The 55507-nt window shown below is 70.9% G+C and carries 54 protein-coding genes (1 of these 54 running past the window's edge); 21 read left to right on the forward strand and 33 right to left on the reverse strand.

Annotation, left to right across the window (positions count from 1 at the left end; all coding sequences use genetic code 11):
- Together ACWFR4_RS24175 and ACWFR4_RS24180 are read right to left on the reverse strand one after the other, a co-directional pair.
- A partial coding sequence (locus ACWFR4_RS24175) for a hypothetical protein (RefSeq protein WP_453654450.1) occupies positions 1 to 441 on the reverse strand: 441 nt, incomplete at its 3' end.
- 119 nt (positions 442 to 560) lie between these two features.
- Positions 561 to 1835 carry an FAD-binding protein gene (locus ACWFR4_RS24180; protein ID WP_453654452.1) on the reverse strand — a complete coding sequence of 425 codons (1275 nt, stop codon included), beginning with the start codon at positions 1833 to 1835 and terminating at the stop codon, positions 561 to 563.
- A gap of 231 nt (positions 1836 to 2066) precedes the next feature.
- Between ACWFR4_RS24180 and ACWFR4_RS24185 the strand changes: the two genes are divergently transcribed.
- From ACWFR4_RS24185 to ACWFR4_RS24205, 5 genes are all read left to right on the forward strand, one after another.
- Positions 2067 to 3113: a LacI family DNA-binding transcriptional regulator gene (locus tag ACWFR4_RS24185; protein ID WP_453464772.1), complete on the forward strand. Its 1047-nt coding sequence runs from the start codon at positions 2067 to 2069 to the stop codon at positions 3111 to 3113.
- 268 nt (positions 3114 to 3381) lie between these two features.
- A complete protein-coding gene (locus tag ACWFR4_RS24190; RefSeq protein ID WP_453654454.1) occupies positions 3382 to 4692 on the forward strand; it encodes an ABC transporter substrate-binding protein in 1311 nt (436 codons plus the stop codon).
- 14 nt (positions 4693 to 4706) lie between these two features.
- A complete protein-coding gene (locus ACWFR4_RS24195; RefSeq protein ID WP_453464761.1) occupies positions 4707 to 5642 on the forward strand; it encodes a carbohydrate ABC transporter permease in 936 nt (311 codons plus the stop codon).
- Positions 5639 to 6460 (forward strand): carbohydrate ABC transporter permease, encoded by an 822-nt coding sequence (locus ACWFR4_RS24200; RefSeq protein ID WP_453464764.1) that lies wholly within the window; start codon positions 5639 to 5641, stop codon positions 6458 to 6460. Before ACWFR4_RS24195 ends, ACWFR4_RS24200 begins: the two co-directional genes overlap by 4 nt.
- The gene (locus ACWFR4_RS24205; protein WP_453654456.1) at positions 6457 to 8829 is read left to right on the forward strand and encodes a beta-xylosidase/alpha-l-arabinosidase; all 2373 of its coding nucleotides are present in this window, start codon (positions 6457 to 6459) and stop codon (positions 8827 to 8829) included. The genes ACWFR4_RS24200 and ACWFR4_RS24205 overlap by 4 nt, the downstream gene beginning before the upstream one ends.
- A 54-nt stretch (positions 8830 to 8883) precedes the next feature.
- Here ACWFR4_RS24205 and ACWFR4_RS24210 read toward each other — a convergent pair whose 3' ends face one another.
- Positions 8884 to 10848: a M13 family metallopeptidase gene (locus ACWFR4_RS24210; RefSeq protein WP_453654458.1), complete on the reverse strand. Its 1965-nt coding sequence runs from the start codon at positions 10846 to 10848 to the stop codon at positions 8884 to 8886.
- A 169-nt stretch (positions 10849 to 11017) separates the two neighbouring features.
- Between ACWFR4_RS24210 and ACWFR4_RS24215 the strand changes: the two genes are divergently transcribed.
- Both ACWFR4_RS24215 and ACWFR4_RS24220 read left to right on the forward strand, forming a co-directional pair.
- A complete protein-coding gene (locus tag ACWFR4_RS24215; RefSeq protein WP_453654460.1) occupies positions 11018 to 12196 on the forward strand; it encodes an FAD-dependent oxidoreductase in 1179 nt (392 codons plus the stop codon).
- Positions 12197 to 12237: 41 nt separating this feature from the next.
- Positions 12238 to 12942: a TetR/AcrR family transcriptional regulator gene (locus ACWFR4_RS24220; protein ID WP_453460911.1), complete on the forward strand. Its 705-nt coding sequence runs from the start codon at positions 12238 to 12240 to the stop codon at positions 12940 to 12942.
- A 25-nt stretch (positions 12943 to 12967) separates the two neighbouring features.
- Here ACWFR4_RS24220 and ACWFR4_RS24225 read toward each other — a convergent pair whose 3' ends face one another.
- Positions 12968 to 13477, reverse strand: a complete 510-nt coding sequence (locus ACWFR4_RS24225) for a YceI family protein (protein ID WP_453460809.1) — start codon at positions 13475 to 13477, stop codon at positions 12968 to 12970.
- A 364-nt stretch (positions 13478 to 13841) separates the two neighbouring features.
- Here ACWFR4_RS24225 and ACWFR4_RS24230 point away from each other — a divergent pair, with 364 nt between their 5' ends.
- Both ACWFR4_RS24230 and ACWFR4_RS24235 read left to right on the forward strand, forming a co-directional pair.
- Positions 13842 to 14471, forward strand: a complete 630-nt coding sequence (locus ACWFR4_RS24230) for a hypothetical protein (RefSeq protein WP_453460812.1) — start codon at positions 13842 to 13844, stop codon at positions 14469 to 14471.
- A 46-nt stretch (positions 14472 to 14517) separates the two neighbouring features.
- The gene (locus ACWFR4_RS24235) at positions 14518 to 15117 is read left to right on the forward strand and encodes a uridine kinase family protein (RefSeq protein WP_453460814.1); all 600 of its coding nucleotides are present in this window, start codon (positions 14518 to 14520) and stop codon (positions 15115 to 15117) included.
- A gap of 22 nt (positions 15118 to 15139) precedes the next feature.
- Here ACWFR4_RS24235 and ACWFR4_RS24240 read toward each other — a convergent pair whose 3' ends face one another.
- Complete coding sequence (locus ACWFR4_RS24240; protein WP_453460817.1) at positions 15140 to 15709, reverse strand: PadR family transcriptional regulator; 570 nt, start codon at positions 15707 to 15709, stop codon at positions 15140 to 15142.
- 71 nt (positions 15710 to 15780) lie between these two features.
- Between ACWFR4_RS24240 and ACWFR4_RS24245 the strand changes: the two genes are divergently transcribed.
- Positions 15781 to 16173, forward strand: a complete 393-nt coding sequence (locus ACWFR4_RS24245; protein WP_453460820.1) for a nuclear transport factor 2 family protein — start codon at positions 15781 to 15783, stop codon at positions 16171 to 16173.
- Between the two features lie 30 nt (positions 16174 to 16203).
- On the opposite strand, the gene ACWFR4_RS24250 is transcribed toward ACWFR4_RS24245, so the two are convergent.
- On the reverse strand, positions 16204 to 17163 hold the full coding sequence (locus ACWFR4_RS24250) for a LysR family transcriptional regulator (protein WP_453654462.1): 960 nt from the start codon (positions 17161 to 17163) through the stop codon (positions 16204 to 16206).
- 149 nt (positions 17164 to 17312) lie between these two features.
- Between ACWFR4_RS24250 and ACWFR4_RS24255 the strand changes: the two genes are divergently transcribed.
- From ACWFR4_RS24255 to ACWFR4_RS24275, 5 genes are all read left to right on the forward strand, one after another.
- Complete coding sequence (locus ACWFR4_RS24255; RefSeq protein ID WP_453460826.1) at positions 17313 to 18008, forward strand: type 1 glutamine amidotransferase domain-containing protein; 696 nt, start codon at positions 17313 to 17315, stop codon at positions 18006 to 18008.
- Positions 18009 to 18010: 2 nt separating this feature from the next.
- The gene (locus ACWFR4_RS24260) at positions 18011 to 18631 is read left to right on the forward strand and encodes a TetR/AcrR family transcriptional regulator (protein WP_453654464.1); all 621 of its coding nucleotides are present in this window, start codon (positions 18011 to 18013) and stop codon (positions 18629 to 18631) included.
- Positions 18632 to 18732: 101 nt separating this feature from the next.
- Positions 18733 to 20046 (forward strand): aldehyde dehydrogenase family protein, encoded by a 1314-nt coding sequence (locus tag ACWFR4_RS24265; RefSeq protein ID WP_453654466.1) that lies wholly within the window; start codon positions 18733 to 18735, stop codon positions 20044 to 20046.
- A 189-nt stretch (positions 20047 to 20235) separates the two neighbouring features.
- Entirely contained in the window at positions 20236 to 22602 is a 2367-nt protein-coding gene (locus ACWFR4_RS24270; protein ID WP_453460834.1) for a molybdopterin cofactor-binding domain-containing protein, read from the forward strand.
- 11 nt (positions 22603 to 22613) lie between these two features.
- Positions 22614 to 23090 (forward strand): (2Fe-2S)-binding protein, encoded by a 477-nt coding sequence (locus ACWFR4_RS24275; protein ID WP_453460837.1) that lies wholly within the window; start codon positions 22614 to 22616, stop codon positions 23088 to 23090.
- Between the two features lie 23 nt (positions 23091 to 23113).
- Here the strand turns inward: ACWFR4_RS24275 and ACWFR4_RS24280 are convergent, their stop codons facing one another.
- The gene (locus ACWFR4_RS24280; RefSeq protein WP_453460840.1) at positions 23114 to 23902 is read right to left on the reverse strand and encodes a hypothetical protein; all 789 of its coding nucleotides are present in this window, start codon (positions 23900 to 23902) and stop codon (positions 23114 to 23116) included.
- A gap of 137 nt (positions 23903 to 24039) precedes the next feature.
- Positions 24040 to 25230, reverse strand: coding sequence for an MFS transporter (locus tag ACWFR4_RS24285; RefSeq protein ID WP_453460843.1), 1191 nt, complete (start codon positions 25228 to 25230; stop codon positions 24040 to 24042).
- Between the two features lie 108 nt (positions 25231 to 25338).
- Between ACWFR4_RS24285 and ACWFR4_RS24290 the strand changes: the two genes are divergently transcribed.
- Complete coding sequence (locus tag ACWFR4_RS24290; RefSeq protein WP_453460846.1) at positions 25339 to 26490, forward strand: serine hydrolase domain-containing protein; 1152 nt, start codon at positions 25339 to 25341, stop codon at positions 26488 to 26490.
- Between the two features lie 120 nt (positions 26491 to 26610).
- Here ACWFR4_RS24290 and hemC read toward each other — a convergent pair whose 3' ends face one another.
- Both hemC and ACWFR4_RS24300 read right to left on the reverse strand, forming a co-directional pair.
- Positions 26611 to 27546 (reverse strand): hydroxymethylbilane synthase, encoded by a 936-nt coding sequence (gene hemC / locus ACWFR4_RS24295; protein ID WP_453460849.1) that lies wholly within the window; start codon positions 27544 to 27546, stop codon positions 26611 to 26613.
- Between the two features lie 67 nt (positions 27547 to 27613).
- Entirely contained in the window at positions 27614 to 28354 is a 741-nt protein-coding gene (locus tag ACWFR4_RS24300; protein WP_453654468.1) for a hypothetical protein, read from the reverse strand.
- A gap of 311 nt (positions 28355 to 28665) precedes the next feature.
- Between ACWFR4_RS24300 and ACWFR4_RS24305 the strand changes: the two genes are divergently transcribed.
- Positions 28666 to 29082, forward strand: a complete 417-nt coding sequence (locus ACWFR4_RS24305; RefSeq protein ID WP_453460854.1) for an N-acetyltransferase family protein — start codon at positions 28666 to 28668, stop codon at positions 29080 to 29082.
- 4 nt (positions 29083 to 29086) lie between these two features.
- Here ACWFR4_RS24305 and ACWFR4_RS24310 read toward each other — a convergent pair whose 3' ends face one another.
- Positions 29087 to 29680, reverse strand: coding sequence for a helix-turn-helix domain-containing protein (locus tag ACWFR4_RS24310; RefSeq protein ID WP_266568422.1), 594 nt, complete (start codon positions 29678 to 29680; stop codon positions 29087 to 29089).
- Between the two features lie 144 nt (positions 29681 to 29824).
- Here ACWFR4_RS24310 and ACWFR4_RS24315 point away from each other — a divergent pair, with 144 nt between their 5' ends.
- Positions 29825 to 30907, forward strand: a complete 1083-nt coding sequence (locus ACWFR4_RS24315; RefSeq protein WP_453460913.1) for an NAD(P)/FAD-dependent oxidoreductase — start codon at positions 29825 to 29827, stop codon at positions 30905 to 30907.
- Here ACWFR4_RS24315 and add read toward each other — a convergent pair.
- The 3 genes from add to ACWFR4_RS24330 form a co-directional block, all read right to left on the reverse strand.
- Positions 30895 to 31905, reverse strand: a complete 1011-nt coding sequence (add, locus tag ACWFR4_RS24320; RefSeq protein WP_453460857.1) for an adenosine deaminase — start codon at positions 31903 to 31905, stop codon at positions 30895 to 30897. The two genes, ACWFR4_RS24315 and add, sit on opposite strands and share 13 nt — an antisense overlap.
- Positions 31906 to 31922: 17 nt before the next feature.
- Positions 31923 to 32882 (reverse strand): nucleoside hydrolase, encoded by a 960-nt coding sequence (locus ACWFR4_RS24325; RefSeq protein WP_453460860.1) that lies wholly within the window; start codon positions 32880 to 32882, stop codon positions 31923 to 31925.
- Positions 32883 to 32979: 97 nt separating this feature from the next.
- Complete coding sequence (locus ACWFR4_RS24330) at positions 32980 to 34407, reverse strand: MFS transporter (RefSeq protein ID WP_453654470.1); 1428 nt, start codon at positions 34405 to 34407, stop codon at positions 32980 to 32982.
- 138 nt (positions 34408 to 34545) lie between these two features.
- Between ACWFR4_RS24330 and ACWFR4_RS24335 the strand changes: the two genes are divergently transcribed.
- Positions 34546 to 35340, forward strand: a complete 795-nt coding sequence (locus tag ACWFR4_RS24335) for a GntR family transcriptional regulator (protein ID WP_453460864.1) — start codon at positions 34546 to 34548, stop codon at positions 35338 to 35340.
- Between the two features lie 44 nt (positions 35341 to 35384).
- Here ACWFR4_RS24335 and ACWFR4_RS24340 read toward each other — a convergent pair whose 3' ends face one another.
- From ACWFR4_RS24340 to ACWFR4_RS24360, 5 genes are all read right to left on the reverse strand, one after another.
- Positions 35385 to 36029 (reverse strand): GOLPH3/VPS74 family protein, encoded by a 645-nt coding sequence (locus ACWFR4_RS24340; RefSeq protein WP_453654472.1) that lies wholly within the window; start codon positions 36027 to 36029, stop codon positions 35385 to 35387.
- A 132-nt stretch (positions 36030 to 36161) separates the two neighbouring features.
- Positions 36162 to 36851 (reverse strand): alpha/beta fold hydrolase, encoded by a 690-nt coding sequence (locus tag ACWFR4_RS24345; protein WP_453654474.1) that lies wholly within the window; start codon positions 36849 to 36851, stop codon positions 36162 to 36164.
- 89 nt (positions 36852 to 36940) lie between these two features.
- The gene (locus ACWFR4_RS24350) at positions 36941 to 37843 is read right to left on the reverse strand and encodes a polysaccharide deacetylase family protein (protein WP_453654476.1); all 903 of its coding nucleotides are present in this window, start codon (positions 37841 to 37843) and stop codon (positions 36941 to 36943) included.
- A gap of 16 nt (positions 37844 to 37859) precedes the next feature.
- Positions 37860 to 39014: an aspartate racemase/maleate isomerase family protein gene (locus ACWFR4_RS24355; protein ID WP_453654478.1), complete on the reverse strand. Its 1155-nt coding sequence runs from the start codon at positions 39012 to 39014 to the stop codon at positions 37860 to 37862.
- On the reverse strand, positions 39011 to 40252 hold the full coding sequence (locus ACWFR4_RS24360; protein WP_453654480.1) for an MFS transporter: 1242 nt from the start codon (positions 40250 to 40252) through the stop codon (positions 39011 to 39013). The genes ACWFR4_RS24355 and ACWFR4_RS24360 overlap by 4 nt, the downstream gene beginning before the upstream one ends.
- A 235-nt stretch (positions 40253 to 40487) precedes the next feature.
- Between ACWFR4_RS24360 and ACWFR4_RS24365 the strand changes: the two genes are divergently transcribed.
- Entirely contained in the window at positions 40488 to 41168 is a 681-nt protein-coding gene (locus ACWFR4_RS24365) for a GntR family transcriptional regulator (protein ID WP_453654482.1), read from the forward strand.
- Between the two features lie 131 nt (positions 41169 to 41299).
- Here ACWFR4_RS24365 and ACWFR4_RS24370 read toward each other — a convergent pair whose 3' ends face one another.
- The 11 genes from ACWFR4_RS24370 to ACWFR4_RS24420 all read right to left on the reverse strand — a co-directional run bounded on the left by ACWFR4_RS24370 (position 41300) and on the right by ACWFR4_RS24420 (position 52089).
- Complete coding sequence (locus ACWFR4_RS24370) at positions 41300 to 41812, reverse strand: hypothetical protein (RefSeq protein WP_453460887.1); 513 nt, start codon at positions 41810 to 41812, stop codon at positions 41300 to 41302.
- A gap of 75 nt (positions 41813 to 41887) precedes the next feature.
- Complete coding sequence (locus ACWFR4_RS24375; RefSeq protein WP_453460890.1) at positions 41888 to 42676, reverse strand: SAM-dependent methyltransferase; 789 nt, start codon at positions 42674 to 42676, stop codon at positions 41888 to 41890.
- A gap of 66 nt (positions 42677 to 42742) precedes the next feature.
- On the reverse strand, positions 42743 to 44188 hold the full coding sequence (locus ACWFR4_RS24380; RefSeq protein WP_453654484.1) for a hydrolase: 1446 nt from the start codon (positions 44186 to 44188) through the stop codon (positions 42743 to 42745).
- A gap of 176 nt (positions 44189 to 44364) precedes the next feature.
- Positions 44365 to 45237 carry a MurR/RpiR family transcriptional regulator gene (locus tag ACWFR4_RS24385; RefSeq protein ID WP_453654486.1) on the reverse strand — a complete coding sequence of 291 codons (873 nt, stop codon included), beginning with the start codon at positions 45235 to 45237 and terminating at the stop codon, positions 44365 to 44367.
- Positions 45238 to 45402: 165 nt separating this feature from the next.
- The gene (locus ACWFR4_RS24390) at positions 45403 to 46617 is read right to left on the reverse strand and encodes a M20 family metallopeptidase (protein ID WP_453460897.1); all 1215 of its coding nucleotides are present in this window, start codon (positions 46615 to 46617) and stop codon (positions 45403 to 45405) included.
- Positions 46614 to 47366 carry an amino acid ABC transporter ATP-binding protein gene (locus ACWFR4_RS24395; protein WP_453460915.1) on the reverse strand — a complete coding sequence of 251 codons (753 nt, stop codon included), beginning with the start codon at positions 47364 to 47366 and terminating at the stop codon, positions 46614 to 46616. Before ACWFR4_RS24395 ends, ACWFR4_RS24390 begins: the two co-directional genes overlap by 4 nt.
- An 8-nt stretch (positions 47367 to 47374) precedes the next feature.
- Positions 47375 to 48340 carry an amino acid ABC transporter permease gene (locus ACWFR4_RS24400; protein WP_453460900.1) on the reverse strand — a complete coding sequence of 322 codons (966 nt, stop codon included), beginning with the start codon at positions 48338 to 48340 and terminating at the stop codon, positions 47375 to 47377.
- Between the two features lie 2 nt (positions 48341 to 48342).
- The gene (locus ACWFR4_RS24405) at positions 48343 to 49290 is read right to left on the reverse strand and encodes an ABC transporter substrate-binding protein (protein ID WP_453460903.1); all 948 of its coding nucleotides are present in this window, start codon (positions 49288 to 49290) and stop codon (positions 48343 to 48345) included.
- A 238-nt stretch (positions 49291 to 49528) separates the two neighbouring features.
- Positions 49529 to 50422 (reverse strand): hypothetical protein, encoded by an 894-nt coding sequence (locus ACWFR4_RS24410; RefSeq protein ID WP_453460906.1) that lies wholly within the window; start codon positions 50420 to 50422, stop codon positions 49529 to 49531.
- On the reverse strand, positions 50419 to 51834 hold the full coding sequence (locus ACWFR4_RS24415) for a phenylacetate--CoA ligase family protein (protein WP_453654488.1): 1416 nt from the start codon (positions 51832 to 51834) through the stop codon (positions 50419 to 50421). Before ACWFR4_RS24415 ends, ACWFR4_RS24410 begins: the two co-directional genes overlap by 4 nt.
- A 105-nt stretch (positions 51835 to 51939) precedes the next feature.
- Positions 51940 to 52089 carry a hypothetical protein gene (locus ACWFR4_RS24420; protein ID WP_165914302.1) on the reverse strand — a complete coding sequence of 50 codons (150 nt, stop codon included), beginning with the start codon at positions 52087 to 52089 and terminating at the stop codon, positions 51940 to 51942.
- 582 nt (positions 52090 to 52671) lie between these two features.
- Here ACWFR4_RS24420 and ACWFR4_RS24425 point away from each other — a divergent pair.
- Positions 52672 to 52980 (forward strand): zinc-ribbon domain-containing protein, encoded by a 309-nt coding sequence (locus ACWFR4_RS24425; RefSeq protein WP_375984354.1) that lies wholly within the window; start codon positions 52672 to 52674, stop codon positions 52978 to 52980.
- Between the two features lie 4 nt (positions 52981 to 52984).
- Here the strand turns inward: ACWFR4_RS24425 and ACWFR4_RS24430 are convergent, their stop codons facing one another.
- The 3 genes from ACWFR4_RS24430 to ACWFR4_RS24440 form a co-directional block, all read right to left on the reverse strand.
- A complete protein-coding gene (locus ACWFR4_RS24430) occupies positions 52985 to 53524 on the reverse strand; it encodes a 2'-5' RNA ligase family protein (protein ID WP_453654490.1) in 540 nt (179 codons plus the stop codon).
- A gap of 71 nt (positions 53525 to 53595) precedes the next feature.
- A complete protein-coding gene (locus ACWFR4_RS24435) occupies positions 53596 to 54267 on the reverse strand; it encodes an LAETG motif-containing sortase-dependent surface protein (RefSeq protein ID WP_453654625.1) in 672 nt (223 codons plus the stop codon).
- Between the two features lie 68 nt (positions 54268 to 54335).
- On the reverse strand, positions 54336 to 55507 hold the 3' portion of the coding sequence (locus ACWFR4_RS24440) for a Gfo/Idh/MocA family protein (RefSeq protein WP_453459134.1). Its footprint extends 34 nt past the window's final position; only the last 1172 of its 1206 coding nucleotides appear in the window; its start codon lies beyond the right edge, outside the window — the gene reads right to left on this strand; the stop codon is at positions 54336 to 54338.

The raw sequence follows: 55507 nt of genomic DNA on the forward strand, positions 1-55507 counted from the left end.
CGCACCACCGGAGTCGATTCCGGTGGAGTCCGCGCCACCGGAGTCGGCACCGCCCGAGTCCGTACCACCGGAGTCCGCACCGCTGGAGTCCGCACCGCCGGTGTTCGCACCACCGGTGTTCGCACCACCGGTGTTCGCACCACCGGTGTTCGCACCACCGCCGGAGCTGGCACCACCGCCGGAGCTGGCACCACCGCCGGAGCTGGCACCACCGCCGGAGCTGGCACCACCGTCGGAGCTGGCACCACCGTCGGAGCTGGCACCACCGTCGGAGCTGGCACCACTGTCGGAGCTGGCGCCACTGTCGGAGCTGGCGCCACTGTCGGATTCGTAAGCAGTGGTGTTGTCGCCACCGTCGACCGCCACGGACGCCGGTGCGGTCACGGACAGAAGCGCGGCGGCGCCGAACAGTGCTGCGGAAGCGAAACCTATGGAACGCACAGCGGATCCTCCAGACAGAAATACCCCCTGACTGTCGGAACGCTAGGTTCGGCGCAGGACCGCAGCGACCCGGGCGCCGCCGAACGGACCAGCCCCGCGGCGCTCGGCACGGGTCACGTTCAGTGACCGGCGAAGAGTTCCGTCACGAAGGCGTTGCCGAACTTCCCTGCCGGGTCCAGTTCTTTCCGCAGCCGCCGGAAGTCGGGTGCTCGCTCGTAGAGCGCGGCGACGGTACCGGGAGCCGCCGTCGTCAGCTTTCCCCAGTGGGGGCGCGCCCCGAGCGGCAGCAGCCGCTCCTCGATGGCGCCGATGACCGGGAGTACGTCGTCGGGTCGGCGCACCCACGTGAAGTGGAGGGCGAGGGATGCGCGGCCGTGGCTCGGGCTGAGCCACAGGTCGTCCGCGGCGACGGTCCGGATCTCGGAGACAAGGAGCACCGGGGCGATCCGGTCTCCGAGGGCGCGCAGGGCGGCCATCGCGTCGGCCGCCGCCTCGCGCGGCAGGAGCAGCTCGGACTGGAGCTCCTCTCCGTTGCTCGGGGTGAAGTCGGGCCGGAAGTGAGGAAGCCGCTCGTGCCACGGTCCTGGGACGCCCAGCTGTTCGGTGCAGAAGGCCGGTGGCATGCCGGGGACGGGGTGGCGCGGGCCGTCCGCGAGGAGCCCGCCCATCCAGCGGTCTCCCGAAGTGCCGGTCGGCAGCCGGTCGGTGCGGCGCTTCAGCCACACCGTGGCGGTGTCGGCGCGCCAGTCGGTGAACGCGCTGACGCTGTACGCGGCGCCGAACACGGCGTCGAAGTCTTCGGCGATCCGGTCGAGCGGCACGTCGTCGTACACCCACTGGGCGACGTCGAACGCGGGCTCCACGGCGAGGGTCATGGCGACGACGACACCGAGCGCGCCGAGGTTGACGACGGCGCCGGGGAAGCGGTCCGGGTCGGAGGCGCGGTTCAGCGTCGTCCGCGTGCCGTCGGGGCCGATCAGCTCGATCCCGCTCACGGCGGAGGCCAGACCACGCAGTGTGTCTCCTGAACCGTGCGTGCCGGTGGCGCACGATCCCGCGACCGAGATGTGCGGCAGCGAGGCCAGGTTGGCGAGAGCGAGACCCTGCGCCTGGAGCGCCGAGGCCACCTCCGCATACCGCATGCCCGCCGAGACGCTCACGGTGGCGCGGTCCTCGGACACCCGCACCCGGCGCGCGAGCCCGTCCAGGAGGACCAGGTCGCCGTCCGTGTCCGCGATGCGGTTGAACGAGTGCCCGCTGCCGAGGACCCGTACCTTCTCGGCGGAGGCGACGGTCCGGCGCAGGTCGTCCTCCGACGCCGGACGGTGGACCCGCGCCGGGCCGAAGGTGACGTTTCCCGCCCAGTTCCGCAGCGGTGTACCGGTCGCCGGCATACGCATGTCCGTTCTCAAGAGGTTCGCGTCTCAGGTCCCGAGGGGGTTCAGGTCCCCAGTCTCAACGAGTTCGCGTCTCAAGGAGTTCGCGTTCAACTATTTCGACTTCGATGACGCATGTTGCGAAAACTAGAAGGATCTTGCCGGTGCGTCAAGGCGCGGAGGTCCGCTGATCCCCTTGCCCCCTCTCACCCCCTAGAAGTTACGATCCGTACCGTGAACTCCTCAGCGGTGCAGAAGAAGCAGAGGCCGGCGTCCCAGGAGGCCCCCGAGGCCGGCACGGCGACGCTTGCCGAGATCGCCCGCGAAGCGGGAGTCTCCGCTCCGACTGTTTCGAAGGTCCTCAACGGCCGGGCCGATGTCGCTCCGGCCACCCGCGAGCGGGTCGAGGGACTGCTCCGCCGCCACGGCTACCAGCGCCGCAGGGCCAACACCACGGCCATCCCCCTCCTCGAACTGGTCTTCCACGAGCTGGACAGCTCCTGGTCGATGGAGGTGATCCGCGGCGTCGAGAACGTCGCCCGCGAGGAGGGGCTCAGCCTGGTCCTGTCCGAACACGCCGGGCAGCTCAGCATCGGCCAGTCCTGGGTCGACGGCGTCCTCGCCCGCCGTCCCACCGGCGTGATCCTCGTCCTGTCCGGGCTCGACGCCGCCCAGCGCGCGCAGCTCACCAGCCGCGACATCCCGTTCGTCGTGATGGACCCGGCGGGCGACCCCGGGGAAGACGTGCCCGCGATCGGTGCCACGAACTGGCAGGGCGGCCTGGCCGCCACCCGGCACCTGCTGGAACTGGGCCATCGCCGTATCGGTGTGATCGCCGGCCCGGCGGGGATGATGTGCAGCCGTGCCCGGATCGACGGCTACCGGGCGGCCCTGGAGACGGCCGGGGTGGCGTTCGATCCCGCGCTGATCCGCGAGGGGACCTTCCATCACGAGTCCGGCCACGCGGCCGGTCTCGAACTGCTCGGCCTGCCGGACCGGCCGACCGCAGTGTTCGCCGGCAACGACCTCCAGGCGCTCGGTCTCTACGAGGCGGCCCGCGAGCTGGGCCTGCGGATCCCGGACGACCTCAGCGTCGTGGGCTTCGACGATCTGCCCCTCGCCCGCTGGGTGGGTCCGCCGCTGACCACCGTCCGCCAGCCCCTGGTCGAGATGGCCGAGGCCGCCGCACGGCTGACCCTCGACCTGGCACGGGGCAGGAAGCCCCCGACGCTGCGCATGGACCTGGCGACCCGTCTCGTCGTGCGGAGCAGCACGGCGCCGCCTGCCGAGCGGTAGCCCTCGCCACGACGCTCATCACCCCTCACGCCCGGCGGCGATCTTCGAAACTGTCGGTGCGCATGGTCCGCGCGCCCTTCGGCGGCCAGAACCGCGCCGCCCCGTCGCCGTGCCCTTTCGCTACAAGGGCCGACCTGCGCCGGGCGCCCCACCGATAACGCTTCAGAAACCCGCACTCCGAGGGTTGACCACCCCCTCGGCGCGCCTTAGCGTCACACCGCCCAGCATATTTCGCTCTCTTGACCGACACTTTCGAGAGGCTCCAAAGATGAAGACACCCGCACGGATCTCCCGCGCCGTCGCCGCAGGTGTGGCGCTCGCCCTCGGTCTGACCCTGTCGGCCTGTGGCGGCGGCTCCTCCGACTCGGCAGGCGGCGGGGGCTCCGACAAGATCCACGTGCTGGTGTACGGGGACGCGGCCAACAAGGTCGAGAAGCAGCTCGTAGCCACCTTCAACAAGACGTCGAAGGTCAAGGCGGTCCTCGACACCATCCCGGGCGCCGACTACCAGCAGAAGCTGCAGACCATCATCAGCACCCCGCAGGCCCCCGACATCTTCTTCAACTGGGGCGGCGGCAGCATCAAGCCCTTCGTCGACGCCGACCTGCTGCTGCCGCTCGACGACTTCATCAAGGAGGACCCGGCCCTCAAGTCCAGCTTCCTGCCGTCGGTCTTCGACAGCGCGTCGGTGAACGGGAAGCCGTACGGCGTCCCGATGCGCGGCACGCAGCCGGTGCTGCTCTTCAACAACAAGAAGGTCCTGGCCGACGCCGGTGTCACGCCGCCCAAGACCTGGGACGACCTGCTCGGCGCGGTGAAGACGCTCAAGGCCAAGGGTGTCACCCCGATCGCGCTCGGCGGCGGCGACCAGTGGCCGACGCTGATGTGGTTCGAGTACCTCTACGACCGCGTCGCCGGCCCGGAGGTCTTCCAGAAGGCGCTCGGCGGCGACAAGAGCGCCTGGGAGAGCGCGGGCAGCAAGAAGGCGCTGGGCATGATCAGGGAGCTCGTCGACGCGGGCGCCTTCGGTACCAACTACGACTCGGTCAAGTTCACCGACCAGGGCTCGCCCACGCTGCTCGCCACCGGCAAGGCCGGCTTCGAGCTCATGGGTTCGTGGGAGTACTCGACCCAGCAGGACTCCCACCCCGCGTTCGCCAAGAAGGACCTCGGCTACTCCTCGTTCCCGACGGTCGCGGGCGGCACGGGCGACGCCGGCAACCTCGTCGGCAACACCAACAACTTCTACTCCGTGATGAAGAAGACGAAGCATCCCGAGGCCGTCGCCGCGTTCCTGAAGCTCCAGTACTCCGACGAGTTCGTGAAGGCGCAGCTGGGCATCGGCAACCTGCCGACCACGACCAACACGGAGAAGTTCCTCGGCGCCTCCGCGAGCCCGGCGTACTCGAAGTACCAGTTCGACCTCGTCAAGAAGGCCCCGTCGTTCCAGCTCTCGTGGGACCAGGCCTACCCCCAGTCCGCCTCGACGCCCATGCACCAGGCGGTCCAGCAGTTCGTCAACGGCGGGCTCGACACCGACGGCTTCATCAAGGCCATGCAGGCCTTGCCCACCGCGTGAGACCTGGTACCGAGATGACCACCACCGTCACCAAGGCCGCGGTCGTCGCCGAACGGCGGACCGTCAAGCGGCGCACCGGTGGCGTGGGGCGCCCGGGCTTCGCCTGGGCGCTGCCCGCCACCGCGTTCTTCGTCCTGTTCGCCGTCGTCCCGCTCGTCCTCGTCGCCGTGCTGTCGTTCACGAGCTGGAACGGTCTGGGCTCGCCCCGGTTCGCCGGGCTCGACAACTGGACCAAGCTCTTCGACGACCCGGTGATGCTCAACAGCCTCTGGCTGAGCGTGCTGATCACCGTCCTGGGCGTGCTCGTCCAGACGCCGCTGAGCATCCTGCTCGGCGTCTGGGCGGCGGGCCGCCAGCGCAACCGCGCGATCCTGTCCGCGATCTACTTCGTCCCGCTGCTGCTGTCCGCCACCGCGGTCTCCGTCCTGTGGCGCACCCTGCTCGACCCCAACTTCGGTGTGCCGTCCCAGGCCAAGTGGCTCTTCGGCGACGGCAATCTGCTCGGTATGCAGAGTGGGGCCATCGGGGTGCTCGTCCTCGTGGGCGCCTGGCAGTTCACCCCGTTCCACACCTTGATCTACCAGGGCGCGGCGCGGGCCATCCCCCAAGTCCTTTACCAGGCGGCGCAGATCGACGGGGCGGGCACGGTGCGCCAGTTCTTCCACATCACGCTGCCTCAACTGCGCAACACCATGATCACGTCGATGATCCTGATGGTCGTCGGCGGCCTCACCACGTTCGACACCGTCCTGATCCTGACCCAGGGCGGCCCCGGCACGGACACCACCATCAGCGCCTACTACATGTACCAAAAGGCCTTCAAGAGCTTCGACTTCGGCGCGGGATCGGCCATCGCGCTGCTCCTGGTGGTGGTCGCGACGGTCATATCTCTCATCGTCGTACGGGTCTCGGGCTACGACAAGATGCGCAGCTCGGTGGAGGGCCTGTGAGCAAGCAACGCCCCAACTACCTGGCGGGCCTCGGCTCCGTGGTCTGGCTTCTCGTCGTCGGCGCACCGCTCTACGTCCTGGTCTCGGCGTCCGTGCAGTCACGCACGGACTACGGCGCGAGCGGTCCGCTGAGCCTGCCGCGGCACTTCACGCTGCGGAACTACGTCGACGACTTCTCCACCGGCTTCGGCCGGTACTTCCTCAACACGGTGATCGTGACCGTGTGCGTGGTCGCCATCGTCCTCGTGGTGGTGCCGCCGCTGTCGTACACCATCGTCCGCAGCCGCGGCCGCGTCACGACCGCCGTCTTCCGCCTCTTCCTGCTCGGTCTCGCCATCCCCGCACAGGCGGTGATCGTGCCGATGTTCTACGTCATCAGCAAGGCGGGACTCTACGACAACCTCATCGGCGTCATCCTGCCGACCGCCGCCTTCTCGCTCCCCATGTGCGCCCTGGTCCTGACCGGGGTGATGCGCGACATCACCCCGGATCTGTACGAGGCGATGGCCATCGACGGCGCCTCCTCGTGGCGGGTGTTCGGTCAGCTCGTGCTCCCCCTGTCGCGGGGCGGGCTCTCGACGATCGCGGTCTTCTCCGCCCTCCAGGCGTGGAACGGCTTCCTGTTCCCCCTGGTGCTCACCCAGTCCGATTCCACCAAGGTGATCACCTTGGGGCTCTACAACTTCCGCACCCAGTACGGCATCAACGTCCCGGGGCTGCTGGCCGCCGTGGTCCTGTCCATGGTGCCCGTCCTGCTCGTCTACCTGTTCGCCCGGCGCACCCTGGTCCAGGGGCTCATGGGCGTGGGAGGAAAGTGACCCACAACGTGGCCGTAACGACAGACTCCACCACGCCCCTGTGGCGCGACACGACCCTCGACCACGAGACGCGCGCCGCCGCCCTCGTCGCCGAGATGACCCTCCCGGAGAAGGTCGCCCAGCTGTTCGGCGTGTGGGTCGGGGCGTCCGACGAGGGCGGCGAAGTCGCCCCGTACCAGCACGAGATGGAGGAGGTGGTCGACCTCGAGGCGCTGCTGCCGCACGGCCTGGGGCAGCTCACCAGGCCCTTCGGCACCGCCCCCGTCGACCCCGCCCTCGGTGCGCTGTCCCTGCTGCGCACCCAGCGCCGCATCGCCGCGGGAAACCGCTTCGGCATCCCGGCCGTGGCCCACGAGGAGTGCCTCGCGGGCTTCGCCGCCTGGGGCGCGACCGCCTATCCCGTCCCGCTCTCGTGGGGCGCGACCTTCGATCCGGCGCTGGTACGGCGCATGGCCGGGGCCATCGGGCAGGACATGCGTTCGGTGGGTGTGCACCAAGGGCTCGCCCCCGTGCTCGACGTCGTGCGCGACGCCCGGTGGGGCCGCGTCGAGGAGACCATCGGCGAGGATCCGTACCTCGTCGGAACCCTCGGCACCGCCTACGTCCAGGGCCTGGAGTCGGCCGGGATCGTCGCCACCGTGAAGCACTTCGTGGGCTACTCCGCCTCCCGCGCGGGACGGAACCTCGCGCCCGTCGGCATGGGGCCCAGGGAGCGCGCCGATGTGATGCTGCTGCCGTTCGAGATGGCACTGCGGGAGGGCGGCGCCCGCTCGGTGATGCACGCCTACACCGACACGGACGGCGTCCCGTCGGCAGCCGACGAACAGCTGCTCACCGGGCTGTTGCGGGACACCTGGGGCTTCACGGGGACGGTGGTGGCGGACTACTTCGGTGTCGGGTTCCTCAAGACCCTGCACGGTGTCGCCGCCACCTGGGGCGAGGCCGCCGGAGCCGCGCTGAGCGCCGGGGTGGACGTGGAACTGCCCACCGTCAAGGCGTTCGGGCAGCCGCTCCTCGACGCGGTCGCGGACGGTCGGGTGTCCGAGGCCGTCGTGGACCGCGCGCTGCGCCGCGTGCTCGTGCAGAAGGCGCAGCTGGGCCTCCTCGACACCGGATGGGACGCGGTGCCGCCGGCGCTGGCCGGTGCCGACCTCGGGGACCCCCAGGCGCTGCGCGGAACCGTGGCCCTCGACACCGCGGACCGCCGCGCCCTCGCCCGGGAGGTCGCCGAACAGGCCGTCGTACTGCTCCGCAACGACGGCACACTCCCCCTGGCCCGGCCCGCCAGGATCGCGGTGGTCGGCCCGACTGCCGACACCGCGACGGCCGTCCTCGGCTGCTACGCGTTCCCGGTGCACGTGGGCGCCCGGCACCCCGAGATACCGGCCGGGATCGAACTGCCCACCCTGGTCGAGTCGTTGAGGGCCGAGTTCCCCGACAGCGAGGTCGTCACCGCGCCCGGGTGCGGCATCGACGACACCGGCACCGACGGTTTCGCCGAGGCCGTGGAGCTGGCCCGTGGCGCCGACGTCGTCGTCCTCGCGCTCGGCGACCGCGCCGGCCTCTTCGGCCGGGGCACCAGCGGCGAGGGCTGCGACGCCGACTCGCTCGCGCTGCCGGGCGTGCAGGAGCAACTCCTCGACTCGCTCCTGGACGCCGGCACACCGGTCGTGGTGACGCTCCTGTCGGGTCGCCCGTACGCGCTCGGCCGTGCGGTACGGGAGTCGGCCGCCGTCGTCCAGTCGTTCTTCCCCGGCGAGGAGGGCACGCCCGCGATCGCCGGTGTGCTCAGCGGTCGGGTCGCCCCGTCGGGACGGCTGCCCGTGAGCATCCCGAACGGCCCGGGCGCCCAGCCGTCCACGTATCTGGCGGCGCGGCTCGGGCAGGCCAGCGGGGTGTCGAACATCGACCCGACTCCGGCGTTCGGCTTCGGGCACGGACTGACCTACACGTCGTTCGACTGGTCCGATCTCACCGTGGAGCGCGCGACGGTCGGGACGGACGGCGAGGCCGAACTCGCCCTCACCGTACGGAACTCGGGCGACCGGGACGGCACCGAGGTCGTGCAGCTCTATCTGCACGACCCGGTCGCCTCGGTGGTGCAGCCCGTCCAGCGGCTGGTCGGGTTCGTGCGCCTGGCACTCGCGCCGGGGCAGGCCGCGCGGGTCGGGGTGACGGTGCCCGCGGACCTCGCGTCGTTCACCGGGCGGGACGGTCGGCGGATCGTCGAACCGGGCGAACTGGAGCTGCGACTCGGCGCGTCCAGCACCGACCTCCGGCTGACCGCGAAGGTGACGCTCACCGGTCCCGTGCGGGCCGTGGACCACACCCGCAGGCTGCACGCCGACTTCGGCGTCACCGCGCCCTGAACCAGCCGTGGCCCGTACCTTCCTGGAAGGTACGGGCCACGCCTCACGGGCGCGCTACCAGATGCGCACGCGGTCCGCCGGGTCGAGCCACAGGCCGTCGCTGTCCGACGTGCTGAACGCGTCGTGGAACTCGTCGAGGTTGCGCACGATGTTCGCGCGGAACTCCGGCGGCGAGTGCGGGTCGATCGTCAGGTACTGCTGCTCCTGCTCCTTGCGCCGCTTGGTGCGCCAGCAGTAGGCCCAGTTGAGGAACAGGCGCTGGGAACCGGTGGTGGCCTCGTGCTCCGGCGACGGGGTGTCGCCGAGCGAGATGACGTACGCCTTGTGGCCGATGGTCAGGCCGCCGAGGTCGCCGATGTTCTCGCCGACGGTGAGCGCGCCGTTGACGGACTCGCCGGGCAGGTTGCGCGGCGAGAAGCCGTCGTACTGCTCGATGAGGGCCTTGGACTTGGCCTCGAAGGACGTCTTGTCGGAGGCGGTCCACCAGTCGTTGAGGTTGCCCGCGCCGTCGTACTGGGCGCCCTGGTCGTCGAAGCCGTGGCCGATCTCGTGGCCGATCACGGAGCCGATGCCGCCGTAGTTCTCGGCCGGGTCGGCGTCGGGCGCGAAGAACGGCTTCTGCAGGATGCCCGCGGGGAAGCAGATCTCGTTGGTGCCCGGGTTGTAGTACGCGTTCACGGTCTGCGGCAGCATGAACCACTCGTCGCGGTCGACCGGCGAGCCGATCTTGGTGAGCTCGCGGTCCGTCTCGAACGCCGCGGCCGCCTGCGCGTTGGCGAGCAGGTCGTCCGCGGTGACCTGGAGCTTGGAGTAGTCGCGGAACTTGTCCGGGTAACCGATCTTGGGGCGGAACGTGGCGAGCTTCTCGTACGCCCGCTCCTTCGTCTCGTCGGTCATCCAGTCGAGCTGGGCGATCGACTGGCGGTAGGCCTCCAGGAGGTTGGCGACGAGCTCGTCCATCATCGCCTTGGACGCCGGCGGGAAGTGCCGGGCCACGTACTCCTTGCCGACGGCCTCGCCCATCGCGCCCTCGACGAGCGCGACGGCGCGCTTCCAGCGGGCGCGCAGCTCCGGGGTGCCGTTGAGCGTGCGCCCGTAGAAGCCGAAGTTGTTCTGGACGAACGCGTCCGAGAGGTACGGCGCCGAGGCGCGCAGCACGCGCACCAGCACCCAGTCGCGCCACTGCTCGATCGGGAACTCGGTCAGGACCTGGGAGAGGTGGGCGAAGTACGAGGGCTGCCGGACGCAGGTCTCGGCGATGGTCACGTCGGTGCCACCGAGCCCGGCGGCGTAGCCGTGCCAGTCGAACTCCGGTGCCAGGGCCTTGAGTTCGTCCAGGGCGGTGAGGTTGTACGTCTTCTGCACGTCACGGGTCTCGGCCCGCTCCCAGTGGCCCGCGGCCAGCTTGGTCTCGATGGCGAGGACCGTCCGCGCGGCGGCCGCGGGATCGGCGTGCTCGGCGAGCGTCAGAAGATCGGTGAGGTAGGTGACGTACTTGTCGCGGATCTCGGCGAACTTGTCGTCCCGGTAGTACGACTCGTCGGGCAGGCCGAGGCCGCCCTGCACGACGTTGACGAGGTAGCGGTCGGAGTTGCGGTCGTCGGTGTCGACGTACGACCCGAAGAGGCCGGAGCCGCCGACGCGCTCGAAGCGGCCGAGGAACATCGCGAGGCCCCGGAGGTCGGCGATGGCCGCGACCTCGTCGATCAGCGGGCGCGCCGGCGCGAGACCGAGCGCCTCGATGGCCTGCTCGTCCATGAAGGAGGCGTAGAGCGCGGCGATCTTGTGCGCCTCGCCGGTGTCGGCCGAGGTCGACTCGGCCCCTGCCGCGAGTTCCTCGATGATCGCCTTGACCTGCTCCTCGGCGGTGTCGGCGAGCTGCACGAAGGGGCCCCAGCTCGAGCGGTCCTCGGGGATCGGCTCGGTGTCCAGCCAGTGGCCGTTGACGTGGCCGAACAGGTCGTCCTGCGGCCGGATCTCGGGGTTCATACCCGGGCGGGCGTCATCAAGAATGCTCATCGAGGCAGCTTATGCGAGGCGCGGCCGGGACGTTTCGCAATCCCCGGGCCCGGTCCGACACGATAGGGAACGAACATGTTCGTTATAAACTTGTTCGTGACGAACATGTTCGTTACCTTGATGAGGAGGCTCCCGGAACGGCGGGCGCCCCCATGCGAAGGAGCACGCCATGACCACCACGACCCACCACCCCATCGCGATCGTCGGCGCAGGCCTCGGCGGCCTCGTCCTCGCGCGCGTCCTGCACCTCGGCGGCGTCGAAGCGGCCGTCTACGACCTGGAGGCCTCCGCCGCAGCCCGCCCCCAGGGCGGCATGCTCGACATGCACGTCGAGTCCGGCCAGGCCGCACTGCGTGCCGCGGGCCTCCACGAGGAGTTCCTCGCCGCCATCCACCCGGGCGGCGAGGCCATGCGAATCCTGGACCAGCACGGCACCGTGCGCATGGAGGAGAGCGACGACGGCGGCACCGACGGCCGGCCGGAGGTCAGCCGGCACGATCTGCGCGACATGCTGCTCGCCTCGCTGCCGGAGGACACCATCCGCTGGGGCGCCAAGGTCACCGGCGCCCGCCCGCTGACCGGGGGCCGCCACGAGGTGACCCTCGCATCCGGCGAGACCTTCACGACCGACCTGCTCGTCGGCGCCGACGGCGCCTGGTCCAAGGTCCGCCCACTGCTCTCCGACGCCCGCCCCGCCTACTCCGGCATCTCGTTCGTCGAGGCGTACCTCGACGACGCGGACACCCTTCACCCGGAGAGTGCCGAAGTCGTCGGCGGCGGATCGCTGTTCGCGCTCGGGGACGAGAAGGGATTCCTCGCCCACCGCGAGAGCAACGGCCGGCTGCACGTCTACTGCGCGCTGCGGGTGCCCGCCGACCGGTTCACCACCAGCGGCATCGACTTCACCGACACCGAGGCGGCCAAGGCCCGTATCCTCACGTCCTTCGACGGCTGGGACGAGGCATTGCGCGGGCTCATCGGCGACGCCGACGGCGCGCTCGTCCCGCGGCCCATCCATGCCCTGCCCATCGGACACCGGTGGGACCGGGTCCCGGGTGTGACCCTGCTCGGCGACGCCGCGCACCTGATGTCGCCGTTCGCCGGCGAGGGCGCCAACCTGGCGATGCTCGACGGCGCCGAACTGGCCGCCTCGATCCTGGCGCACCCCGGTGAGACCGAGAAGGCCCTCACCGTCTACGAGGAGGCACTCTTCCCCCGCGGCGAGCACGCCGCGGCCGGGTCCGCCGACAACCTCGACGTCATCTTCCACCCCGACGCCCCGCAGGGCCTGCTCGACATGTTCGCGTCCTTCCGCGAGGAGGCGGAAGCCCCGGGAACGGGTTCGTGACGAACTTGTTCGTCACGAACCCGGCTCGTTACGGTGAGCACGTGTCCCCCCAGCCCGCAGCACCCCGCAGCCGCCGAGAGCGTCCGGCCAAGCCCGCCCTGACCCGGGACGGCATCGTCGCGACCGCGGTCGCGATCATGCGCGACGAAGGCCTCAAGCGCGTCACCATGCGCCGCCTGGCGCAGGAGCTCGACACGGGTCCGGCCTCGCTCTACGTGTACGTGCGCAACACCGCCGAGCTACACGCGGCCATCCTGGACGAGCTGCTCGGCGCGGTCGACCTCTCCCCCGCCACCGCTCCGGGTGACTGGCAGGACCGACTGGTGCGGATCCTGACCTCGTACACCGCGGTGTTGTTCGAGCATCCGAGCCTCGCCCGGTCGGCGCTGGTGGCGATGCCCTCCGGCGAGCACTACCTCGACCTGGCCGAAGCCCTCCTCGCGCTGCTCGCCGAGGGCGGCATCCCGGACGCGCAGGCCGCGTGGGGCGTGGACGCCCTTCTGCAGTACGCCACTTCGACCGCGGCCGAACAGTCCACCCGCGACCGGGACGAGGACGCCCCCGGCGACTGGGACGCGCTGACGACCGCGCTGCGCGACGTGTCCGCGACGACCCACCCGCGCCTCGCGGCGCTCGGCGACGAGCTGTTGTCCGGGCCGGGCGAGGCTCGCCTCGGCTGGGGCCTGCGGGTACTGATCAACGGGATGCCGCACACACCCAGGCCGTCCACCACCGACGCTCCGTGACCCCCCCACCAGCTGTCGCGGCAGGTCAACGCGTCGCCCTGACATCCAGGCGCACGGTCAGCCGGCGGCCGGTCATGCCTTTCGCGGCGGTCACACCGAACGCGTAGCGGTCCACGACGGCCGACGCCACGACCGCCAGACGGCGGCCCTCGACCGTCACACTCTCGACGGTGACGTCGATCGGCCGGCTGACACCGAGGGCGGTCAACTCCCCCGTCAGGACTGTCCCGTCGGAACCGACCTCGACGCCGTCGCCACGGAACGCGAACTCGGGATGGGTGGCCACATCCAGGTAGTCGGCCGACCGTACGTGTTCGTCGCGGCGCGCCACACCCGACTCGAACGTGTCCGCTCCGATCCTCACGTCCACCGTGGACTTCTCGACAGGTCCGGCCACGTCGATCCGTCCCCGCGTGATCCGGAGGCTCCCCCGCACCGGGAACAGACCGAAGACCGTGCGCATGCGGAAGTTCACGCTCGACGCCGCCGGATCGATCTCGTACGTGCCGCTCTCCGGCACAGGATGTTCTCCCACTCGCGATGCCACCATGACCTCCGTCGGTCTCGACGCCGCCGGCGCGGCGGCTGACCTCAACATGTCAGGTGGCGGATGGCACGCGGCAGAGCGAGATGTCGTCGCCCGGCCGGTACAAATGTCACTGCCGACGGCCACCGAACAGGCGTCACGTCCACCGATGCGACCGACGGCCATCCCACGCAGAGGTGTTCCCCTCATCCGGGTCCGACACGCCAAATCCGGCCCTGACGGCCGTACATGGTGCCACCTCACCGACACTGCGCAGGGGCAATGCGCCGAAGGAGCGTGCACAAGTGTGTGTGGTGTGAGTACCCTTCGGCACCAACACACAGCCCCACACAGCCACAGGAAGCGGGCAGTCATGTCGGACAGCAACACGCTCAAGTCCCAGTACTCCGCCCAGGTGGAGGCCGACCTCGAGCGCAACGCGAAGGAACAGGAACGCGTCGCCGCCGAGTTGGCCGCACTTCAGGAGCAGCTCCAGACGCTTGACCACGACCGCACCCTGCTGGCGGGAATGCGCGAGGCACTCTCGAGTCAGGGCACGGCGGCGGTGGCCGAGGTGGCGCCGGTAGCGCCGAAGGCGGAGTCTCCCGTCGAACTCCCCAAGGCACGCAAGCCGAAGGGCGAGAGCGCGGCACCCAAGCAGCGCGCGAAGAAGGAGGCCGGCAAGAAGCCCGCCGCGAAGAAGGCGGCCACCGCCGCGCAGGCCCGCACCCCCGGCTCCCCCACCCTGCGGGAACTGGTCCTGAACCTCATCACCACGAGCACCGAGCCGCGTTCGGCAGCCGAGGTCACGACGACGCTCGCCGAGTCCCACCCGGAGCGCAAGGCCGGCGGCACGGTCGTACGCAACACCCTCGAGTCCCTCGTCGCCCGCGGCCAGGCCGAGCGCACCAAGCAGAACAAGTCCGTGTTCTACACCGCCCTTCCGGCCGCGGCGGCCACCACCGAGGACGCCGACAAGAAGGACGCTCCGGCGAACGCCTGAGATATTCGGCCCCGGCACCGCGCAACCACCGTTATCGTGCGCCCTCATGGAACCCACCCCTGAGACGTACACCGCACTGGCGTCCCGCATCCGGGCGGCGGCACCGCGGTGCGGACCGGTCAGGCTCGTCGCCGTGGACGGCCCGTCGGGGGCGGGCAAGAGCACGTTCGCCGAGCGCCTGGCCGGGGCACTCGGCAGCGCGCGAATCGTGCACACGGACGACTTCGCCTCGTGGGACGACCCGTTGGGCTGGTGGCCCCGCCTCGAGGAGCAGGTGCTCCAGCCGCTGGGGAGCGGGGTGGCCGGCCGGTTCCAGCGCTACGACTGGGTACGGCGCGAACTCGCCGAGTGGCACGACGTTCCCGTCGGCCACACCCTCGTACTCGAAGGTGTGTCGACGGCACGCGGAGCCGTCGCCGACCGTCTCACCTGCGCCGTGTGGGTCGAGACGGGACGCGCGGTGCGTCTGCGCAGAGGTCTTACCCGCGACGGTGAGGACGCGCTGCCGCTATGGCGTACGTGGATGGCCGCGGAGGACGAGCACTTCGCCCAGGACGGGACACGCGAGCGGGCCGACGTGGTGGTCGACGGCAACCCGCACACCGCGCCCGCCGATCCGGCGCACACCTACATGCGCCTGCGGTAGACACCTACGTCCGTAAGGGAGTTCAGGACCGGCCGACATATGAGGTGCGCCGCGCCAGGATGTCCAGGACGCGCTCGCCCCACCGGAGGTTCTCCTCCTCGAAGGAGCGGCCGCGCATCAACGTCAGGTACGGGCCGATTCGTTCGGCGTCGCGCAGGTACGTGTCCTCGTCGCGCCCGTCGAGGAGCCGCTCCCGAAGGCGTTCGTAGCGGGCCAGTTTGCCGCGCGCCCACCCCATGCGCTCCTCGACGAGCGCGCGTACGGCATCCGGGTCCGCGCCGTCCGAGGCCTGGATCTTGACCATGAGTTCGTCGCGGATGGCGGTGGGCCTCGGCGGGGCGACGGCGAAGTCGTCCAGGGCGGCGCGTCCCGCGTCGGTGAGCGTGAACATCCGCTTGTTCGGCCTGCGTTCCTGCGGCACGACCCGCGCCTCGACCAGGCCGTCCCCGGCGAGGCGCTCCAGTTCGCGGTAGAGCTGCTGCGGGGTCGCGGACCAGAAGTTGGCCACCGCCACGTCGAACACCTTGGCCAGGTCGTACCCCGACGCCTCGCCCTCCAGGAGAGCTGCAAGGACCGCGTGCTTCAGAGACATCTGGACACGCTAACACCGGCACGATTAATCTCGGCCGCACCTATTCAACAAATTGACTATGGAGCGCGCGCATGCAGGTATTCCGCAAGGCCGTGGAAGCGAACGACCCCGACGCCGTCGAGGCGCTCCTCGCCGAGAACGTCGTGTTCACCAGCCCGGTCGCCTTCCACCCGTACCCGGGCAAGGCGATCACCGCCGCGATCCTGCGGGGCGTCACACGGGTCTTCGAGGACTTCCGCTACGTACGGGAGATCAACAGTGCCGACGGTCGCGACCACGCCCTGGTCTTCGTCGCCCGCGTCGGCGACCGCGAGGTCAACGGCTGCGACTTCATCCACCTCGACGAGGACGGGCTCATCGACGACCTCACCGTCATGGTGCGCCCCCTGTCCGGCGCCGAGGCACTCTCCGAGGCCATGGGGGCGCAGTTCGAGCGCATCCGGCAGGAGGCCGCGGGCGCGTAGCCGCCGCCACGGCGTGGAGGCCGGTCAGGGCTACCAGCCCCGGCCGGCCTCCAGGAGCTGGTCACGGACGAGGGCGATGTGCGGGTTGTCCGGCGTTCCGGGGCGCTGGACGACGTAACCGGTGTTGAACGGCGGGTCCTCCGGGTCGTGGAGGAGGACGAGCACCCCCGCGGCGAGCAGTTCGCGGCACAGATAGCGGGGCAGCACGCTGAATCCGGCCCCGGCCGCCACTGCGGACACGACGCCGCGTAGATCGGGCACGGTGACGGCGGCCTTGCAGGTCAGGCGCCTGCCGAAGACGTGCTGCCAGTACCGGCGGACGATCGGGAGTTCCTCCGCGTACGTGATGAGCGGGACGGTGTGCAGCATCCCGGGCCCGTCGGCGGCGATCCGGTTCGGGCCGCCGATACGGTCCGCCCAGGTCGGGGCGGCGACCAGGACGAACTCCTCGTCCGCGAGAGGCACCGACGTCAGATTGCGGCCGCGGGGCCGGGCGGTGGCGATGACGAGGTCGTGCCGGCCCGTGCGCAGTTCCTCGAGGAGCGGGTCCGTCAGCCCGGTGGCGACGCGCAGCCGGACCCCCTTCTCGACCAGGGGCGCCAGCGCCGGCAGGACGCAGTGGCACAGCATCTCGGCCGGTCCCGCCAGATGGACGGGCTCGGCCGCGGCGTCCGTGCCGGGACCGCCCTGTCCGGCGACGGCCGAGAGGGCGTCGAGCGGATCGACCACGCGGGACGCGAGCTCGTCCGCGAAGGGGGCGGGAGCGACGCCGCGCGGCAGCCGCTCGAACAGTTCGCGGTCCAGCTGCCGCTCCAGCGCGCGGATCTGTGTGGTGACGGTCGGCTGCGACAGGCCGAGCAGTCGCGCGGCCGCGGTGAAGGAACCCGACCGGTACACCGCGAGGAAGGTACGCAGCAGATTCAGGTCCAGCGGGCCCGTGTGCGCCGTCCGGCCTATTCCCGGAGACCCATTCGAATCCCTATTTCTCATATTGGCCACCCTATTGGATTCCTATGGGAGGCCCGCCCTACGGTCGGTGCCATCGCCACACACTGACGATCTGAGCACAAAGCGTCAGAGGTTCCGCGATCCGAACCCGTCCTCCGGGCCCGCGGGCCCGCACCCTCGGAGCACTCACCATGTCGAAGATCCTTTTTGTAGTCACCGGCGCCACCCACTGGACGCTGGCCGACGGCACCCTGCACCCCACCGGCTTCTGGGCCGAGGAGGCCGTCGCCCCGTACGAAGCCTTCAAGGCCGCGGGCCACGACATCGTCGTGGCCACGCCCGGCGGCGTCGTCCCGGCCGTGGACAAGGGCTCCCTCGCACCCGAGTTCAACGGCGGGCAGGCGGGCGCCGACCAGGTGGCGGCGGCCCTCGCCTCCTTCGGCGAACTCCAGCACCCGATCAAGCTGGAAGAGGTGAACCTCGACGACTACGCGGCGGTGTTCTACCCCGGCGGCCACGGCCCCATGGAGGACCTCTCCGCCGACGCCGACTCGGGCAGGCTCCTCACCCTCGCCCTGGAGACGGGCAAGCCGCTCGGCATCGTCTGCCACGCCCCGGCCGCCATGCTCGCCGCGATCAAGGGCGACGGCACCAACGCCTTCGCCGGGTACAAGGTGACCGGCTTCACCAACACCGAGGAGACCCAGGCCGGCTTCGCCGACAAGGCGAAGTGGCTGCTCCAGGACCGCCTCGTCAACGCGGGCGTGGACTTCCAGGAGGGCGAGCCGTGGGCCCCGAAGACCGTCGTCGACCGCAACCTGGTCACCGGCCAGAACCCGTCCTCCGCCGCCCCGCTCGCGGCCGAGCTCCTCAAGAAGCTGGCCTGACGATGGGCGCCGACCGGCTCGACGAGGTCCTCGACGCCGCCTACGACTGCCTGACCAGGTACGGCGTTCGGCGCACCACGATGGACGACATCGCTTCCACGATGGGCGTGTCCCGGTCCGCGGTCTACCAGTACGTACGCAACAAGGACGACGCCTTCCGCCGGCTCGCGGAGCGTCTGCACACGCAGGCGCTGGAGCGGGCGCGGCGGGCGGCCGCCGCCGAGGACACCCCCGTGGCCGAGCGCGTCCGGGGTGTCCTGGCCGCCAAGCTCGAGCTGGTGCTTCGCCTCGCCGGGGACTCGCCGCACTCCGCCGAGCTGCTCGACGCCAAGGCCCGGCTGTTCGGCGACATCTGCCACACGTTCACCGCCGATCTGCGCCGGCTGCTGACCGGCCTGTTCAATGAGGCGGGCACCCCCGCCGCCGTGGAACCCGCCGAGGCCGCGGACATCTGCATCGCCCTGGTGGTCGGCCTGGAGTCGGTGTCCGACGCGCGGCAGTTGTTCACCCCGGCCATGGACGCGCTGCTCGCCGGGCTCCTCACCAGCCCCGTATCCGAGTGCACCTCGCGGGTGACAACGTCCGGCGGGGCGCCGCACGGATCCGCGCCGCATCCCGCCTGACCGGCCACACTGTGCCGACCGCAGGCCACCGCCGCGCTCTTCCCCCCACCCCTTACCTCCCGCTCGACACCCGCCGAGCACCCCCTCGCAGGAGACCCCTCGTGACCGACATCGAAGACCTTGTCGCCCGCCTCCGCGCCACCTTCGCCGGTGGCCGCACCAAGCCGCTCGCCTGGCGCAAGGAGCAGCTCACCCGGCTGCGCGCCATGTTCACCGAGCACCGCGGTGACATCGCGGACGCCCTGTACGCCGATCTGCACAAGCCGCGCGCCGACGCCTTCGCCACCGAAATCGACTTCCCCGTACGGGAGATCGACCACACCCTGAACCATCTCGACGAGTGGCTTCGCCCCCGGCCCGTGGCGTCCGGCGCCCTCGCGGGCCTGCCCGACGGTTCGGCGGCCGGAACGCAGTACGACCCGCTCGGCACCGTCCTGATCATCGCGCCCTGGAACTACCCGGTGCAGTTGCTGCTCGTGCCGCTCGTGGGCGCGCTCGCGGCCGGCAACACCGTCGTCCTCAAGCCGAGCGAGGTCACCCCGGCGACGTCCGCGCTGATCGCCCGTCTGGTGCCCGAGTACCTCGACAAAGAGGCCGTCGCCATCGTCGAGGGCGGCATCCCGGAGACGACCGAGCTGCTCGCCCAGCGCTGGGACCACATCTTCTACACCGGCAACGGCATGGTCGGCCGCATCGTCATGCGGGCCGCCGCCGAGCACCTCACCCCGGTCACCCTCGAACTGGGTGGAAAGTCCCCGGTGTTCGTGGACCGCGACGTCAATCTGAACCGCGTCGCCGAGCGTCTCGCGGGCGCCAAGTTCCGCAACGCCGGGCAGACGTGTGTCGCCCCCGACTATGTGCTCACCGACCCCGAGACCGCCCCCGCGCTCGCCGCCGCGCTCGCCAAGGCGGTCGAGGCGATGTTCGGCATCGACCCGCAGGCCTCGGACGCGTACGGCCGCATCGTCAACGAGCGGCACTTCGACCGGGTGTCCGCGCTGCTCGACTCCGGGACGACGGCCTTCGGCGGTCAGACCGACCGCGACGACACCTACATCGCGCCGACCGTCCTCACCGGCGTGAAGCCCGACGAGCCGGTCATGCGCGAGGAGATCTTCGGCCCCGTCCTGCCCATCGTCGAGGTCGCCGGGCTCGACGAGGCCATCGAGTTCATCAACGACCGCGACAAGCCGCTCGCCCTCTACGGCTTCACCGAGAGCGAGGACACCCGGCGCCGCCTCGCCGACGAGACGTCCTCCGGCGGCATCGGATTCGGGCTGCCGATGGCCCATCTCCGCGTTCCCGAGCTGCCGTTCGGCGGAGTCGGCGAGAGCGGTCTCGGCAACTACCACGGCCCGCACTCCATCGCCACGTTCAGCCACCGCAAGGCCCGGCTCGACGTACCGCTGGGCTGAGTCCGGCCGGGCGGGGCAGGTCCCGGCGGGCCGCCCCACTCGCAGCCGCGAGCCGTGAGTCTCAGCTGCCTCGCATACGCGAGTGTGTGGCAGTCATGTGCAGCTTGCCCGCACCGTGTGCACCGCCCGCCTCCCGCGCCCTAGGCTCCCCGGTTGATCAACTCAATCCGTGCGCCGGGAGGCACCCCCATGGCAGAACAGAGCCGTTCGCCACGCGACCCCGTGGAAGAAGCCGCACAAGCCGCACAATCCGAACGTCCCGAGGGTCCCGGCGGTCCCGGACGGCGCAGGGTCCTCGCGTATCTGCTCGCCGCTCCGACGCTCGCCGTCGGGGCGCGCCTCGGCCTGGACGCCGTAGGCGGCGAGTCCGCCGAGGCCGCGGTGCCTTCGCTGCCGCAGCCGGAGGAGCTCTTCGACCTCGGTGACATGCAGACCCTGGCGGCGGCGCCCACGTCCGGTCTCATCTCCGTCCAGGTGCACTCGGACGGGACGGCGTCGTTCGCGGTCCCGCGCGCCGAGGTGGGCCAGGGCATGACCACGGCGGTCGCCATGATGATCGCCGAGGAGATGGACCTCCCCCTGGCGAAGGTACGGGTGTCCCTGGCCGACGCCCGCCCGGAACTCCTGATGAACCAGCTGACCGGCGGCTCCAACTCGATGCGCAGCATCTACCTCCCGGTCCGCTCCGCGGCGGCCGTCGCCAGACAGCGGCTCGTCGCCACGGCCGCGCAGCAGTGGGGTGTACCGGAGTCCGAACTGACCACGCGGGAAGGCGTGATCACGCACGGCGCCGCGAAGAGCGCGACGTACGGCTCGCTCGCCGAGGCCGCCGCCAGCGCGCGGACCGTCACCGCCTCCGCGCACCTCAAGTCCACGTCGGACTTCACGATCCTGGGCACGCCGCAGAACCGTGTCGACGCACGCGACATCGTGACCGGACGCAAGAAGTTCGGCATGGACCTTCACGTGCCCGACGCGAAGCCGACGATGGTGCGCAGGCCTCCCACGGTCAACGGCACCGTGGTCTCCGTCGCGAACGCCGACGCCGTCAGGAACATGCCGGGCATCACCGATGTCGCCACCGTCAAGCACGGTGTCGCGGTTCGCGGCGACACGTTCGGCCAGTGCATCGACGCACTGCGCGCGCTCGAAGTGACCTGGGGCCCCGGCACCGTGGACAAGGAGTCGGACGACACCGTCCTCGCCAAGCTCAGGGCCGCGGCGCTGCCCATGGTCGTGCCGCCGCTCCTCACGAAGAAGATCGACGCCGAGTTCAGCTTCGCGTTCGCCAGCAACAGCCCGCTGGAGCCGGACAACGCGATAGCCGACGTGCGCTCCGACCGCGCCGAGGTCTGGGCGAGCCTGAAGGTTCCCATCGTGGCGCAGCGCGACATCGCCGACCGGCTCGGGCTGCCGCAGACGGCCGTCACGGTGCATGTGGTGGAGGGCGGCGGTTCGTTCGGGCGGCATCTGTTCCACGACGTGGCTGCCGAGGCCGCCGAGATCTCGCAGAAGATGGGCAAGCCGGTCAAGCTGTCGTGGTCGCGGACCGACAACTTCCGGCAGGGCAGGACCCATCCGATGTGCGTCTCGCGGGTGCGCGCCACCTACGCGCTCGGCAACGTCGTCAGCTACGAGCAGCGCCACACCAGTTCGCAGACCGACTTCGGGCACGGGCTCGGCGAGATGATCACGTCGACGGCGGCGAAGCTGCCCGTGGCCGGCAACCTCACGTTCGCCGAGACCATCTTCCAGCTGACGCAGTCCACGCCGTACAACTTCGGTGTCACCACGCAGCTCCTCAACGAGGTGCCGCTGAAGTTCAACACCGGCAGCATGCGCAACATCTACTCGCCCAATGTGGCGTGTGCGCGCGAACTCGTCGTCGACCAACTGGCCGCGAAGATGCGCAAGGACCCCGTCGCGTTCCGCCGCGAGTTCCTCAAGGAGGAGCGCCTGCGCGCCGTCCTGGACAAGGCGGCCGAAGCCGGGGAGTGGGGCAGGGCGCTGCCCGCCGGTGTCGCGCAGGGGATCGCCCTGCACACGGAGTACCGCGGCGCGGTCGCCTCACTCGTCGAGATCGACTGCCGGCCCGAGACGGTGAACCGCAAGGTCAGGGACGGTGTGACCGGCCCGCGCGTGACCCGCGCCCTGATGGTCGTCGACGCCGGGTTCGCCATCAACCCCCGTGGTCTCGAAGCCCAGATGATGGGCGGGATGAACGACGCGCTCGCGATGGCCCTCACGTCCAGCCTGCACATCAAGGACGGCATCCCGCTGGAGGGCAGCTGGGACCACTACTTCTACACTCGGCAGTGGAACACCCCGCCCGACCTGCGCGTCATTGTCATGCCGTCCACCGGTGACAAGCCGTCAGGGGCGGGCGAGCTAGGTGTCGCGCCCGCGTTCGCCGCCATCGCCTGCGCCTACGCCCGCGCCACGGGCACGCTGCCGACCAGCTTCCCGATCAACCACGCCACCCTCTCCTTCGACCCGCTGCCGCTCGAACCGTCCACGCCCCAGTCCCCCACCGACGGTCTCGACCGCGCCTTCTGAGGAGCCCCGCCATGCCCAGTCACACCTTCAAGCTCAACGGCGAGCAGATCACGGTCGAGGCCGAGGACGACGTACGGCTGCTGTGGGTCCTCCGCGACCTGCTCGGCGTCACCGGACCCAAGTACGGCTGCGGCCTCGGCGTCTGCCAGGCCTGTACGTCGCACATCAACGGCAAGGCGTTCAACCCGTGTTCGGTGCCGGTGTCGAAGATCGGCCCCGCCGACGAGGTCACCACCATCGAGGGTCTGCCCGCCACCGTGGGCAAGGACCTCCACCCGATGCAGGAGGCCTGGCTCGACCTCGACGTCGCGCAGTGCGGGTACTGCCAGCCGGGCCAGATCATGACGGCGGTCGCCAAGGTCCGGCGCGCGGCCGAGGACGGCCGCGACATCACCGACGCGGACCTCGACGAGATCCGCAACATCTGCCGCTGCGGCACGTACACCCGCATCCGCGAGGCGATCAGGGCGGGCGCCAAGAACATGTGAGGAGCCGCAACGCCGGTGGCCGGCTACGTCAGCGGCCGCGGCGGCGCGGGTCCCCTGCCGACGTCGCGTACGAGGTCCAGGCCGAGCACCCGGTCCACGTACGCGAAGGTCTCGAAGAGCGCTCCGGCCGGGGCGTCCCCGGAGTGCTCCAGGCGGTGCAGCGTGCGCAGCACCCCGGGCAGGTCGAGGTCGTCCTCCAGGCAGTCGCGAATGCTGTCGCGGGCAGGTCCCGGCATGGGCCGCGAAGGGCTGTCGGCCCAGGTGGCCACCGCGTGCCGCCAGCGCAGGAGCGTGTGATGGGCGGCGGACACCGACGCGGGAGCGAGGCGCATCGGCTCGGTGCGCGGCTCGGTCAGCAGGGCGAGGCGCAGGGCCAGCGGGTCGTCGGCCCTGTCCGCGACGCCGTCAGCGGCGTGGGCGTCGGCGACAGCGAGCCGGATGACGTCCCCGTACACCTCGTCCGGTGCTTCCTCGCTCCGGCTCAAGCGGACGGCGAACGGCCCGCCCAGCTCACCCTCCACTCCCCGCTCGTCCCCGTGGGCGGCGGCCGGGTGCATGCCGAGTTCGGCGGCCCGCACCTGGAGCGCCGCGCGTCGCGCGTCGGCCCCGTCCGGGCAGATCAGCCCCGTGTACGCGATGGTTCCGGACAGTTCCAGTACGCGGGTCAGGACGTCGGCGACGAGCATCGCCCGTACGTCGGAAAGCGCCTCGCCGCCCTCGGGAAGGGCCACAGGTACGCCGATGCGCACCACGCTCCGGTGCATCACCGGAGCGACAGGACGGCCCGAACAGGCATCGACGAGGCGCAGCATGGCGCGAAGCCTATGCGCAACTCCCTCCGCCCGCCGAGACGTGCGGCCGAATCGGGAACTCGCGCGTCGCGGATCGGGGGTCCACGACCGGCGTTCGGGCTCAACTGACGGACATCACGGGCGTGTTGGCCGCGCTGTCACTTGTGGCGGCCCCTGAAGCCGGTGACGGCCAGCAGGAGTACGGCCGTGGCCTGGATCGCGGCCACCACGGCGATCAGCACAGGGATCGAGGTGTCGTAGAGCACCCCGGTCAGCGCTCCTCCGGCGAACGCGGCCACACCCACGACCGCGGCGAAGACGCCGTAGGCCGTCGCCCTGCGCCCCGGCGCGACGAGATCGGCCACGACCGCGCGCAGGGTGGACTCCTGCACGCCGGTCGCCGCACCCCATACCAGGGCGCCGAGCACGACCGGCGCGAGCGAGTCCGTGAACGCGAGCGCGGGCACGGCCGCCGACAGGACCGGCAGGACGATCAGCACACGTGGTCCGACCCGGTCGTACACCCAGCCGGTCGCCAGCGCGGCCAGCGCGTCGACGGCCATGGCGGCCGCGTAGAGCAGGGGGACGGCGACGGTCGGGACGAGCCCGCGCGCGACGAGGTGGAAGGAGAGCACGCCGAACGTCGCGAAGCCCGTCATCGTCGCGGCGGTGAAGGACGCGTACACCCAGAAGTCGCGCGGCAGTCGGGCGCCGGGTTGCGGCTGCTCGCTCTTGGGTGCGACCGCGCGTTCGTAGGCCGCCGGGTCGGGGACCTGGCGCCGCAGCCATACGAGCAGGGCGAGTACGGCGACGCCGGGCACCGCGAGGACCGCGAGCGTGGGCCCGTAGTCGTCGCCCGTCAGAGCCAGCATCCCCGCCACCGTCAGCGGGCCGAGCAACGCGCCCACCTGGTCCAGCGCCTCGTGCACCGCGAACCCCTTGCCGAGCCCGGTGGCCGCCGCCGCGTGCGAGAGCAGCGTGTCCTTGGCAGGTGAGCGCACCGCCTTGCCGACCCGTTCGGCGATGACGAGCACGCAGGCCGCCCACAGCACTCCGGTCGAGCCGAGCGGGGGGACGCTGGCGACGGTCAGCGCGTAACCGGCGATCGCCCACCCCCAGAACCGGCCGCTGCGGTCGGCCAGCGGACCCGAGCCGAGGCGCAGCAGGAGCGCCGCCGCCTCGCCCGCTCCCGTCACCGCGCCGACGACGGCTGCGGATGCGCCGAGTGAGGCGAGGAGCGGGCCGGTCACCGAGCGGGCGCCCTCGTAGACGAAGTCGGCGAGGAGGCTGACCATGCCGAACCAGACCACGAACCGCCAGGGCCTCATCGCTGTCGCGTCGTGAGTCATCCGGCCTCCTCCCCGCCGCCTTTCGGGTGCGTCGGCGGCACCCCGGCCGATGATTCCGCGCCGCGTGGGGAGTCTCCCCTTCGACACCACACTCGAGAAGGTGGATCGATGACCAGCTTGCAGGACATTTTCGCGCCGCACGTCCGTGACGGTTCGCTGCCGGGGGCGGTGGCGCTGGTGGCCCGTGGGGACCGCGTCGAGGTGGAGACCGCCGGCTCGGCCGCCCTCGGCGGCGGCTCCCCGATGGCCCGGGACTCGATCTTCCGGATCGCCTCGATCACCAAGCCCATCACGGCCGCCGCGGTGATGATGCTGGTCGACGAGGGGCGGATCGCGCTGGACGACCCGGTCGACCGGTGGCTTCCCGAGATCGCGAAACCGCTCGTGGTCCGCACGCCGGACGCCCCCGTCGACGATGTGGTCCCCGCGGCCCGGCCGATCACGGTGGCCGATCTGCTGACGTTCCGCGCGGGGTGGGGCTTCCCGTCCGACTTCTCGCTGCCGGCGGTCCAGGCGCTGTTCGGACTGCAGAAGAACGGCCTCTCCCCCCAGCTCGTCGCGCCGCCCGACGCGTGGATGGCGCACCTGGCCCGTATCCCACTGCTCAACCAGCCGGGTGAGGCGTGGCTGTACAACACGTGTTCCGACATCCAGGGGGTGCTGATCTCCCGGGTGTCGGGGAGCGCCCTGCCGGACTTCCTCGCCGAGCGCGTCTTCGAGCCGCTCGGGATGACCGACACCGGATTCGAGGTACCGGCCGGCAAGCTGGACCGGTTCACCACGTCCTACCGCCCGCGCAAGGAGGGCGGCCTGGAACCTGTGGACGCGCCGGACGGGCAGTGGAGCAGCCTGCCCGAATTCCCGTCCGGCGCGGGCGGGCTGGTCTCGACCGCCGACGACTGGTACGCCTTCGCCCGGATGCTGCTCGCGGAGGGGGTCGCGGGCGGCAGGCGGCTCCTGTCGTCCGACGCGGTACGGCAGATGACGACGGATCATCTGACGGCTGCCCAGCGCGAAGCCAGCGGCCTGTTCACGGAGGGCCAGGGCTGGGGCTTCGGCGGCTCGGTCGACGTGGAATCCGTCGATCCGTGGAACGTCATGGGCCGCTACGGCTGGGTCGGCGGCACCGGAACGGCGGCGCACCTCGTCCCGTCCACGGGCGCGGTCGGCATCCTGCTCACGCAGGTGGAAATGACCGGTCCGACCCCGCCCGCGCTGATGCGCGACTTCTGGCGGTACGCGGCCGCCGAGACCGCCTGACCGTCGGGCGCCCGGCTTCGAGACGGCCTTCGACACGCGCCCCACACCGCTCGGCGAGACCCCGGACCGCACCTCGCGTGGTACGGCGAGTGGCTCGCCTCGCGGTGACGGGCCGGGTGTTCAGTGCGCGATCGAGTCGATCAGCTCACGCGCCCCCTGGCGCAGCAGGGCCACGGCGACCGAGGTGCCGAGGGTGGCGGGGTCGAGGGGGCCGGCCCACTCGTGCGCGTTGAGTACCGTCTTGCCGTCGGGGGTGAACACGCAGGCCCGCAGCGACAGATCACCGCTGCGCTCCGCCCTGGCGAACCCTGCGATGGGGCTGTTGCAGTGCCCCTGGAGTACGTGGAGGAACATGCGCTCCGCGCTCGCCTCGCGGTGGGCGTCGGGGTCGCCTAGCCCCGAGACCGTGTCGATCAGGTCGCTGTCGCCCTCACGGCACTGAAGAGCCAGGATCCCGGCGCCGATCGGCGGGCACATGACCTCGGCCGAAAGGATCTCCGTGATCACATCCGTACGACCGATGCGTTCGAGGCCGGCGGCGGCGAGGAGGAGCGCGTCGGCGTCGCCCGCCGCGAGCTTCTCCAGGCGCCGGTTCGCGTTGCCGCGCATCGGCACGCACTCGAGGTGCGGGTACGCGGCGGCGAGCTGGGCGATGCGGCGCACGGACGAGGTGCCGATCCGCGTGCCGGACGGGAGTTGATCCAGCGTCAGACCGTCCGGGTGGATGAGGGCGTCCCTGATGTCGTCCCGCTTGAGGAACGCGGCGAACACCGTTCCGACGGGCAGGGGCCGGTCGGCGGGCACGTCCTTGACGCAGTGCACCGCGAGGTCGGCCTCACCGGCGAGCAGCGCGGCGTCGACCTCCTTGGTGAACGCTCCCTTCCCTTCGACGAGGGACAGGTCGCCCATCCACTTGTCGCCGGTCGTCTTGACGGGGACGACCGTGGTGCGGATTCCCGGGTGCAGAGCGGCCAGTTCGGCGCGTACGCGCTCCACCTGGGCCAGCGCCATGGGCGAGTCGCGGGAGACGATACGGATCAGTTCAGGGGCGGACATGGCCCCAGGATAGGGGGTCATGTCCGCCCCGCCCGCGTGACGTGTTCAGCCGGCGGGCGTGAACTTGTCACCCGTCACCCGTCACCGTGACCTGGCGCCCGTCCGGTGTATCGGTCGACGTGCTGCTCAGGCAGCTGCCGGATGCCGGGTCGGTGACGGTCGGGAGGCTTCCCGTGTACTTGTTCCCTCCCTCCGTCCCTGCGGGCTTTCCGTAGGTGACGGTGACCTGTTGCGAGCAGCCCGCCGTGAGATACGGCTCGATGAACCCCTGGTCGGCGGCCTTGAACCGGCCGGATGCCACCGGGAGCCTGAAGCTGCCGATGTGCGCGACATCGGCGCCGGTCTCGGTGTTGACGACCTCACCGTTCATCAGCTGCGTCGTACCGTCGTCGCTCACCCGCGAGAGCTCGACGGCGTACATCGTGCCCTTCGTGTAGGGGAATTGGACGGCGCAGCTGACGCCCGCGCCTCCGTCGGCGCCGTACTTGCAGTGGCTGTCCGTGGTGGTGGCGTTGGCGTTGAAGGAGCTGAAGATGGCCTGGAGAGTGGGCTTTCCGTCGACGGCCGGCTTGGGCTGGAAGCCCGCGTACGGCCGGGTCCCGCTCTCCAGGGTGGTGTAGTAGGCGAAGTAGATGCCGGACGCGTCGGGCGCCGACTCGAACGACATGGGCAGGGTCAGCTCGGTGACGGGCGTCGGTGCGCCCGTCGTCCAGCGGACGGTGGGCGTCGAGGCCCAACTCTCGCCCGCCGCACCCAACGTGAGCAGTACGGCGGCTCCGGCGGCTGTGGCCAGACGTAGCGGCTTCATCGTCTCTCCTCGGACTCGGTGGTGTGCGGGCTGCGCGACAGCATGTAAGCGTTTGCTATCCACTCGCAAGAGGGCTTGGAATGTTTCTGTCTTTTACTATGGCCGCGGCGATTTGACGGGTAGTAACCGCTCACATCGAAAGGGCGGGCCCGCACGCCCGGCACCGGCACCGGCACACGAGAGGCGAGAAGTCCGTGGACACGAGCCAGGCCCGGCACACCGACGGCGATGTCACGGTCCGTTAGGGAGGGGCCGAGTTCATCGACCGCCTCGCGCCCCTGTGGCTCGCGCTGCACGCCCATCACCAGTCCGTGCAGCCCGGGTTCACCTACTTCCCCGACGGGAGTTCCTGGGAGCTGCGTCGCGACCGCTATCGGCGCTGGATCCTCGACGAGGGCTCGTTCGTCCTGCTCGCCGAACGGGACGGACAGCCCGTCGGCTACGCCTTCGTACAGATCGAGGAAGGCCCCGACGACACCGGGGTGACCGGCACCCGCATCGCCGAGCTCCAGACGCTGTCCGTCCATCCGGCCGAGCGCGGCCACGGCATCGGCACCCTCCTGCTCGACCTGGCCGACGCCGAACTGGACCGCATGGGCGTCGCCGACCTGCTCATCGGCACACTGGCCGCGAACACCGGGGCGCAGCGCCTCTACGAACGCCGCGGCCTGCGCCCGGTGTTGGTGTACTACGCCCGGTTCGGCGCCGACCACGCGAAGCCCGCGTAGGAACTCATCCCTCGCTCGGCCGTGCCCGCACGTGGAGCCGTTCGCCCTGGGGGCCGAACAGGGAGAGGAATTCGACGGGGTACGTACCGGCGTTGGCGAAGCCGTGCGGGGTGCGCGTGTCGAATTCGGCGGCCTCGCCGGCCGTCAGGACGAGGTCGTGCTCGCCGAGGGCCAGGTGCAGGCGGCCGGTGAGCACGTAGAGCCACTCGTAGCCCTCGTGCGTCTTCTGTTCGGGCCGCACGCCCTCGCCGAGTTCGCGCACCGGCATGATCTGTTTGTAGGCGTGCAGGCCGCCGAGATGCCGGGTCAGCGGGATGAAGGTGTGGCCGTGGCGGGTGATGGGGCGGGGGTGGATCCGGGGGTCGCCCGTGTCGGGGGCGCCGACCAGCTCGTCGAGCGCCACATGGTGGGCCTTGGCCAGCGGCAGCAGCAGTTCCAGCGTGGGCTTGCGCTGCCCGGACTCCAGGCGCGAGAGGGTGCTCAGCGAGATCCCGGTCTCCTCGCTCAGCTGGGCCAGGGTCGTCCCGCGCTCGTGCCGCAGGGCGCGCAGCCGCGGCCCCACGCCGGCCAGGACCGGGGTGAACTCGTCGTCGCTCATGCCTCGATTTTGCTCTTACGGCAAAGAACTTTGTCAATCGGGACAGCTCCGGCGCAGTCTCGGTGACGAATGGAGGCAATCCCCATGAGTAATCACCTGAGCGAGCAAGTCAGCCGGCAGACGAAGCAGCAGATGGAGCCGACGATGAGCGTTCACCCTTCGCAGGACGAGCAGCGCTACGACGTCGTGGTGATCGGCGGTGGAGCCGCCGGGCTGAGCGGGGCCCTGACCCTGGGGCGGGCGCGCCGCTCGGTCCTCGTGATCGACGCGGGCGAGCCGCGCAACACCCCGGCCGACGGCGTGCACAACTACCTGGGCCGCGAGGGCACACCCCCCGGCGACCTACTGGCCACCGGCCGCGGGGAGGTGCGCCGGTACGGCGGGGAGATCGTGGCGGGCCGCGTCGTCACGGCCGAGCCCGACGGCGACGAGTTCCGGGTCGTGCTCGACGACGGCGGCGCCGTGCGTGCCGCCCGGCTCCTGGTGACGACCGGGCTGGTGGACGAGCTGCCGGATGTGCCCGGCCTTGCCGCGCTGTGGGGCTCGGACGTCCTGCACTGTCCGTACTGCCACGGCTGGGAGGTCCGCGACCAGGCGGTCGGCGTCCTCGGTACGGGACCGGCCGCGGTGCACCAGGCCCTGATGTGGCGGCAGTGGACCGAGCGCGTCACCCTCTTCCTGCACACGGCGCCCGAGCCCACCGACGAGGAGTACGAGCAGCTCGCCGCCCGCGGCATCAGCGTGGTCGACGGAACGGTGAGCGCGCTGGAGAGCGAGCACGGCCGGCTGACCGGGGCGCGCCTGGAGCGCGGGACGCTGGTGCCGGTCCAGGCGCTGGTGGTCGCGCCCCGGTTCACCGCGCGCGCCGGCTTCCTCGTCTCCTTGGGGCTCGAAGCGTCCGAGCAGGAGATGAACGGCATGGTGATCGGTACGCGCATCCCGGCCGGCCCCACCGGTCGGACTGCGGTACCGGGCGTGTGGGCGGCGGGCAACGTCACCGAGCTCACCGAGCAGGTCATCGGCTCGGCCGCCGCGGGACTGCGTGCGGCCGCTGACGTCAACGCGGATCTGATGGCGGAGGAGACCCGTGCCGCCGTCGAGGCGCGGCGCGCCGACTTCTCCGATGCCTCAGACATCTCCGGCTCCTCCGACGTCTCCGGCTTCTCCCCGGAGGCCGAACGCCGGGTGTCCGAGCGCGTTCTAGGCAGCCGGCGTCACGGCCTGTGACGCGGAAAGACCTCCACAGGCCGTACGACTTGAGCCGCACGTCGGCGCAGTGCGGCGCGCGTCCCGTCGTCCATGAATCCGGCCTCGACGGCGGCCAGGTCGAGGGCCTTGAGCGCGGGTGCGTCGAAGCCGAGGTCGCGCGCGAGGAGCCGGTACTCGTCGCTCAGGAGCGAGCGGGTCTGCATGGGGTTGTCGTCGCCGAGCACGACGGGGATACCGGCCCGGCGGAAGTGGGGCGCGGGGTGGTCGTGGAGTGAACTCGTCGCACCCGTATACCAGTTGGAGGTGGGGCAGATCTCGACGGTGAGGCCGGTGTCCGCGGCCCACGCCATCGTCTCGGCGTCGTCCGCGATGTGGGTTCCGTGACCGATGCGGGTGACGCCGAGTTGCTCGACCGCCTCCCGCGCGGCGGAGGCCGGGCCCGCCTCGGCGGCGTGACAGGTCAGCCCGAGACCGGCCGCGCCCGCCAGGGCGAACGCCCCCGCGTGGACGCGGACGTCGGCGTGGAGCGCCTCGTCCCCGGCCAGGTCGAAGCCGACGACACCGTCGCCGGCCCGGCGGGCCGCGCCGCGGGCCACGTCCTCGTTGAGCTCTGCCCCGTGGTGGCGCAGGGCCGCGACGACGATCCCGGCGGGCATCCCGGTGGTGGCGACGCCCTCGCGCAGCCCCTGGCAGCCGGCCGCGATCACGTCGTCCAGGCCGAAGCCGGGCCGGACGTGGGTGGCGGGCCCGAAGCGCAGTTCCAGATAGTCCTGGCCGTCGGCCGCCGCGTCCTCGACGGCCTCGCGGGTGATACGGGCCAGGGTCTCGCCGGTGTCGAGGAACGGGTACGTCGCCGCCACCTTCGCGAGGTAGACGGTGAGGTCGGCGGGGCCGTCGAGCCGGATGGCCCTCTCCCAGCCCTGTTCGGGTTCCACGAGGCCGGCGCGCCGCGCGAGCTCGGCCGCGGTGGACGGGCGGACCCGCCCCTCCAGGTGCGTGTGCAGGTTGATCAGCATGACGTACCCCGTTGTGGTCAGAGGGCGAGCATGCGCTCGGTCAGATGGGCTGCCACGTCGGCGTCCGTGGCGAGGACGACGCGGCAGCGGGCGCCGGGCTGGTCCGGGAAGCCCTGGTGGGCGCCTCGCAGGTCGCAGATGGTCTGGCCGCGGCCGGGGCCGTCGGTGTCGTCCACCGTCACGTGCACGCGGGGGGCAAGGCTCGCCGCGACTCCGCCGGTGGCGACGGCGGCGGCCAGCGGGTCGTGCGCGGCGCAGCACGGGCGGCCGAACGTCTGGACGTAGAAGGCGAAGTAGAGGCCGAGCATCTCGCCGAGTGCGCGCGCCAGGGGGCGTTCCGACTCCAGGAGTTGCGTGCGGTGCGACTCCTCGAGGGTGTGCGAGAGGGTCACGTCGAGGGGGACGAGGGTGATGTCCCACGGCGCGTCGAGGACGGCGTTGGCCGCTTCGGGGTCGTTGTAGATGTTCGCCTCGGCGACGGGCGTGACGTTCCCGGACACGAGTCCGGCGCCGCCCATGATGGTGATGTCCTGGACCAGGGAAGGGAGTTCGGGGTCGAGCTTGAGGGCGGCCGCGATGTTGGTGAGGGGGCCGGTGGTCAGGAGCCGCAGGCGGCCGCCGTGGGCGCGGGCGAGGCGGACGATCATCTCGGGGCCGCTCTCGGCCTCGGGGGCGGCCTGGGCGTCAGCGACTTCGATGTCACCGATGCCGTTCACGCCGTGGATGTGGGGGACGCCGCCGGGGAAGGTGCCGGCGAGCGGGTCGTGTTCGCCTACAGCGACGGGTATCTCGGGCCGTCCCGCCAGCTCGAGGAGCGCGAGGGTGTTGCGGGCGGCCTGCGTCGAGTCGACGTTGCCGCTGACCGTGCCGATGCCGACGAGGGAGATCTCGGGCGAGGCCAAGAGGTACGCCAGGGCCATCGAGTCGTCGATGCCGGTGTCGCAGTCGAAGTAGAGCGGCTGGGGCGCGTTGTTCATGGGGTTCTCGGCTTCCTTGTGTACGTGCGGGTCGGGTTCGCGGGGGGGGCAGGGTGTGTGGGGCGTGGTCGGTGCGTAGCGCGGGGAGACGCGGTTGTCAGGCGTGGTCGGTGCGGGGCGCCGCGATGAACAGGCTGGTCCCGAGGGCGAGCACGGTGATGGCGACCGAGATCCACAGGGCGGTGGCATAGCCGCCGGCCGTGGCGCGGGCCGCGTACGGGGCGACGATGCCGATGCCGAGGCCCGCCCCGATGCCGAACGCGGCGCCGTTCAGACCCGGGAGCGCCGCGGGCGCGTCCTTCGGCGAGAGGAGGACGCCGAGCCCGTTGAGCGTCGTGAGGACCAGGCCGTTGTACGTGATGCCGAGGAACGCGATCGCCGCGAGGACGAGCCACTTGTCGAGCGGGAAGGCCGCGACGACGCAGAGGGCCACGATGCTCAGGACGAGGCCGGTGCGCAGCGTGGTGAGCCAGCCCCGCTTGCCCGCGAGCCATCCGGCCATCGGCGCGGCCCCGAGGCCGATGAGCGCGGCCGGGGTGAGGAAGAGCAGCGCGGAGTCGGTCGCGGAGAGGCCGAAGCCGGTGTCGGGGTTCTGGCTGATGATGACGACGGTGAAGTTGATGACGGCGAAGACGCCGGACAGGACGAGCACCGTCGTCGTGACGAGGGGCCACATGCGGCGCGATCTGAGGTGGGTCAGAGAGACCAGCGGGGTGGCCCGGCCGCGCTCGACGAGGCCGAACGCGAGGGCTGAGACGAGGGTTCCCGCGAGGTAGCCGAGGGTGCCCGGGCTCGTCCATCCGTCGGACGAGCCGTGCGAGACGAAGTACGTGACGCAGTACAGCGCGACGGACAGTGTGCCCGCGCCCCACCAGTCCATGCGGCCCGCGGTGGCCGACGGCCGGTCCTTGGGGATGAACAGCGCGACGCACACGGCCGCGAGGACGCCCACCACGAGGATGACGGCGAAGATCGCGCGGAATCCGTAGCGGTCCGAGAGTGCGCCGCCGAAGAATCCGTCGACCCCGCCGACGCCGCCGTTGATGGCGGTGAGGACTCCGAGTGCGGTGCCGAAGACCTTCGCGCTCAGGCGTTCGTTGAGGATCACGTACGCGATCTGGAAGGCGGCGCTCGACGCGCCCTGGAGGACCCGGCCGATGAGCAGGACCGGCAGGCTGGGCGCCAGGAAGCAGATCAGAGTGCCGACGGCCGTCACGGTGAGCACCGCGACGAGGACCTTGCGCCGTCCCACGAAATCGCTGATCCGGCTGAGGATGACACCGCCGATGGCGCCGGCCAGGAAGAACAGCGAGGACACCTGGGCTATGTCGTCCACGCTGCCGCCGAGCCGCTCGGCCATGTCGGGCAGCGCGGGCGTGACCATGCTCGCGTTGAGCTGGAACGCGATCACGCCGAGCAGCAGTGTGGCGACCAGGCCCACGACCCGCGCGCCGCGCAGGGGCGGCACGTCGGACGCGGCCCCGGGGCCGGCGCTCTCTCTGTTCTGCACACCGTGAGTAACCATGTTGGACACCTTGATTTCGTAGCGTCGCCGCCCGGTTGATGTGTGATGTTATACCTCTCGGTCCGACATGCGTCCAGAGCCACATTTCTGGGGCTACGCTGGTGCCCCCATCCAGCCAGCACGGCCTAGTGAGGTGCAGTGGTCGCGACCGTCGACAACTTCGGCGACTTCTTCGATCAGCCCCTGACGGTTCCCCTCGGGCAGCCGCGACGCGTGGCGGTCTATTCACGCCTCGCCGCCGGGATCCGCGCGCAGGTCTTCCCGCTCGGCTCGCTCCTGCCGAAGGAGAGCGACCTCGGCACCCGCCTCGGCGTCAGCCGTACGGTCGTCAGGGAGGCCCTGATGCTCCTGGAGGAGGACGGGCTCATCCACACGCGGCGCGGTGTCGGCCGTTTCGTGGCACCCGAGTTGCCCCGCGCGGGCCTCGAACGGCTGCGCCCCTTCGAAGAGGTGCTCGCCTCCCAGGGCCAGACGGTCGGCGTGGAGAACCTTCAGGCGACCGTCCAGCACGCGACGGACTTCGTGGCGGGCGGTCTCAAGCTGGACCCCGATGCGAACACGTGGTTCTGGGAGACCCGGCTCACGCGCGACGGCGAGCCGGTGGCGCTCGTCCAGGAACACATCCCCGCCGGGCGCGACCTGCGCGACATCAGCCCCTTGCTCGCCGAGCGCCTGCGGGACCCGCAGGATCCGGGCCGCACCCTCTTCGCCGTGATGACGGACGTGCTGGGCCCCGTCTTCGGCCCGGGCGAGTGCGCGATGACGGCGGGCGTCGCGGGGGCCACCCGCGGACGCCTGCTGTCCCTGGCCCCGTCCGCCCCGCTGCTGATCCTCACCCAGACCGCCCAGCACGGCGGCCGGGCGGCCTATCTCGCGAAGTACATCGTCCGCGCCGGGGAACGGCTCTCGATCAACCAGCCGCCCCAGTCGTAGGACGCCCGACGGGCTCCGGTCCGTGCGCCGCCCGGCGTGACGGGTCAGCCGCCGCCCATCCCACCCTGCGCGGCCACCATCGTCATGCCGAGGCCGCCGACCGCCTTGCCCAGGCCGGGGGCCACGGCGTCGAGGCGTCCGGTCAGTTCGTCGATGCGTTCCTTGCGTGCGTGGCGGTCCGCGCGGGAGACGACCGACCGGATGCCGCCGGCGGCGGCCAGGGCCACCAGCGCGGCGTCGGCGGGCGCGATCCGCGCGGCGGGCTCGGTGCCGTGCAGGAGTCCGGCCGCCGTGGCCTGGAGCGAGGTGACGGCGGACGCGTCCCTCACCGTCACCTCGCGCCGGGACCGGCCGAAGGACCTCTTCTCCTCGACGGCAAGGACCCCCTGGGCGACGAGCCGGTCCTCGACCGCGTGCAGCGTCTCCTTGCGGTCGTGCCTGATCCAGGACTTCCAGCCGCGCCGGTCGCGCGCGACACGGTCGAGCGTCAGGTCGAGCACCGGGTCCCCGGTCGGCCCCGGCTTCGCGACGGCCACCTCGCCGTCGGAGTCGACGAGGTTCCCCCGGATCGCCAGCTCGGCCAGGACGGCGGCCCGCAGCAGGAACCCGGTCCTCGTACGGTCGTAGAGGTCGTGGGCGGGGGTGTCGTAGGCCGTGAGGTAGATCCGGCCGTACAGGGTCTGCGTCATGACATCGACGCTACGACGATCACGACCTGGAGTGATACGCCCAGCGGGTGCATCGACGCTGGGCACAACGGATGAGTGGGCCGGGCGCTCGTCCGGAAGGATGAATCACGCCACCGGGGTCGCCGGAGTGCGTCAGGCGCTCTCCTTGACGTAGGCCTCCAGCCGGTCGGCGAGCTCCATCGGGTGGCTGAGCGCCGCCAGATGCCCGCCCGGTACCTCGTCCGGAATGATGCCGAGCCGGTCCTCCGCCACCCGGCGCTGGAAGTCGGCGGGGAAGAAGCGGTCGTCGCGGCCGGTCACCACCCGGGTCTCCACGGCCGGCCACACGTCGAGGGTGAACGGTGTGGCGAAGGCCGCCTCGGACTCGTCCTGGTTGTGCTCCGCCGACGCGTCGATCTGTGCCTGCGACAGGTCGTGGAGGAAGTACGTCTCCAGGTCGGTCTCCGCGTCGGGGTCGCGGCCCTCGCGCACGTCGTTCGCGCGGCGGGCCGCCTCCTGGCCGGTGTTGGCCCACCACTCCCCCGGCGTCTCGCCGGGCCGCGGGATCATCCCGTTGACCAGTACGAGGAGCGACACGGGCAGGCGCGGGCAGACCAGCGGCGCGGTGAAGCCGCCGAGGGACTGCCCCACGACCACCAGGTCGGTCCGGTCACCGACCGCGTCGACGACCGTGTCCACGTACTCCGGAAGACCTGCCCGTGCATCGTCCCCGGGGAGGTCCACGGAGACGACGTCCCGCCCCCGGCTGCTCAGTTCGTCACTGACCCCGTGCCAGTACCAGGCCGAGCCGCCGGCTCCGGGGATCAACACGTACGTGGTCATGGTGCACCCTCCACGATGGGACCGTCCGTCTTCGGTGTGACCGTCGCCGTAACGACTGTCCTCTGTCTGACTGTCGGTCCCCGCGGAACTCACCGCATGTCGGCGGGCCGCTCCTTGGAATCGAACGGGAAGCGGCGGCGGAAGTCGTCGGCCGCGTCCTCCAGGGTGCAGAAGGAGACTCCCTCGTGGGCCGAGACGTAGTCGATGAAGCGTTCCAGCATCAGCAGCACCTGGGGGCGGCCCGAGACGTCCGGGTGCAGGGTCACCGGGACGACCGCGTAGTCGAGCTCGCGGTGGACCCAGTCGAACTGGTCCTTCCAGTCCTGTTCGAGCGCGCGCGGGGACACGTAGCCGTGACTGTTGTGGGAGTGCTTGTTGAACATCATGGGCGGGAGGTCGTCCACGTACCAGTTGCCGCAGAACTCGACGAGGTCGACCTCGTGACCGTGGATGAGGGGCTTCATCCAGTCCTTCGCCTCACCGGAGTAGTCGATCTTCGTCCAGGAGTCGCCGACGCGGGCGTAGAAGGGGGTGAAGTCGCGGTAGTTCTGGGAGTGGTCGTAGGAGAAGCCGTACTTGTGGAGCAGTGCGGCGGTGGACTCGGACATCTCCCACCAGGGGGCGACGTAACCCTTGGGCCTGCGGCCGGTGAACTGCTCGATCAGTTCGACGGACTTCGCGAGGACGTCCTCCTCCTGCTGGGGGGACATGGCGATGGGGTTCTCGTGGCTGTAGCCGTGCGCGCCGATCTCGTGGCCCGCCTCGACGACCATGCGGGTCTGCTCGGGGAACGTCTCGATCGAGTGGCCGGGGATGAACCACGACGTGCGGATGCCGTGGCGTTCGAACAGCTTGAGCAGGCGCGGGGTGCCGATCTCGCCGGCGAAGACGCCGCGCTGGATGTCGTTGGGGGAGTCCTCGCCGCCGTAACTGCCGAGCCAGCCGGCGACGGCGTCGACGTCGACTCCGAGGGCGATCTTGATGTCCTTCATGAGGGCAGCTCCTAGGTCACAGGGCGGTACGGATACGGGTGACGGCGTCGTCGAGCGCGGCGGTGTCGGTGGGCGTCCAGTCGCGTTCGGCCATGCTGTGGACGGAGATCCAGCCGGTCATGGCTCCGTCGGTCTCTACGGGGGCGAGCATCTGGGCCTGCACCCCGTAGACGTCGATGAGAGCCTGCGGCGGGTGTGGGTCCACCTGGAAGTGGGGCTGGACCAGGGGCTTCCGGTGCTGTTCGAGCCACACGACGGTGTTCAGGTTGCGCTGGTCGAGCGAGGCGTCGCGGCGGATCGGGCGGACTCCGGGGCGCAGCGCCTCTCCGGCGGTGAGGTCGACGTGCAGGCCGAGCTCGGGCAGGTCTACGCGGAACGTGGTGCGGTCGGCCCCGGTCGCGGCGAGGAGGTCGGTGAGAGTGTCCTGGATCAGGGCCCGCAGGCTGCCCGAGCGGAGCAGGTCACCGTGGCCGGTGAGGCGGGGGGCCGCGCCCGCGAGGTCGAGGGCCTTCCAGAGGGTGACGGTGACCGAGTCCAACACCGGTATGCGCAGGGCCTGTTCGAGGCGTTCGGCCTCGGAGGCGCCGTGCACGTTCGTGCAGAGGACGGCCACCGCGTGCGTGTCGCCCTCGGCGGCCTGCTCGATCTGGCGGGCGACGTCGGCGGCGGGGATCCGGGCGAAGGCCTCGTTGTCGTCCTCGCCGAACGGCTCCGCGAGGGAGCAGATGATCCCCTCCTTCGCGTACGTGTCGACGATCCGCTCGCACACGTCCCGGGTATAGGGCAGTGCGAGTCCGAGCCGGGTGACGCCGTACGCGGCGCAGGCGTCGAGGAGGGCGAGCGTGGAGGTGGTGGCGGGGATGCCGGTCTCGGCGGTGATCGCGGCGGCGAGTGCGCGGTCGCGTTCGATACCGAGCCATGAACCCGAGGTGCCGTTCCACGCGATGACGTCGACCTTGGCGTCGGCGAGCTGCCGCGCCGCGGCCAGCATCGGGCCGGGGTCGAACTGGGCGTCGCTGTCCCCGTCCAGGGCGATCCGGGTGACCGGAACGCGCGCGAAGTGGGCGGTCGCGGCGTTCGTGCCGTGCAGGAGGGCGTAGGTCTCCGGCTCCAGGGCGGTGTTGGACGACGGTGTGAGCATCCCGAGGCGGGGCGGTGTGTGACTGGTCATCGGGTGGCGAGCCTCCTGGAGTAGTCGATGACGAGGGACGAGACGGTGAACAGGACGCCGGCGCCGACGAAGTAGAGCAGCGCCCAGGTGTAGGAGCCGGTGCCGCCGACGATGAATCCGACGGCGATGGGCGTGACGATTCCGGCGATGTTGCCGGAGAGGTTCATGGCGGCGCCGACGACGCCCGCGTTGGCCCGGCCGCCGAGGATCGAGGGCAGGGACCAGTAGAGGCCGGCCCAGCGCAGGAAGAAGAGCACGACGGCGAGCAGCGCGACCGCGGTCAGGGCGTCGGGGACGAGGACTACGCCGAGGAGCCCGGCGACGACGGCGGCGCCGGCGATGCCCATCAGGGTGCGCATCACGCGGTTGGCTCCGGCGCCGGTGGCCTGCCAGCGGTCGGAGATCCAGCCGCCCGTTAGCTCGCCCACGAAGCCCGCGCCGAAGATGGCGAGGGTGGACCAGCCGATGGTCTTGATGTCGAAGCCCTTGGTCTCCGAGAGGTAGAGCGGGCCCCAGGTGAGGATGCCGTAGAAGACGCCGTTGAAGCCCATCCAGCCTAGGCACATGCCCCAGAACGAGCGGTACTTGAGGTAGTCGCGGAGACGGGCGCGCCGGTCGGTGCCGGCGGCGGCGTCCTCCGCGGCGTGGGCGCGGTCGATGTAGTCGGCCTCCGCCGCGTTGACGCGGCGATGGGCACGCGGGGTGTCGCGCAGGAACCACAGGGCGAAGAAACCCATGGCCGCGGTGAGGACACCGGCGACGACGAAGCTGATGCGCCAGCTGCCGGTCCAGGCGATGAGTCCGGAGATGGCGATGCCGCCGAGCGCGGAGCCGAGCGGTGCGCCGCCGTCCATGAGCACGGCGCCGCGGCCGCGTTCCTTCGCCGGCAGCCAGCTGGCGTTGAGTTTGCCGCCGGCGGGCATGACCGGCGCCTCCACCGCGCCGAGGAGCAGGCGGAACCCGAGGAGGGAGCCGACGCCGGTGGCCGCGCCGGTGAGTCCCGTCGCGACGCCCCAGCCGATGCAGGCGCCACCGGCCATGTAGCGGGGCCCGAAGCGGTCGATGAGCCAGCCGCTGGGGATCTGCATCAGGGCGTACGTCCAGAAGAACGCGCTGAGGACGAAGCCGGTGACCTCCTTGGAGAGGTGGAGGTCCTCGGTGATGAGAGGCAGCGCCACGGAGACGGAGCCGCGGTCGATGTAGTTGAGGGCCACGACGGCCAGGAGAAGGACGAACACTTTCCAGCGGGTGCGCGTGGGCCGGGCGGCGGGGGCGGGCCCCGCGTCGGCCCCGGTTCTTTCATCTGTGCTGTGTACGGGGTTGACCTGCGACATGGCGGACCCTCGATTCGGCAGACTTCGGGTACGTGCTGACGTGCAACTTCCGCGTTATGGCATACCAAACAATGAAGGGAACCCCAGGGCCTCGTCAAGCGTTTGGTATACCGTAAGGGCAGCTTTTCGGGGAGGACACATGACACAGGGCCAGACCCGGGACGCCACGTCCCCGACCGGGACGGGATGGCTGCGCGACCAGGTCTGCGAGGGGATCCGCGACCAGATCATCGGCGGCAGGCTCAAGCCGGGCGACCGCCTCGTCGAGCGGGACGTGGCCGAGGAGTTCGGCGTCTCCCGCATCCCGGTGCGCGAGGCCATCCGCGTCCTGATGAGCGAGGGGTTCCTCCAGGCCCTGTCCCCGCGACGCATCGTCGTCAAGGAGCTGTCGCGCCAGGACGTGGCGAACCTCTTCGACCTGCGCGAGGCCCTTGAGGTCCTCGCGGCGCGCCGCGCGGCGGAGAACGCGGACGAGGCTCAACTCCGCCAAATGCAGCGCCTGTTGGAGAGCGCCCGCAAGGCAACGCTCGCCGGGCGCCCCGAGCGCGTGTCGCGCGCCAACACCGCGTTCCACCACCACATCGTCGAGATGGCGGGCAACGAACTCCTCGCCGCGACCCTCGAACCCCTGGAGGGCCGGCTGCGCTGGCTGTTCCATCAGATCGACGACCCCACGTCGGTGTGGGAGGAGCACCGCCGCCTCTACGAGACGATCGCCGCGGCCGACCCCGAGGCGGCGGCCGAGTGCGCGCTCCGGCATGTGCGCCACTACAGGGAGGTGGCGCTGCGCCTCCTGTTCGACGCGCCCGACACCTACTGAGCCCCGACACCTACCGAGCCCCGAGGCCGGCCGGCCACCGGTCGGCCACCGGCGCCACCCGCTCGAACGCGGCGGCGGCGCACAGGAGCTGGGCGTCACGCCACTCGGAAAGACTCAGAAGGCGCGGGCGGTCAGTGTCCCGCGAGGAGCTTCACCCCCACCACGCCGACCCCGATCACCGCGTCGACCACGGCCGCCAGGCTCGACGCGAGCAGCCCGCCGCCCATCCGGCGGCCACCCTCGAAACCCCAGGCGGCGAGGCCGGCGACGCCCACGCCGGCCGCGATCCACAGAGCGGTGTCGAGGTCGAGGGCGCCTGCCGCGGACAGGGCGTCCATCACCAGCGGGCCGGCCGCGGACGACAGGAGAGGGCTGCTGACGTACAGCATGTGCCGGGCCTCGGCGCGTGCCGGGAACCGCTTGTGCACGACGCGGTGCGACTGCACGTCCGCCACCAGCGTGGCCAGCCACAGGCCGACCGCGGTACCCGTCACATAGGCGGCAGCGGTCCAGTGCCCGGTGTGCGGGTTCTGCGCGAGGCCCACGACCACCGCGAGCATCGTGATCGCGGCGTAGATCCGCTCCTTCAGCCGCTCGCGCAGGGTGTTGAGCAACTCCCCTTTTTTCGCCACATTCACAGCCATGCGCGAACAATAAATGCAGCGCCCGTCGGGAGATCACTCCCACCGGACGCTGCACCGGTGTCCGCCGTGATTCGCCTACGGCTTGCGCGCCACCACGGCGTAGATTCCGCCGTCCTCCGCGCGCGGGGCGACCGTGCCCCGGAACCACTCCGTCGCCGTCACCAGGCCCGGCTCCATGAGTTCGAGCCCCTCGAAGAAGCGGCCGACCCCGTCGCGCGAACGGAACCCGAGCTCGATCCCGCCCTTCGCGTACTCGGCCGTCACCTGCGCGGAAAGCTCCGGGAAGATGTCGGACGACGCGTGCGACAGGACGAGATAACTGCCGGAGGGCAGCGCTTCCACCAGGGTGGAGACGATGTCGTACGGCTCCTGCTCCCCGGGCAGGAAGTGCATGAGCGCGATGAGCGAGAGCGCGATCGGCCGGTCGAAGTCGAGCAGCTTGCGGGCGTGGTCGAGGATCTCCCGGGGTGCGCGCACATCTCCCTGGACGTAGTCGGTCATGCCCTCGGCGCTGCTGACCAGCAGCGCCTCGGCGTGCCGCAGCACGATGGGGTCGTTGTCCGTGTAGACGACGCGCGACTCGGGGCGGATCCCCTGGACGATCTGGTGCAGGTTCGGCGCGGTCGGGATCCCGGTGCCGATGTCGAGGAACTGGTCGACGCCGGTGCCCGCCAGCCACGCGACGGCGCGGTGCATGAACTCACGGTTCTGGCGCGCCGCGTCCCGCGCCTGGGGAGGCAGTTGCTCCCCCACCTCCTCGTCGACGGGGTAGTTGTCCTTGCCGCCGAGGAGATAGTCGTAGACACGGGCCGGGTGGGGCTTGCTGGTGTCTATCCGGGGAGTGGGTGGTGTCTCTGCCGTCATGGCCACGCAGTCTGCCACAGCAACTCGCCTGTCAGTACCGATGGTTGGCGGGCGACCTGCGGTCGGTCAGCTCACACTGACCGATGTGTCGTCGACGACGAACGATGTCTGGAGGGTGGACCCTTCCGTGCCGGTCAGTTTCACGGTCACCGACTGCCCGGCGTACGCGCCCAGGTTGAACGTCTTGAGCGCGTAGCCCGAGGCCGCGTCGAGGTTGGAGTACGTGCCGAGCGTCGACAGGACCGTGCCGCCGCTGTTGAGGACCTGCACCTTGAGCGTGTCGTAGGGCGTAGTGGTGGTGGTCTCGGCCGTGTCGATGTGGAGGTAGAGGCTGAGGGTGGCCGCGCAGCCGGTCGGGACGTTCACCGTCTGCGACAGGGTGTCGGTGTGGGCGGAGCCGTAACCGTTCATCCAGGCCTTGTAGGTGCCGGTGCGCGCGGGTTCGCCGGTGTCGTTGGTGATGACGCCGCTGGAGGCGGTCCAGGTGGTGCTGCCCGACTCGAAGCCCGGGTTGCCGAGGAGTTGGGCGGCGGTGCAGGTGCCGCCGCCTCCCCCGCTGCTGCCGGTGGCTCCGGAGAGCCACTCGGTGGCGTTGAGGGCGAGGGGCGCGTTCGTGCCCGCCGGGTCGTTCCAGCCGTCGTAGAGCGTGTTGCCGGACTGGCCCGTGCCGTCGTCGATCGGGGAGCTGTCGCCCCAGAACGCGACGCGGCCGCTGCCGAACGTGCTGGTGGCGAAGAAGGCGCCCGTGTTGCCGGAGGAACCGGTGCGGTAGACGAGGCCCTTGACCGAGGAGTTGTCGGCCGGCTTGAGCGTGGCCGTGGTTCCGCTGCGGATGATGCTGCCGCCGACCTTGCCGAACGACCCGTTGATGACGGGGTCGGTGGTGGAGGTGATGGCCTTCGGGTTGTCGGTGCTGATGCTCAGCGTGTCGACGGAGAAGCCGAACGGGTCCGTGGAGTCGACGGAGTTGTTGGTCATGAGGTCGTTGATGACCTCGACCGCGTCGATGCCGTCGTTGTTGCGGTCCGCGCCGGTGTGGTCGGAGATGAGGAAGAGGCCGCCGCCGTTCTGGACGAACTTCATGACGGCGGTCTTCTCCGCCGCGCTGAGCAACACGTTCGGCTCGGGCAGCACGAACGTGTCGAAGTTCTTGAGGTCCAGGGCCGACGAGGTCCCGTACGTGATGGTGTTGCCGGACGGCAGTGTCTTGAGCGCGTAGTCGCCGGTCTTCTGGAGACCCACGCCCCATGCGGAGAGCGCGCCCGTCCAGTCGTTCTCGGCCGTGGGGGTCGCGTCCTGGCCGAGCGGGTCGGGCTGGCTGGTGCCGATGATCCAGTCGGCGTTGCCGGCGGTCTCGGCCTTGGTGTTGTCGAAGAGCACGCGGTGGGGCGTCGCCGCGGCGGCAGGGGCGGCGGCGGTGGCCGCCTGACCTGACGTCACACCGGCGATGAGCATTCCGAGGACGGCGGCCGCACAGGCGACGCGGCGGTGGGGACGTCTGGATCCGAGCATCCGTCATACCTCCGTGAGGGGTGGGGAGAAGGCGGTGCGGGCGTCGAGTCTGCGCGCGTAGAACACCGATTGTGAAGAGGGAGGACCACGCGTGATTGAACAGTACATGGCAACTCGGTGCCCCGACAGGGCATCGCGGGCCCACCCTCCGCGTCACCGCGGGCAGATGCTCCGCATCACTGCAGGCCGATACGGCGCGCGATCTCCTCGGTGTGCCGCAGGCGCGCCGGCGCGTCGTCGCCGAGGGCCGCGACGACTCCGGCGACGACGGTCTCGACCACGGCGAGGGTGGGCACGAAGCTGTCGTACGGCGACGGCGTCGTGACCAGGCTGGGCAGCACGACCTCGGCGTGCGCGGAGACCGGGGACAGCCATCTGTCGGTGAAGAGTATGACCTTCGCGCCCTGTTCCAGGGCGAGTTGGGCCATGGTGACCTTGTCCTGCTCGTAACGGCGGTAGTCGAAGACGACCAGGACGTCGCGGCGGGTGAGCGCGCCGAGCACCGCGGTCCGCTCGACGTCGCCCGCGGGCAGGAGCCGGATGTCACCGCGCAACTGCATGAGGTGCAGCCCGAGGTACTGGGCGAGGAGATGGGTGAAGCGGCCGCCGGCCAGCGTGATGCGCCGCTTGCCGTCGGCCAGGAGCGAGACGGCGTGTTCCAGGTCGTGCGACGGGAGTTCGGTGAGGGTCTGGGCGACGGCGGAGCTGAACAGCCGGCCGGCCTGCCCGAGAAGGGACACGTCGCCGCCCGCCGCTTCGTCGGTGCGGGCGCGGTCGGCGGATTCGTACAGGGACAGGGGCGACGCGTTGCGTTCGTCGAGTTCCTCGCGCAGGGCGGTCTGGAAGCCGGGGAAGCCGCGGTAGCCGAGCCGGCTGACGAAGCGGATGACGGTCGGGGCGCTGACGCCCGCCCGCTCGGCGAGGACGGCGACGGTCTCGAAGCCGGCGGAGGGGTAATTGGCCAGGAGGACGCGGGCGACCTTGCGCTCGGCAGGGCTGAGGTCGCCCAGCTTGTGCCGGATCACGTCGGCGAGTGCGCCGGAGGCCATCGCGGGTTCCTTTCTCGGTCGTCGGCGGGCGTGGGCCCGCGGGCCGAGCCTAATGCCGATCTTCGCAACTGTGGTCCCGGCCGTCGCCGCGCCCCGGGGCCACGACGGGTGCTCCCGCACCGGGCAACGGCGCGATGAACCGGTGCGGGAGCGTCGGGGGCAGCGTCAGTCGCTGCGGCTGTCACCCAGGTCGGCGATGAGAGAGGCGAGCAGGGCGACCCGGACCGGGACCGTACTGACGTCGAGCCACTCCTCGGGGGTGTGGTCGGCGCCGCCGACCGGTCCCAGGCCGTCCAGTGTCGGGACCCCTGTGCCGGCGATGGTGTTGGCGTCCCCCACGCCGCCCGTCGCCGTGCCCCCGAAGGACAGGCCCAGGCGTACGCCGATGTCCTTGGCCCGGTCGAACATCCGGCGGGAGGCGTCGGTGTCCTCCATCGGCGGGCAGGATTCGAGTTCCTCGACGGTGACGCGGGTGCCGGGGACGACGGGCCGCGCGGCGGCCTCCTGGATGGCGGCGGTGGCGTCGCGCATGCCGCTGTCCGTTGCCGAGCGGATCTCGACGAGGAGTTCCGCGTCGGGGCAGACGATGTTGAAGCGGCTGCCCGCGCGGACGACGCCGACGTTGAGGGTGACGCCCTCCCATATGCCGTTCAGGGCCTGGATCTCGATGACGAGGTGAGCGGCGGCCAGAGCCGCGTTCGCTCCACGTTCGGGTTCGATGCCCGCGTGTGCGGCGCGGCCGGTGACGGTGAGCCTGAAGTCGGCCACGCCCTTGCGGGCGATGACCAGGTCGCCGTTCTCCCGGGCGCATTCGAGGGCGAGGGCGTAGTGCGCCCCCTCGGCGGCCCGCCGGGTGACCGGTCTGCTGGCGGGTGAGCCGATCTCCTCGTCCGGCGTGGCGAGGAAGACGAGTTCCGCGTAGTCCTCGACGCCGGCCCGGGCGAGGATCTCGAGGGCGGCCAGTCCTGCGACCATGCCTCCCTTGTCGTCGCTGACGCCGGGTCCGTGGGCGAGGGATCCGCTGAGGGAGAAGGGGCGTTCGGCGGCGGCCCCGTCGTCGAAGACGGTGTCCATGTGCGCGGCGAGCAAGAGTCTGCGGCCTCCGTCGGCGACGGCGAGGCGGCCTTGTCTGCGCCCGATGAGCACATCTGCGATGCGGTGTCCGTTCGTCGGCGGCAGCGGGACGCGTTCCACAGAGAAGTCCAGACGCTCGAGGCGGGCCCGGACCAGGTCGGCGACCCGGTTGACGCCGTCGGAGCTGTACGAGCCGGAGTCGATCGCGACGAGTTCGGCCAGGTCTTCGAGGTACCGCGGCTGGTGTGCGTGGGACAGGGCCAACAGCGCCTCGTCGAGGGGCTGCTGACGGGGCGGGGCGCTCACAGGACCTTCGACAGGAAGGCGCGGGTGCGCTCCTGCTCCGGTGCGGCCAGGACCCGTCGGGGGTCACCGGATTCGACGACGACGCCTTCGTCCATGAAGACGGCCAGGTCACCGACTTCGCGGGCGAAGCCGATCTCGTGCGTGACGACGACCATGGTCATGCCGTCGTCCGCGAGCCGGCGCATGACGTCGAGGACGTCGCCGACGAGTTCGGGATCGAGCGCCGACGTCGGTTCGTCGAACAGCATCAGCTTGGGTTTCATGGCGAGGGCGCGGGCGATGGCGACGCGCTGCTGCTGGCCGCCCGAGAGCTCGGCCGGGTAGTGGCCCTCCCGGTCGGCGAGCCCCACCTGGTCCAGCAGGGCCCTCGCCTCGTCGCGGGCCTGGTCCCTGGCTGCGCCGGCGACCTTGACGGGGGCTTCCATGACGTTCTCCAGGGCCGTCATGTGCGGGAAGAGGTTGAACCGCTGGAACACCATGCCGATGTCGCGCCGGCGGGCGGCGACCTCGCGCTCACGCAACTCGTGGAGGCGGGTGCCCTGCGGCCGGTAGCCGACCGGTTCGCCGTCGACCGAGAGGCGGCCCCCGTCGATCTTCTCCAGATGGTTGATGCACCGCAGGAACGTGGACTTGCCGGACCCTGAGGGCCCCAACAGGCAGCACACCTGGCCGCGTTCGACCGTCAGGTCGATGCCCTTGAGGACCTGGAGCTTGCCGAAGTGTTTGCGCACGCCCTCGGCGTGCACCATGGGCGCGTTCAACGGCCCGCCTCCTTCTGTGTGCGGCTGCGCAGGGCGGTGAGGGATCCGGCGCAGAGGCGCCGCAGCGGGGAGACCGCAGCGCCGCGTGCCGTGCCGCGCCCGTAGCGGCGTTCGAGCCACGCCTGCGGGACGCTCAGGACGCTGACCAGAGCCAGGTACCAGAGGGACGCCACCACGAGCATGGGGATGACCTGGTAGTTCTGCCCGTACACGTCCTGGATGTTGGACATGAGGTCGTGCGCCGCGATCACCGACACGAGGGCGGTCATCTTGAGCATGTTGATCGTCTCGTTGCCCAGCGGCGGGATGATCACCCGCATCGCCTGGGGCAGCACGATCCGCCGCATGGTGAGCGCCGGGCGCATGCCGAGCGAGTGGGCCGCCTCGGTCTGTCCGGCGTCGACGGACCGGATCCCCGCGCGGACGATCTCGGAGGCGTACGCGGCCTCGTTCAGGCCGAGCGCGAGCAGGGCGGCGACGGCCGGGGTGAGCAGGGTGTTGGTGTCGGCCTGGAGGAAGGTGACGCCGGTGAACGGGATGCCGACCATCACGTGCTGGTAGAGGGCTCCGGCGTATCCCCAGAAGATGATCTGTACGAGCAGCGGGGTGCCGCGGAAGACCCAGACGAACAGCGACGAAAGGCCGTACAGGACCGGGTCGTCGGAGAGCCGCATGACGGCAACGAGGGTGCCGAGGACGAGGCCGAGCGTCATCGCGGCGACGGTCAGCCACAACGTGGTGGCCAGACCGTCGAAGATCAGCCCGGCGAACAGGTAGTGGCCGACGACGTCCCAGTGCAGGTTGCCGTTCTTCGCCAGCGAGCCGATGAGGCCGGCCAGCGCGGCGACCGCGGCCACCGCCGAGATCCAGCGGCCCCAGTGGCGGACGGGGACGATCTCGAAGGCGTCGGATGCGGGGGTCTCGCCCGTGCGCGGTGTCCCCATGGGGGTGGTGGTGGCCATCTCTAGTCCACCGCCGCGTTCTTGGTGGCTTCCTTCACGGCGATGGAGGCGACGCCGTACTTGTCGCAGATCTTGGTGAGGGTGCCGTCGTCGATCAGGGCCTGGAGCGCCCGCCGGATCGCGTCGGTCAGTTGCGGAAGCTGTCTGGAGACCGCTATGCCGTTGGGTGAGGCACGGTAGCCTGCCGGCGCCTTGGGGTCCTCGGCCAGGTCGAAGGCCTTGCCGCCGTCGGCAGTCTTGGCCGACCATCCGGCGGCGGGTTTGGTGACGACCTCGGCCGTCACCTTGCCCGAGCGCAGGGCGAGTTGGGCGTCCGAGTCCTTGGGGAAGGTCTGGATGTCGGCCGCCTTCCGGCCGGCCGCCCGGCACGCGGCCTGGTGGGCCTCGAGCAGCTTGTACTGGTTGGTCGCCGCCTGGACGCCGACCTTCCTGCCGCAGAGGTCGTCCAGCGTGCCGATCTTCGCCGGGTTGCCCTCGGCCACCAGGATGCCCGAGCCGGAACGCGAGTAGTCGACGAAGTCGACGACCTTCTGCCGCTCCCTGTTGTCGGTCAGGGCCGACATCGCGGCGTCGAACTTGCCGGCCTGGAGGGCGGGCACGATGCCGTCGAACTTCGTCGGGGTGAAGGCGAACCTGACGCCGAGCTTCGCGCCCAGGGCCTGGCCGAGGTCGTAGTCCAGGCCGGTCAGTTCGCTCTTCCCCTCGGTCACGAACATCGCGAACGGCGGATAGGGGACGTCCGTGGCCACGCGCACGGTGCCCGCCTTCTTGATCCGCTCGGGCAGGGCCTCGTGCAGTGCCGCGTCCCGCGTGACCGTGACTCCGGCGATCTTGTCCCGGGACGCCGGGCCGGCTCCGCCTGAGCCGCTCGCGCCGCAGCCGGAGACCACCACCAGAGCCGTGCAGGCCAGCACGGCAGTCGCCCCGCGGCGGGGCACAGAGATGTACATCAACGTCGTTCCCTCTCGGACGTCCGAAGCGCGCGGAATCACCTCCGCCGACGTCCCAGAAGTTACACATCAATGCTCTCGATGGCTAGATGTAATACACGTTACATACCTGGCTCGCGCTCGGGCAGGTATCTGTTCCGTGTCTCGTGGGCAGGCGAGAGGCCCGACGCGCCCCTCAGTACCCGGGCGGACGTCGTCGTCGAGGACGGCATGCCGGGCGTGCAGGTCTGGCGGTGCTCTACGCGGTCACGGAGGCCGGTACCGGAGCGGGCGGGCGGACGTCCACCATGCGGCGCTCCGGGCCACGCCGCCGCAGCACCAGATGACCGACGAACGCGGCGGGCCCGAAGAAGATCTGCGCGGGCACGATCTCGGGGAGATGCCCGGTGAGCGCCTCGACCGTGACCGGTGTGAGGGTCGGGAGCAGCGCGCCGAACACGGCGACGAGGCCGAGGGCGGTGGCGAGACCGGTCCGCCCGTAGGCCTTGTAGGCGACGGTGCTGTAGAGGGCGTACACGAGGAGGTCACCCATGCCGAGCACCGCGCCGAGGTCTCCGACGCGCAGGCCCGCGGAGGGCGCGAAGGCATAGCCCTGCACGGCGTCGAAGAGCCGCTGCGTGATGGGCACGGCGGTGGCGAAGAACAGGTCGTACGCGGCGAGGGCGAGCGCGAACCGGGCGACGTGCCGCAGGCGGAGACCGCCCTGGGCGTTGAGGTTGGCGGCGCCGACCGCCATCAGCATGATGACGGTGCTGTTGATCAGCCAGTACGGGAGCGCATGGGTCGGGTCGTGTTCGGCGGTCCGCGCGGCGAACCAGTCGGCCGCGAGGAGCGCGGCGATGAGGAGCCACCGGAGCCGGGCGCTTCGGACCACGGGGCCGTAGGCGACGGCGAGGCCGCCCGCCAGGGTGAGGCCGAGGACGGGCGGCAGGAGCGCGCCGGGCAGGGCCAGGTAGAGGAACGGCAGGGCGATGACGAAGCCCATCATGATGACCATGTCGTTGCCGTTGAAGGCTCCGACTGCCGGCCGCGGCAGGGTGACGAGCCGGAAGTACGCGACGCCGGCGAGCGAGACGCCCAGGGCGATGCCCAGCGTGACGAGGGTGAAGAACACGGACTGTGCGGCGCTCACGAGGCCCTCCCGGCGAAGCTGTTCTCGACCAAGTCGCAGCGGTACCGGCGCAGTTCGTGTCCCTCGGCGTCGGTGAGGGCGACGGTCGCGTCGATGCCGGCCTCGGCGAGGCGGCCGGCGATGTCGGCCGGACCGTTGTCCGCGGCGCACCCGGCGGCGAGTTCGAGCCGTAGTCGGCCGTCGGTGACGTCGGTCCGGTAGCGCATGGGCCACCGGGCGCCCGGCAGCGCGTCGAGGACCTCGATGATGTCGCGCGGCATCACGGCCCCGGCGCGGGTGCTCAGCACGTGGTCGGCCTTGCCGAGGATGTGCGAGGTGGCCGGGACGTTCGCCATCTCGCAGTTGAGGGGTACGTCGGGCAGGCGCCGCACGAGATCGCGGGTGTCGTAGCGGAACAGCGGCATGCACTCCCGGTACGGGAAGAACGGGGTGGCGACGATGGTGCCGAGCGCACCGGGCTCGGCCGGTTCCCCGGTCTCCAGGTCGCACACCTCGACGAGGCCGATCCCGGCGTCGATGTGCAGATGCCGCTGCGCGCAGATCGCGCCCGCGACCGGAGTCACCTCGGTCATGCCGTAACCGTCGTGGACCGGGGCGCCGAAGGTCTCCTCGGCGGCCGAGGCCAGGGCCGGCGACAGGACTTCGCTTCCCACGTTGATGCGCCGCAGCCGGAAGTCGGCGGGACCGAGGCCCCGTTCACGCGCGAGGATGACCAACTGGCCCAGATAGCTCGGGTAGGTGACCATCAGGGTCGGCGCGGGGGCGTCGGTGCCGACGGTGAGGTCGAGGGTCTCGACGGGGGGCACCAGGCCGACCATGCGGATCGCGGCTCCGGCCATGCGGGCCACCTGCATCTCCGCGTACGCGGTGCCGGTGGCGCGGGAGCTGACGTTGAACTGGACGAGGTCCGTGGTGCGTATATTGCCGCGCAGGACCTGCGAGAGAGCGACCAGAGCGGGCCACAGCCGCTCCTCGTAACGGGAGTACCAGACCTCGGCGGGGCGGCCCGTCGTGCCGGTGGTGCGCGAGGCGAGGAACGGCTCACCGCACAGAAAGTCGCGGGACCGCTTGACGAGGTCCGTCTTCGTGGTGACGGGGACGCGGCCCATGGCGTCGACGGTCAGCGTGGCGGGGTCGACGCCCGCGGCCTCGAAGTGCTCGGCATAGAAAGGTGACTTGTCGGCCAGTCGCCTGGCAGTACGGCGCAGGGCCTTGTTCGTCAGGTCGGCGCGCAGTTGCGGGTCGGCGGCCGCGCCCCGCAGGAGTTGCTCGACATCCTCTCCCGGGGAGCCGAACTCGGCGATCGTCGCCAGGGCGTCCTCGACCAGCCGCTCGGCGGACCGTACGTCGATGGGGCGGCCGAGCACCATCGCCAGCGCCATTCGGAACTGCCGGATCCCCGCGTCGAACATGGTTCCTCCCCCGCCTCCGACACATCGCTCACCGTGAACCGTGGCCCCCTGAAACGCAGCAAAGAGACGGGGCGGGCGGCCGTCGCCGCCCGCCCCGTCGCCGCGTCAGCTGGGACAGTTGGTGAAGAGCACCGCCGCCAGCGAACCCATGACGTACTTGGTGTGCTTGAGCGTGGAAACGATCGCGGACATTCGTAAACCCCCTCCATCGTTCGGATGACCTTCACCGGCTGGTGAAAGCACAACGATGCTCATTGCGGCAAACTCTCCTGTCAAGAACGCATCCAGCGATCCATCGTCCGCACCGAAACATGCAATCGGGAAAGATCGTCCCGCGTCCGGCCGCCTTCGAGGATGAAGGCGAGGAGTTCCGGCGCCGCTCACGGTCATAGACGGAGCAGCACCCCCGACAGAGGAGAGCTCCCGATGAACACCCCCCGCATCGGCTTCAGCCTGCCGAGCTTCGGACCGTACGCAGGACCCGAGGCCGTCGCATCGTCAGCGCGCTGTTCCAGCCAACGCTGATCCTGGCCCGGCGGCCGGTCCCTCGACCGGCTCTCCGGCGCGCGGCTCGACGTCGGGATCGGGCAGGGCCGGCTGCCGGAGGAGTTCACGGCCACCGGCCGGGGGCGCGGACGAGGACCAGTGGGGCGACCTCGATCTGGCGGAGAGACCCGTCGAGGACCAGGTGGTGGCGATGGAGGCGATGGCGGCGGCGCTGGACCTCGACGCCTCCTGAGGACCACTGCGCCCGGCCGGTCTCGGTGTGCTCCCTCTACGATGGCGGGGATACCGCCGCTCATGTGCCGGCGGGCCGCCGGTCGGGAGGGGCCACCAATGATCATTTTCGGTACACGGGGATATCTGTACCAGCTCGCGATGCTCACGTTCGTCTGTGGAAACTGCGGCAATCCCGCGGCGCACGCGCTGCGCAAGTACGTCACGAAGTTCACGCTGTTCTTCGTGCCGCTGTTCCCCATCTCCACCAAGTACCGCTCGCAGTGCACGTTCTGCGGGATCGAGCACCAGCTCGCCAAGGAGCAGGCGGAGGCGCTGCTCGCGCAGGCCGCCGCGCCCGCCGGTCACCCGGCGCAGGGCCAGCAGCAGCCGGGCCAGCCGCTCGGCCAGAACCCGTACCAGCAGTAGTCGTTCAGGGGCTGGCGGCGAAGGGCGCCGTGAGGCGCAGCCGCCAGTCCCCGTCGGTGCGGACCACGAGATCGACGCGCCAGGCCGCCACGCGCAGCGGGAGCAGCGGCCGCACCCGGTCCCGCACGAGCTCCGCCTCCTCGTCCGTGGCCCCCGTCGCCAGCGTGACATGCGGCTCGGGTCGCTCCCCGAACCGGCCGCCGTACGGGGCGATGTGCGGCCAGCGTGCGCAGAACGCGTCGACCACGGGCTGCAGCGCGGGTACGGGCACGGCGACGAAGCGCGGCGCCACCACGAAGTCCTTCAGATCCGTCTCGACCGCGGGCAGTGACGACGCGAGGTCACGCACCTCGGCGTCGACGTCCGCCGTCAGCTCCGCCGCGGGCAGGAACGGGTAGAGCAGCGAGACATGGGCGGGCAGGCCCTTTCTCACCAGCGCGGGGTTGACCTCCGCCGCGGCTTCGAGCAGCGGGTTCGCCATGGGCAGGGTGATGACCAGAGCGCTCCGGTCCTGCGGGGCGCGCCCCTCGCCGACGGCCGTCATGGCCACCTCACCTCCGTGCTGGGACATGCGTGCGGGGGCGGACCAGGAACGGCCCGCCCCCGCACATGTTCTCAGCCCTGAGCGGCGCTGCGGCGCTTGCGCGTCGCCCACACGAGGCCGCCACCCGCGACGATCACCACGGCGGCCGCCCCGCCGATGAGCGGCGTGGCGCTGGACGAGCCCGTCTCGGCGAGGTCGCCCGAGTCGGCGCTCGGCTTGGACGAGGGCACCGCGGCAGCGGAGCTCGTCGCCGTGCTGGGCTTGTCGCTCGGCGTGGGCGACGCCGTGTCGGCCGGCTTGGACGGCGTCGGAGTCGGCTTCGGCGTGTCCGACGGCTTGGGCGTGCTGCCCTCGCACACCGGGGCCGTCTTCGTCTCGTCACGCGAGTACTGGTCGCCGTCGCCGGCCTTCACGACCAGGCGGACCGTGAGTTCCTTGCTGTGCTCGGGCAGGTCCAGCTTCTTGTGGAAATCGTTGTTGAACGTCTCGGTGGGCAGGAGGTCCTTGCCGTCCACCGTGACGTTCACCGTGTTCTCGGACCGCGACCCGTAGTTGGTCAGGTCGAGGCTGACCTGGGAGCAGGTCACCTCCCACACGGGGGTGTGCGCCTGCGCGGGGCTCGCGAAGAGCCCCACGCCGAACGCACCCGCAGTGGCGGCCGCTATGAGGGCGCCCGACGTCCGCCACGTCTTCTTGTTCTCAACCACAGAATTGTCCTCCGCGATGTTCGCCCCGTATGACAGTGCGCGCACCCTACTCCTGACGCACAGGTGGCTCACAACCGCCTCCCCCTTAACTTGCGCCCCCTGGTTCAGAGGGAGTTGGGCGCGTCCCCGAAGTCCGGGATGTCCAGGCGTGCACCCCCGTGCAGGGCCGACTCGTGGGCGACGATGCCGGGCAGGGTGTAGCGGGCGGCCACCCACGCGTTCACCGACGGCAGGGTCCTCGTGGCGACGGCGGTGACGAAGTCGTCGACGAGGAAGTGGTGGCTTCCCTCGTGGCCGTTGGGCATGTGGTCGAACTCGCGGGGCAGCCGGGCGCGGTCGTGCACGGGCGCCGAGCCGGAGGTGAACGCGTCCCTGAGGGCGGGCGCGATGTGCTGGAGCGAGGGGTCGTCGGCCGGCAGCGTCGGCTTGGGCTGGAGGAGTTCCGAGATGTCCTGCACCCCCTTCTTGTCCTGCCAGAAGCTGACCGTGGCCAGCTGCTCCATGCTGGCGTCGGTGCCGAAGAACCGGAACCGCGATTCGCGGATGTGTGACGGATAGCCGACCCTGCGGAACTCGTTCGTACGGAAGGAGCCGCCGCCCGCGACCTCGAAGAGCGCCGTCGCGTTCGACAGGTCGTTGCCGAACTGGCTGACCTCCTTGTCGAAGACCCCGTCACCGCGCTCGTCGGGCACACCGATCGCGGAGACGCTCACGGCGTGGGTCTGCCAGGCGCCGAGCACACCGCCGACGGAGTGCGTCGGGTAGAGCAGGGGCGGATAGCTGGCGGTGGCCTTCCAGTTGTCGCCGCCGCTGTACCGGTAGGCGTCGTAGAAGCCGAGGTCCATGTCGTGGACGTAGTCGCCCTCGGCGTAGAAGAGCCGTCCGAAGGCGCCGTCGGCGATCTGGTTGCGGGCGTGCACGGTCGCCGGGTTGTACTGGCTGGTCTCGCCCATCATGTACGTCAGCCCCGTGTCGCGCACGGCGTCGATGATGGCCGCGATCTCGTCCTCGGTGATCGCCATCGGCACCGCCGAGTACACGTGCTTCCCGGCGCGCAACGCCTGCAGGACGAGCGGGCCGTGGGTCCAGCGCTGGGTGAAGACCGCCACGGCGTCGACCGCGTCGGACTCCAGCATGGCGTCGAACGAGGGGAAGGTGCCGGTGAGCCGCTCGGCGGCGACGAGCTGTTCGGCGCGCTCCGGCAGCAGGTCCGTGACGTGGATGTCGCCGACACCGGGGTGGGCGCGGAACAGTTTGGCGAACTGCCCGGAGAACT

The organism is Streptomyces sp. NPDC055140 (genome assembly GCF_053607285.1).

What these genes read in the sequence shown, in the direction of transcription:
- ACWFR4_RS24250 (WP_453654462.1), bottom strand. Translation starts at nt 17,163, where the DNA reads ATGAGAAATAGGGATTCGAATGGGTCTCCGGGAATAGGCCGGACGGCG.
- ACWFR4_RS24180 (WP_453654452.1), bottom strand. Translation starts at nt 1,835, where the DNA reads ATGCCGGCGACCGGTACACCGCTGCGGAACTGGGCGGGAAACGTCACC.
- ACWFR4_RS24280 (WP_453460840.1), bottom strand. Translation starts at nt 23,902, where the DNA reads ATGCTGCGCCTCGTCGATGCCTGTTCGGGCCGTCCTGTCGCTCCGGTG.
- ACWFR4_RS24325 (WP_453460860.1), bottom strand. Translation starts at nt 32,882, where the DNA reads ATGAACAACGCGCCCCAGCCGCTCTACTTCGACTGCGACACCGGCATC.
- ACWFR4_RS24230 (WP_453460812.1), top strand. Translation starts at nt 13,842, where the DNA reads ATGTCGGACAGCAACACGCTCAAGTCCCAGTACTCCGCCCAGGTGGAG.
- ACWFR4_RS24345 (WP_453654474.1), bottom strand. Translation starts at nt 36,851, where the DNA reads ATGACCACGTACGTGTTGATCCCCGGAGCCGGCGGCTCGGCCTGGTAC.
- ACWFR4_RS24210 (WP_453654458.1), bottom strand. Translation starts at nt 10,848, where the DNA reads ATGAGCATTCTTGATGACGCCCGCCCGGGTATGAACCCCGAGATCCGG.
- ACWFR4_RS24285 (WP_453460843.1), bottom strand. Translation starts at nt 25,230, where the DNA reads ATGACTCACGACGCGACAGCGATGAGGCCCTGGCGGTTCGTGGTCTGG.
- ACWFR4_RS24255 (WP_453460826.1), top strand. Translation starts at nt 17,313, where the DNA reads ATGTCGAAGATCCTTTTTGTAGTCACCGGCGCCACCCACTGGACGCTG.
- ACWFR4_RS24315 (WP_453460913.1), top strand. Translation starts at nt 29,825, where the DNA reads ATGAGCGTTCACCCTTCGCAGGACGAGCAGCGCTACGACGTCGTGGTG.
- ACWFR4_RS24405 (WP_453460903.1), bottom strand. Translation starts at nt 49,290, where the DNA reads ATGTACATCTCTGTGCCCCGCCGCGGGGCGACTGCCGTGCTGGCCTGC.
- ACWFR4_RS24385 (WP_453654486.1), bottom strand. Translation starts at nt 45,237, where the DNA reads ATGGCCTCCGGCGCACTCGCCGACGTGATCCGGCACAAGCTGGGCGAC.
- ACWFR4_RS24380 (WP_453654484.1), bottom strand. Translation starts at nt 44,188, where the DNA reads ATGCTCGGATCCAGACGTCCCCACCGCCGCGTCGCCTGTGCGGCCGCC.
- ACWFR4_RS24245 (WP_453460820.1), top strand. Translation starts at nt 15,781, where the DNA reads ATGCAGGTATTCCGCAAGGCCGTGGAAGCGAACGACCCCGACGCCGTC.
- ACWFR4_RS24365 (WP_453654482.1), top strand. Translation starts at nt 40,488, where the DNA reads ATGACACAGGGCCAGACCCGGGACGCCACGTCCCCGACCGGGACGGGA.
- add (WP_453460857.1), bottom strand. Translation starts at nt 31,905, where the DNA reads ATGCTGATCAACCTGCACACGCACCTGGAGGGGCGGGTCCGCCCGTCC.
- hemC (WP_453460849.1), bottom strand. Translation starts at nt 27,546, where the DNA reads ATGTCCGCCCCTGAACTGATCCGTATCGTCTCCCGCGACTCGCCCATG.
- ACWFR4_RS24195 (WP_453464761.1), top strand. Translation starts at nt 4,707, where the DNA reads ATGACCACCACCGTCACCAAGGCCGCGGTCGTCGCCGAACGGCGGACC.
- ACWFR4_RS24275 (WP_453460837.1), top strand. Translation starts at nt 22,614, where the DNA reads ATGCCCAGTCACACCTTCAAGCTCAACGGCGAGCAGATCACGGTCGAG.
- ACWFR4_RS24290 (WP_453460846.1), top strand. Translation starts at nt 25,339, where the DNA reads ATGACCAGCTTGCAGGACATTTTCGCGCCGCACGTCCGTGACGGTTCG.
- ACWFR4_RS24350 (WP_453654476.1), bottom strand. Translation starts at nt 37,843, where the DNA reads ATGAAGGACATCAAGATCGCCCTCGGAGTCGACGTCGACGCCGTCGCC.
- ACWFR4_RS24430 (WP_453654490.1), bottom strand. Translation starts at nt 53,524, where the DNA reads ATGACGGCCGTCGGCGAGGGGCGCGCCCCGCAGGACCGGAGCGCTCTG.
- ACWFR4_RS24355 (WP_453654478.1), bottom strand. Translation starts at nt 39,014, where the DNA reads ATGACCAGTCACACACCGCCCCGCCTCGGGATGCTCACACCGTCGTCC.
- ACWFR4_RS24330 (WP_453654470.1), bottom strand. Translation starts at nt 34,407, where the DNA reads ATGGTTACTCACGGTGTGCAGAACAGAGAGAGCGCCGGCCCCGGGGCC.
- ACWFR4_RS24425 (WP_375984354.1), top strand. Translation starts at nt 52,672, where the DNA reads ATGATCATTTTCGGTACACGGGGATATCTGTACCAGCTCGCGATGCTC.
- ACWFR4_RS24270 (WP_453460834.1), top strand. Translation starts at nt 20,236, where the DNA reads ATGGCAGAACAGAGCCGTTCGCCACGCGACCCCGTGGAAGAAGCCGCA.
- ACWFR4_RS24375 (WP_453460890.1), bottom strand. Translation starts at nt 42,676, where the DNA reads ATGACGGCAGAGACACCACCCACTCCCCGGATAGACACCAGCAAGCCC.
- ACWFR4_RS24240 (WP_453460817.1), bottom strand. Translation starts at nt 15,709, where the DNA reads ATGTCTCTGAAGCACGCGGTCCTTGCAGCTCTCCTGGAGGGCGAGGCG.
- ACWFR4_RS24235 (WP_453460814.1), top strand. Translation starts at nt 14,518, where the DNA reads ATGGAACCCACCCCTGAGACGTACACCGCACTGGCGTCCCGCATCCGG.
- ACWFR4_RS24300 (WP_453654468.1), bottom strand. Translation starts at nt 28,354, where the DNA reads ATGAAGCCGCTACGTCTGGCCACAGCCGCCGGAGCCGCCGTACTGCTC.
- ACWFR4_RS24420 (WP_165914302.1), bottom strand. Translation starts at nt 52,089, where the DNA reads ATGAGCATCGTTGTGCTTTCACCAGCCGGTGAAGGTCATCCGAACGAT.
- ACWFR4_RS24400 (WP_453460900.1), bottom strand. Translation starts at nt 48,340, where the DNA reads ATGGCCACCACCACCCCCATGGGGACACCGCGCACGGGCGAGACCCCC.
- ACWFR4_RS24310 (WP_266568422.1), bottom strand. Translation starts at nt 29,680, where the DNA reads ATGAGCGACGACGAGTTCACCCCGGTCCTGGCCGGCGTGGGGCCGCGG.
- ACWFR4_RS24370 (WP_453460887.1), bottom strand. Translation starts at nt 41,812, where the DNA reads ATGGCTGTGAATGTGGCGAAAAAAGGGGAGTTGCTCAACACCCTGCGC.
- ACWFR4_RS24415 (WP_453654488.1), bottom strand. Translation starts at nt 51,834, where the DNA reads ATGTTCGACGCGGGGATCCGGCAGTTCCGAATGGCGCTGGCGATGGTG.
- ACWFR4_RS24395 (WP_453460915.1), bottom strand. Translation starts at nt 47,366, where the DNA reads ATGGTGCACGCCGAGGGCGTGCGCAAACACTTCGGCAAGCTCCAGGTC.
- ACWFR4_RS24340 (WP_453654472.1), bottom strand. Translation starts at nt 36,029, where the DNA reads ATGACGCAGACCCTGTACGGCCGGATCTACCTCACGGCCTACGACACC.
- ACWFR4_RS24190 (WP_453654454.1), top strand. Translation starts at nt 3,382, where the DNA reads ATGAAGACACCCGCACGGATCTCCCGCGCCGTCGCCGCAGGTGTGGCG.
- ACWFR4_RS24260 (WP_453654464.1), top strand. Translation starts at nt 18,011, where the DNA reads ATGGGCGCCGACCGGCTCGACGAGGTCCTCGACGCCGCCTACGACTGC.
- ACWFR4_RS24215 (WP_453654460.1), top strand. Translation starts at nt 11,018, where the DNA reads ATGACCACCACGACCCACCACCCCATCGCGATCGTCGGCGCAGGCCTC.